This window comes from Pseudomonas fluorescens (genome assembly GCF_902497745.1).
Lineage (GTDB): Bacteria > Pseudomonadota > Gammaproteobacteria > Pseudomonadales > Pseudomonadaceae > Aquipseudomonas > Aquipseudomonas fluorescens_BM.
In genome coordinates this window covers 281,119-338,789 of record NZ_CABVHJ010000001.1, presented here as the reverse complement: position 1 = coordinate 338,789, position 57,671 = coordinate 281,119, and the positions used below count along the sequence as shown (strand labels likewise).

The following is a 57,671-nucleotide window of genomic DNA, read 5'->3' as shown; positions in this document are numbered from 1 at the left end:
CCGATGGCGTTCAAGATTCCCGGTGATCGGGTCAAACCGGTGGGCTTTGCCGAAGAAGAAGCGTTGATCCCGTATCCGCTGAACACCTTCCGCGGCTATCGCTACCTGCAGGAATACTTCGCCTTTCAGGACAAATTCCTGTTCGTCGACGTCAATGGTCTGGACATCATCAACGCGCTGCCGGAAGACACCCTCAAGCAGATGCGCGGGCTGGAGTTGCGCTTCGATATCCGCAAGAGCGGCATCATGCGCATGCGCCCGACCCTGGATAACGTGAAGCTGTTCTGCACGCCGATTGCCAACCTGTTCGCCCACGACGCGCTGCCGATCCGCCTCGACGGCAAGCAGGACGAATACCTGCTGCTGCCGGCGGAATACGATCTGGAAAACTGCGGCGTGTTCTCGGTGGAGACCGTGACCGGCTGGAAGCCCGGCGGCCTCGGTTATCAGGAATACGTGCCGTTCGAATCCTTCGAGCACGACCCGAGTTTCGACGTGCCCAACAGCCGTCCGCATTACAGCATCCGCCAGCGTTCGTCCTTGCTGCACGACGGCCTCGACACTTACCTGAGCTTCGGCATCCGCCACACCGAAGCCCACGAAACCCTGTCGATCGAGCTGATCTGCACCAACCAGAACCTGCCGCGCAAGCTCAAGCTTGGCGACATCTGCATGGCCTGCGAGGAGACGCCGGAGTTCTTGAGTTTCCGCAACATCACCCCGGCCACGTCGAGTTTCGCGCCACCGCTGAACCGTGACTTCCTGTGGAAGCTGATCAGCAACATGTCGCTTAACTATCTGTCGCTGGCCGACGTCAATGCGTTGAAGGTGATTCTCGAAACCTACGACCTGCCGCGCTACTACGACCAGCATGCGGAGAAGGTCAGCAAACGCCTGCTCGGCGGCCTCAAACACATCAAGCATCACCACGTCGACCGCTTGCACCGTGGGTTGCCGGTGCGCGGTTTGCGCACCGAACTGACCATCGACCCGGAAGGGTATATCGGCGAAGGCGACCTGTTCGTTTTCGCTTCGGTTCTTAACGAGTTTTTCGCGCTTTACGCCAGTCTCAATTCATTCCATGAGCTGCGCGTAAAAAGCACACAGGGAGAGGTGTACCAATGGACACCACGTATGGGCCTGCAGCCCCTGCTTTAAGCGGGCTGACCAAGGTAATACGCGAGTACTCGCTGTTTCAGGCCGTGCTGCTGGTGATCGACCGGCTGCGCGAGGCACACCCGCACCTGAGCGAAGACGATCTGTACGACCACGTGGAGTTCCAGGCCAACCCGAGCCTGGGCTTTCCGCGCAGCGACGTCGATCGCGTCGAGTTTTTCGAAGAGCACGGGCAGATGCGCGCGCGCATGCGTTTCAACCTGATCGGCCTGGTCGGTTCCGGTTCGCCGTTGCCGGCGTTCTACGGCGAACAGGCCTTGGGCGACAGCGAGGACGGCAACCCGACGCGCAACTTCCTCGACCTGTTCCACCATCGCCTGCAACGGCTGATGCTGCCGATCTGGCGCAAGTATCGCTACCGCGCGAGCTTTCAGAGCGGTGCGATCGATCCGTTCTCCTCGCAACTGTTCGCCCTGATCGGTCTGGGCGGCGACGAGATTCGCAAGGCCAAGGAACTCAACTGGAAACGCCTGCTGCCGTACCTCGGCTTGCTCAGCTTGCGGGCGCACTCGGCGGCGCTGATCGAAGCCGTGCTGCGTTACTACTTCAAGCACGAAGACCTGGTCATCGAGCAGTGCATCGAGCGCCGCGTGGAAATTCTCGAAGAGCAGCGCAATCGTTTGGGCCGCGCCAACAGCCTGCTCGGCGAAGACCTCGTGCTCGGCGAACACGTGCGCGACCGCAGCGGCAAATTCCGCATTCACATCACCGAACTCGACTGGCAGCGATTCCATGAATTCCTGCCGATCGGTTTCGGTTACCAGCCGCTCTGCGCGCTGGTGCGGTTCACCCTGCGTGACCCGCTCGATTACGACATCCGCCTGGTTCTGCGCCAGGAAGAAATCCGCGAACTGCGCATCGGTGAGCAGAACGCCTGTCGCCTCGGTTGGACCAGTTGGCTGGGCCGCGAAAAAGCGGACGGCGTGGTGACCCTGGGCAGCAAAATTCATTAAGGACGTGAGCCATGATCAACGTAGACCTGCAACAACTCATCCAGGCGCTGGACGCCGAAACCCGTCGTGATCTGGAGCGTTCGGCCGAGCGTTGCGTGGCCCGTGGCGGCAGCAAGATCCTCGTCGAAGATTTGATGCTCGGCCTGCTCGAGCGTCCGAATGGCTTGTTGTCGCGCGCACTGCAGGATGCAGACGTCGACGCCGGTGAACTCAGCGCCGCGCTGCAATCGCGCGTCGAACACAGCGCTTCGCGTAACCCGGTGTTCGCCCCGGAACTGGTGCAGTGGCTGCAAGACGCGCTGCTGGTGGCCAACCTCGAACTGGGCCAGACCCAGGTCGAAGACGCCGCGCTGATTCTTGCGCTGCTGCGCAACCCGATGCGCTACGCCGGCAGCCGTTATCAGCCGCTGCTCGCCAAGTTGAACATCGATCGCCTGAAGGAATTTGCCCTGTCGCAAAAAGAGCAACCGGCCGCTAACGGCAAACCGGCCGCGCAGGGCGAATCGCTGCTGCAGCGCTTCACTCACAACCTGACCCAACAGGCCCGCGACGGCAAACTCGACCCGGTGCTGTGCCGTGATGGCGCGATCCGCCAGATGGTCGACATCCTCGCCCGTCGCCGCAAAAACAACCCGATCGTCGTTGGTGAGGCCGGTGTCGGCAAGACCGCGATCGTCGAAGGCCTGGCTTCGCGCATCGCCGCCGGTGAAGTGCCGCAAGTGCTCAAAGGCGTTGAACTGCTGTCGCTGGACATGGGCCTGCTGCAGGCAGGTGCCAGCGTCAAAGGTGAATTCGAACGTCGTCTCAAAGGCGTGATCGACGAAGTCAAAGCCTCGCCGAAACCGATCATTCTGTTCATCGACGAAGCCCACACCCTGATCGGCGCTGGCGGCAACGCTGGCGGTTCCGACGCGGCCAACCTGCTGAAGCCAGCGCTGGCTCGTGGCGAATTGCGCACCATCGCCGCCACCACTTGGGCCGAGTACAAGAAATACTTCGAGAAAGACCCGGCGCTGGCCCGTCGTTTCCAGCCAGTGCAATTGCACGAACCGACCGTCAGCGAAGCGGTGACCATCCTCCGTGGTCTGGCCCAGGTTTACGAGAAGAGCCACGGCATCTATCTGCGTGATGACGCGGTGGTCTCGGCGGCGGAATTGTCCGCGCGTTATCTGGCCGGTCGGCAACTGCCGGACAAAGCCGTCGACGTTCTCGACACCGCATGCGCCCGCGTACGCATCAGCCTCGCCGCCGCTCCGGAAAGCCTTGAGCGTCTACGTGGCGAACTGGCCGAAGGTGGCCGCCAGCGTCAGGCGCTGCGCCGCGATGCCGAAGCCGGTCTGCTGATCGACCACGAAGCGCTGGAGGCACTGGAAGCACGTCTGGACGAAGCCGAAACTGAAATGGTTGCGCTGGAAACCCTGTGGACTGAACAGAAGCAACTGGCCGAGCGCCTGTTGGAACTGCGTCAGCAACTGGCCAAGGCCCGCGAAGCGGCAGCCGTTGAGCCAGTGGTCACCGTTGAAGAAGACGCCGAAGGCACCGTAATCGAAACCGTTGCCGCCGAAGTCGAAGACGGCCAAAGCGTCGAAGCGCTGGAAGCCCAGCTGAACGAAACCCACAGCGCCCTGACCGCCGCACAGGTCAAGGAGCGTCTGGTCAGCTTCGAAGTGTGCCCGCGTCTAGTCGCCGAAGTGATCAGCGCCTGGACCGGCGTGCCATTGGCGCAACTGGCCCGCGAACACAACGCCAAAGTTGCCAGCTTCGCCACCGACCTGCGCACGCGCATCCGTGGTCAGGAACAAGCTGTGCACGCACTGGACCGCTCGATGCGCGCCACCGCTGCAGGCCTGAACAAGCCTGACGCACCAGTGGGCGTGTTCCTGCTGGTCGGTCCAAGCGGCGTCGGCAAAACCGAAACCGCCCTGGCCCTCGCTGACTTGCTGTACGGCGGTGATCGTTTCATCACGACCATCAACATGTCCGAATTCCAGGAGAAGCACACCGTTTCTCGTCTGATCGGTGCACCACCGGGCTACGTCGGTTACGGCGAGGGCGGCATGCTCACCGAAGCCGTGCGGCAGAAACCGTACTCGGTGGTGTTGCTCGATGAAGTCGAAAAGGCTGACCCGGACGTGCTCAACCTGTTCTACCAAATCTTCGACAAAGGCGTGGCCAACGATGGTGAAGGTCGCGAGATCGACTTCCGCAACACCTTGATCCTGATGACCTCGAACCTCGGCAGCGACAAGATCAGCGACCTCTGCGAGAACGGCGCACGCCCGACCGCTGAAGTTCTCGAAGAAACCATTCGCCCGGTGCTGAGCAAACACTTCAAACCGGCGCTGCTGGCGCGGATGAAAGTGGTGCCTTACTACCCGGTCGGCGGCCCGGTATTGCGCGAGCTGATCGAGATCAAACTCGGTCGTCTCGGCGAGCGCCTCAACCGTCGTCAGCTGGATTTCAGCTGGTGCCAGAACCTCGTCGATCACCTGTCCGAGCGTTGCACGCAAAGCGACAGCGGCGCGCGCCTGATCGACCATCTGCTCGACCAGCACGTTTTGCCGCTGGTTGCGGATCGTCTGCTCGACGCCATGGCCGCCGGTGAAAGCCTCAAGCGCGTGCACGCCACGCTCGACGGCGAAGCCAGCGTGACCTGCGAGTTCGCCTGAGGTGGGTGTGATGTTCACTCAGGTGCCGCAGCCACTGGTCTATGCCGAAGCGTTGCTGGCGCAGTTCGCCAGTCTGTCGCGGGCGGCGGACGGTGCTGCGTTGCTGGGTGACTTCGTGCGTGGGTTGGCCGAGCTGAGCGGCTGCGAATTGACGCAGCTGTATCTGCTCGACGCTACCCACACGTGCTTGGGGATGAACGCCGAATGCCTCGACGGCGCCCTGCAACCGCGTGAAGCGGCGAGCCTGCCGGCGGATTACAACGGTGAACAACTGCTGCAATTCGCCCTGTGCCAGAACCGCGTGGTGTGCCTCGACGACTTGAGCGGCAGCCTGCACGAAACCAGTTTTCTGCCGGCGGCGACCTCGCCGTGGCAGTCGCTGTTGTGCGTGCCACTGGTCAATCAGCACAAAGCTGTCGAAGGTTTGCTGCTGTGCGCCAGCCGTCGTCGTACCCACCTGCAAGGCTTCGCTGATTCCCTCGGCCAGCTCGGCTCGTTCGTGCTTGGCCAATTGCATTTGTTGCAACGCCTGCGTCAGCCGCTGGCGGAATCGACCACGGTGGCGCGCAGCGTGCCGAGCATCAGTGGTTATGGCTTGATCGGCAAAAGCGCGGCGATGCGCCAGACCCATTCGCTGATCAGCAAAGTCCTGCACAGCCCGTACACCGTGTTGTTGCGCGGCGAAACCGGCACCGGCAAGGAAGTCGTGGCGCGGGCGATTCACGATTGCGGCCCACGCCGCTCCCAAGCGTTCATCGTGCAGAACTGCGCGGCGGTTCCGGAAAATCTGCTGGAAAGCGAGCTGTTCGGCTATCGCAAGGGCGCGTTCACCGGCGCCGATCGCGACCGTGCCGGGCTGTTTGATGCGGCCAATGGCGGCACGCTGCTGCTCGACGAGATCGGCGACATGCCGCTGTCGTTGCAAGCGAAGATCTTGCGCGTGTTGCAGGAAGGCGAGATTCGTCCGCTGGGTTCCAACGATACGCACAAGATTGATGTGCGCATCATCGCTGCGACCCACCGCGATCTGTCGACGCTGGTCAGCGAAGGCAAATTCCGCGAGGACTTGTATTACCGCCTCGCGCAATTCCCGATCGAGCTGCCGGCACTGCGTCAGCGTGAAGGCGACATCCTCGAACTGGCCCAGCACTTCGCCGAAAAGACTTGCACGTATTTGCAGCGCGATCCGGTGCGTTGGTCGAGTGCGGCGCTGGAACACCTGTCCGGCTACAACTTCCCCGGCAACGTGCGTGAACTCAAGGCTTTGGTCGAGCGTGCGGTGTTGTTGTGTGAAGGCGGTGAGCTGCTCGCCGAGCATTTTTCCCTGCGCATGGAAGCAATGCCGGAAGACAACAGCCACCTGAATTTGCGCGAGCGTCTTGAGCAGGTCGAACGCACTTTATTGCTTGATTGCCTGCGCAAAAACGACGGCAACCAGACCCTCGCCGCCCGCGAACTGGGCCTGCCACGGCGCACGCTGCTGTACCGCCTCGGCCGTTTGAACATCAATCTGGGAGATTTCGATGGGTAGGCAAAACGTCATCGAAATCCTCGCAAAAACCAATTTCAGCGCCGCCCGCAAGGGTCGGCGCTTTGTGCTTTGTCTACACCTGGAGACCCTCTGATGTCTGTTCGTCACTGGCAAGCTGCCCTGCTGACCCTCGTCGTTCTATGCGGCCTTGGCGGCTGTAGCGGTAATTACAAATTCAACGACAACGACTATCGCCCGTTGGGTGATCCGCAAGCGGTCAATCGCGGCAAGTGACCGCAAGGAGCATCAAACATGGAATTGGTTTTCGAAATGCTGAACACCAAGCAGTTCGTGCCCACCGAGTTGTGCCAGAAGACCTTTAAACAGGCCGGCGGCGTGATCGGGCGAGGCGAGGACTGCGACTGGATCATCCCTGACCGCAAGCGTCACCTGTCCAATCACCACGCGATTGTCAGCTACCGCGAGGGCACGTTCTTCCTCACCGACACCAGCAGTAACGGTGTCCAGGACGGCGAAAGCGGCGCGCGTCTGCACAAAGGCGAACCGGTGCGCATCGAGCACGGCAGCACCTACGTGCTGGGCGACTTCGAAATTCGCGCGCGCTTGGTACGCGACCCGGCGACCTTCGACGGTGAAGTCGGTCGTCCACGCGCTGCCGGCAGCATCATCCCGGATGATGCCTTCCTCGATCTTGATCCGCTCAATGCCCTCGAACAGCAAGAGCGCGTCTACTCGGAAATCGACGAACTGCTGGCGCCGAACACCAAACCTGAAGACTCCCGTCAGCGTGCCGACTACGCACGTATCGACATGGAAAGCCTGATGGTGCCGGAGCTGATTGCCGCGCCTGCCGAACCTGAGCCAGCTCCGGCGCCGAAAGCCGTTGAGCGTCAAAGCGAAGGTTTCTGGGAGCACTTCGGTGCGGCGCTGGGCGTCGACGTCAAAGGCCTCAGCCACGACGAACGCGAAGCCTTGGCACTGAACGCTGCGCGTCTGCTGCGTCAGAGCATCGGCGGTTTGCAGCAGAGCCTGCGCACCCGTTCGGAGCTGAAAAACGAACTGCGTCTGGCCCAGACCACCGTGCAAGGCACCAACAAGAATCCGCTGAAATTCGCCGTCGATCCGAGCGAAGCGCTGCAGATTCTGTTGCAGCCAAGCAAGCCCGGCCATCTGCCGGCCGAGCAAGCCATCTCCCGCGCGTTCCGCGATCTGCAGACGCATCAAGTTGCTCTGCTGACCGCCAGCCGCGCCGCCGTGCGCGGCACCCTGGAGCACTTCTCGCCGGAGCAACTGACCCTGCGTTTCGAGCGCGACAACAAGCCGTTGATCGCCACCTCGGGCGGACGCTGGAGAGCGTTCGGCCGTTATCACCAGGCCCTGCGTCAGGACGATGACTGGAGCGAGCGTCTGCTGGCCCGCGACTTCGCCCAGGCTTACGAAGAACAGATCCGTCTGATCTCCACCCTCCACACCGACCACCAAGGATGATGCGCATGTCTCGCCGCTCGACCGCTTTTTTCAAGACGCTGACTGCGCTCACCGTGCTGGTGCTGCTCGCCGGTTGCTCGTCGCTGTCGCCGTACTCGAAAGTGACCAAGATCAACCTGAAGCTGACCGGCAGCGATCAGCTCAACCCGGACCTCAACGGTCGGCCGTCGCCGATCGTCGTGCGCCTGTTCGAACTCAAGCACCCGGTGACCTTCGAGAACGCTGACTTCTTCAGCCTGTACGAACGCGCCAAGGAATCCCTCAATCCGGATCTGGTGGCCAGCGAAGAACTCGAGCTGCGCCCGGGCGAAACCGTGGAGATGAAGCTCAAGGTGGAAGAGGGCAGCCTTTATGTGGGCGTTCTCGCCGCTTACCGCGACTTGCCGGACACCCAATGGCGCCACACCATTCAGATCACTCCGCTGGAAGTCACCGAAGTCGATCTGACTCTGGACCAGACCGGCATCCGTAACACCAATCAAGTGCTCGCCAAGGCGGATGACTGATCATGAATACCCATAAAGTCATTTGGCAGGAAGGCATGCTGCTGCGTCCGCAGCACTTCCAGCACAACGATCGCTATTACGATCACCAGATGAAAACCCGCACGCAATTGTTGGGTGGTTACACCTGGGGTTTCCTCAATCTGGAGATCGACCTGCAGTTCCTCAACATGGGCAAACTGGTGATCAGTGAAGCCTCGGGGATTCTGCCGGACGGCAGTCTGTTCGAACTCGGTGGCAACACTGAGCCGCTGGCGCTGGACGTGCCGCCGAACACCGGCAACACGCCGATCTATCTGGCGCTGCCGCTGGTCACCGGCAACCACATCGAGTCGCGTCGTCCGGAGCAATCCGACGTGCTCGCGCGTTACACCGCGTACGACGCCGAAGTGGCTGACTCCAACGCCGGCGATGATTCCGCCAGCCAGGTCAGCTGCGGTCGCCCGGACTTCAAACTGTTGCTCGGCGAGCAGCAGAGCGATCAGGCTTACGTGAAGCTGAAAATCTGCGACGTGCTCGACACCACGCCCGACGGCGTGATCAGCCTCGACCCGGATTTCGTGCCGACCTACATTCAGGCCCACGCCTCCAGCTACTTGCTGTCGTGCCTGAAAGAAGTCATCAGCATGCTCAACCACCGTGGCGACACGATTGCCGAGCGGATTCGCTCCAACGGCAAAGTTGGCGGTGCCGAAGTCGGCGACTTCATGATGCTGCAACTGATCAACCGTACCGAATTGCTGCTGCGCCACTACCTCGGCCTGGAGCAAGTGCACCCGGAAGAGTTGTACCGCACGCTGCTGACCATGCTCGGCGATCTGGCGACCTTCTCCGGCGAGAGCAAACGTCCACGTCTGGACAGCCGCTACTCCCACGCTGACCAGGGCGGCAGCTTCCGCAAACTGATGGAAGCGATTCGTCAGGTGCTGTCGATGGTGCTCGAACAGCATGCCATCGAACTGATCCTGCAAGCGCGTCAGTACGGCATCATCGTCTCGCCGTTGCACGACCACAAACTGCTCGGCTCGGCGTCGTTCGTGCTGGCAGCCAGTGCCAACTGCGACTCCGAAGAACTGCGCCACCGCTTGCCGGCGCACCTCAAGGTCGGCCCGGTGGAGCGCATCCGCCAACTGGTCAACCTGCACTTGCCGGGGATCAAGGTCAAACCGTTGCCGGTGGCCCCGCGGCAGATCGCGTTCCATTCGAACAAAACCTATTTCATCCTCGAACTCAGTTCCGAAGACCTGGCACAACTCGAGCGCTCCGGCGGTTTCGCGTTCCATGTGTCCGGCGAATTTGCCGAGCTTGAACTGAAATTCTGGGCCATCAGGAACTGACCGACATGATCAAGGAAACGGATTACAACCAGGACGACAAAACCGTCCTGCTCGATCGTCAGGGCCACGGACCGGCAACGAGTCCGCTGACCGACTTCGCCGCGCCGCCGCGTTTCGAGCAACTGGAAGAACGCATGATCTACGCCGCGCGCCTGCGCCCGGCCGAAGCGTTCAACATCAGCCTCAATTCGCTGGTGGCGGCCTCGTCCGAGCTGCTTTCGGAAGTGGTGCGCCTCAAGCACAGCGAAACCCGCGAAGACTTGTACGCACTCAATGAGCGTCTGACTGCCGGGCTGAAATTGTTTGAAGTACGCGCCCTGCACAACGGCGCCGAAAGCAGCCAGGTGATGGCCGCGCGTTACGTGCTCTGCACCGTGGTCGACGAAGCTGTCGTGACCACGCCGTGGGGCAACGAAAGCGAATGGTCGCAGATGAGCCTGCTGAGCAGCTTCCACAACGAAACCTTCGGTGGCGAGAAGTTCTTCCAGTTGCTCGATCGGCTGTCGAAGAACCCGGTCAAGCACCTGCCGATGCTCGAGCTGATGTACCTGTGCCTGTCCCTCGGTTTCGAGGGCAAGTACCGCGTCCAGGCACGCGGCATGCTCGAGCTTGAAGGCATCCGCGATGCTCTGTATCGGCAGATCCGTCAGTTGCGTGGCGACGTGCCGCGCGAGTTGTCGCCGCACTGGGAAGGCTTGAACGATCAGCGCCGCAACCTGGTGCGCATCGTGCCGGCGTGGATGGTGGTGTTGTTCACTCTCGTCTGCCTGGTGGTGATGTATTCGGGCTTCGCCTGGGTCTTGGGCGAGCAGCGCGACACCGTTCTGCAACCTTATCAGCCGCTTGATCCGGCCGCGGTTCAACCGCAGTCGCAGCCGTAAACAGGGACGTGTGATGAAAAAGTTTTTCAAGAAAGTCGGCGCCTTCCTGCGCCAGACCTGGGTCTGGACCTTGCTGCTGGTGCTGTTCGTGGCGCTGCTGGTGTGGTTCGTCGGCCCGTTGTTGGCGGTTGATGACTACAAGTTCTGGGAGAGCTCGACCTCTCGCTTGCTGACCATCGCTGTGCTGTTCCTGATCTGGGGCCTGACCATGGTCTTCGTCAGCTGGCGCAGCGGTATTCGCAAGAAAGCCGAGGAAGAAAGCGAGGACGGTCAGGATCGTATCCGCCGCGAAGAGCTGATCGACGAAGAACAGAAGGAGTTGAAGGCGCGCTTCAAAGACGCGCTGAAAACCCTGAAGACGTCGAGTCTGTATCGCGGCCGCAGCGAACGCTGGCGCAGTGACTTGCCGTGGTACCTGCTGATCGGTCCGCAGGCCTCGGGCAAAACCAGTCTGCTGGACTTTTCCGGTCTGGAATTCCCGATCAACAAGATCGACCGTAAGCTGACCCGCGACACCCTCGGCACCCGTCATTGCGACTGGTACTTCGCCGATCACGGTGTGCTGATCGACACCGCCGGGCGTTACACCACGCAACCGGATGTGGAAGTCGACGGCGGTGCCTGGACGACGTTGCTGGAGTTGCTGCGCAAGCGCCGTCGCGGCCGTCCGTTGAACGGCGTGCTGGTGACCATTCCGGTGGAAACCCTGCTCGGTGGCAGTGAGCAGGACATCGACACCCTCGCGCGCCAGATTCGCGGTCGTCTGCAGGACGTGCATCAGAAGCTGCACGTCGACGTGCCGGTGTATCTGGTCCTGAGCAAGGCTGACAAGCTGCTCGGCTTCGACGAGTTCTTCGATCAACTGACTCGCGAAGAAAGCGATCAAGTGCTCGGCACCAGTTTCCGCAAGGATCAGGTCGGCACCGACGTCGCTGTGTTGCGCAATGAATTCGAAGAGCTGCTGCGTCGCCTCAACAGCCAAGTGATCATGCGCATGCATTCCGAGCGCGACACTCAGCGCCGTGGCCGTATCCTCGACTTCCCGCATCAACTGGGGCAGATCGGCGAGCGCCTGTGCCTGTTCGTCGACATGGCGTTCACCGGCAACCGTTATCAGCGTGCCACGCAACTGCGTGGTTTCTACCTGACCAGCGCACCGCACCTGACCCAAGAGATGGATGCGACCACCGCCGGCATCGGCGCCAGCCTCGGCATGAGCGCCGGTGTGCTGCCGACCCTGCGCAGCGGCCGTTCGCGGTTTATCAATCACTTGTTCAGCCAGGTGATTTTCCCTGAGTCCGATCTGGCCGGTCTGGACAAGCGCGAACGCAGCCGTATTCATTGGGGCCAACGTGCGTTGTACGTCGGCGCACTGGCAGCGCTGGCACTGTTCGGCATGCTCTGGGCGGGCGGTTTCTCGGCCAACTACGAGCGCCTGGAAAACCTGCGCAATCTGGCGCAGAACTGGACGCAACAGCGCACGGCATTGTCGCCGCGTGATGACGCCATGGGCGTACTGAAAACCCTCGACACTAGCTATGCCGCGACCCAGGTCTTCCCGAAAAAAGGCGACGTGTCGTATCACGAGCGCGGTGGTCTGTATCAGGGTGAAGACGTCAATCCAGTGGTCAAAGAGGCTTACGAGCGTGAGCTTGAAAAGCAACTGCTGCCACGGGTTGCAACCATGCTCGAGGGGCAGATCCGCGCCAACATGAAGGACCGCGACCGCCTGCTCAACAGCCTGCGCGCGTACCTGATGCTGAACATGAAAGACCGTCGCGATGCCGCGTGGCTCAAGGACTGGGTCGCCACTGACTGGTCGACGCGCTACACCGGCAACACCGCGGTGCAGAACGGTCTGAGTGCGCATCTTGAGCGTCTGCTGAAGCAGCCGTTTATCTACCCGTTGAACGACCAATTGGTCACTCAGGCGCGTCAGGTTTTGCGCAGCGAATCGCTGGCCACGGTGGTTTACCGCATGCTCCGCGAGCAGGCGCGCAACCTGCCGGACTATCGTTTCAGCCAACACCTCGGCCCACAAGGCTCGCTGTTTATCGGTACCGAATACGTGATCCCGGGTTTCTACACGCAAACCGGTTATCAGCAGTACTTCTCGGTACAGGGTTCGGCGCTGGTCACCGACATCCTGCGTGATAACTGGGTGCTGGGCGAAGGTGCGGGCATCAGCGACATGGACTTGCGTCGCCTGATGGTCGAGCTGGAGCAGCTGTACTTCCGCGACTACGCCAACTACTGGAGCGAAGCGGTTGGCCAGGTTGCACTGCCGCCAATCAGCGACGCCGGTGAAGGCGCCGAGCAACTGGCGGGCCTGACCTCGGCCAACTCGCCGGTGCTGGCATTGCTCACCGAAGTGCGTGAGAACACCCGCTTCCAGGCGGCAGCAGACCCTGTCGAAGAAGCTGGCGACGCTGCCGATGCACTGGCCGGGCAGAAAGGCAAACTGGGTAAAGTCGGCAAACTGGCGTCTGCCGTGGCGGACAAGGCTTCGGCCCTGAATGTGGCGAAGACCCTGCCGGACACCGCGAAGAAGTCGCTGCAACGCCGCTTCGAACCGCTGCATCGTTTGCTCGATGACAACAACGGCCCGGCTGCGGACCTGACGCCTGCACTGAGCGCGCTCAACGACCTGCAACTGCAACTGGCCGGTCTGGCCCGTTCCAGCACGCCGGAACAAGCCGCGTTCGAAATGGCGAAAACCCGCATGAGCGGCCAGCGTGATGCGCTGACCAACCTGCGCAATGCGTCTGGCCGTCTGCCGCGTCCGCTCAGCGTGTGGTTCAACGTGCTGGCCGAAGACTCTTGGCGTCTGGTGCTTAACGATGCTTACCAATACCTGAACGGTCGTTATCAAAACGAGCTGTACAGCGTGTATGGCAAAACCATCAGCAAGCGTTATCCGTTCAGCGCCAGCAGCACCAGCGACGTAGCGATCAGCGATTTCCGCGAGTTCTTCCGGGCTCAAGGCACTGTCGACCGCTTCTTCGACAGCTACATGCGTCCATTCGTCAGCGGCGATCCGGGCAACTACCGCATGCGCAGCGTCGACGGTCACAGCCTGCCGGTATCGAAGATGTATCTCGACCAGATGGCGGCAGCGCTGACGATTCGTCAGAGCTTCTTCTCGATCAACCCGGCCGAGCCGACCGTGCAGTTCAAACTGGAGCCGTACACCCTCGACCCGGCAGTCAGTCGTTCCGAGTTCAAGTTCGGCGACAAGACCATGGAATACCGCCACGGTCCGATCCTGCCAATGTCGTTCAAATGGCCGACCGATGCTGAAGATGGTCGCACCAGCCTGGTCATGGACAAAATGGCCGGGCGCCCGATCGGCATCGAGAAGAACTCCGGCCCATGGTCGCTGTTCCGTCTGTTCGACCTGATGCAGACCGAGTACCTGAGCGGTCGCGATGTGCTGGTGCTGAAAGCCGACGTAGGTGGCCTGCGCGCCAACTACCTGCTGACCAGCCAGCGCACGCCGAACCCGTTCGACATGGGCGTACTGCGCACCTTCCGTATGCCGGTGCAGCTCTGATGCTGGTGGCCAGTGCCTGGCGCAGCGCGGCGCGTACCGACCCGGGCAAGGTGCGGGCGCGCAACGAAGATGCTTTCCTCGACTCGCCACAGCAGGGGCTGTGGGTGGTCGCGGACGGCATGGGCGGTCATCAGGGTGGCGACATCGCCAGCCAGTTGATCGTCGCCAGCCTGGCTGAACTGCCGCAACACGAGGACTTCGACGAACGCCTCAAAGCCATTCGCCAGTGCCTGCACTGGCTGAACCGGCGTTTGGGGCAGGAGTTGACGGTTACCGCCGGACGCCACGACAGCATCATGGGCAGCACCGTCGTGGCGCTGCTGGTGGAAGGCAATCGCGCGGCCTGCATCTGGGCCGGCGACAGCCGTTGTTACATGTGGCGTGGGCAGCGGCTGTATCAGTTGTCCAAGGACCATTCGTTGCAACAGCAATTGATCGACGAGCAGCAAATGAGCGTCGAACAAGCGGCAGCGCACCCGGCGGCTCAGGCCTTGACCCGAGCCGTCGGCGCCGCCGAAACACTGACCCTGGATGTCCTCGAACTCGAGGTTTATCCGGGCGATGCGTTTTTGCTCTGCAGCGATGGTTTGTATCAGGGCCTGAGCAGCGATGCCCTTGGCAACGCCCTCAGCCTCAGCGCGCCGCACGTGGCGCTGGAACGTTTGTTCGACGGCGCCCTGCGTGGCGCCGCGCGCGACAACCTGACAGCCGTGGTGATCCGCCAATGACTGAAATCGAATCCTCAGTCGATGACTTGCTGATGAGCGAAGAGCAGGCCAACAACCTGACCTACTTCGCCTTCGCCAAGGAAAACAAGGCAGAACCTTTGCTGGCGCCAACCAAGGCCAGCATCGGTGCACTGCCGGACGTACTCGCCGGTCGCTACCACCTCGAGCGCCTGCTCGGGGCCGGTGGCATGGGCGCCGTTTACCGGGCGCGGGATCTGCTGCACGAACAGTTCGGTGATCCCGATCCTTACATTGCGCTGAAAATCCTCAGCGAAGAATTTGCCGAATCGCCGGACGCCAGTGCCTTGCTCTACAGCGAGTTCGCCCTGACCCGACGCCTGCGCCACGACAACGTTGTGCGTGCACACACTTTTGAAGTCGACACCGACTGCCAGCGGGCCTTCATCACCATGGAATACATGCGTGGCCTGACCCTGGACAAATTGCTCTGCGAGCGGCCCCTCGGCCTGCCGTGGCAAGAACTGCGCGACATCGTCCTGCCGCTGCTCGACACGCTGGCCTATGCCCACGGTCGCGGCGTGTTGCACGGTGACATGAAACCGAGCAACGTCATGCTCAGCGAAGACGGCTTGCGCCTCTTCGACTTCGGCCTCGGTCAGGCAGAGGAGGGTGTGATGCCCGGCCTGCCGCATCTGAGCCGCGAACGCTTCAACGCCTGGACCCCGGGCTACGCCGCCCCCGAACTGCTTGAGGGCCAACCGTTGTCGGCCAGCGCGGACGTGTACGGCGTGGCCTGTGTGATCTACGAACTGGCGGGCGGCAAACACCCGTTCCGCCGCTTGCCCTCGACCCAGGCCCGCGACGAGCACCTGGAGCGCGAACTGCAAGCACCGGCGAATTTACCGAAGCACGGCTGGCCAGCGCTGCGAACCGCGCTGAGCTTCAACCCGGCAGAGCGCACCATCACTGCCCAACAATTGCGTGACGCCTTGGGCGCCACTTCGTCCTGGCTGCAACGTCTGCGACTTCGGGCGTAACGGATGACATTCGAACAGGGAGCACTTTATGTTCAACCCAGCTAACGAAACCCACTTCAGCCTCAAGGTCGAAGACTACGTCGGCGACCTGCAAGTGCTGTCGTTCACCGGCACCGAAGGCATCAGCCAGCCGTTTCGTTTCGACTTGGAATTGGTCAGCGAAAACCCGGATCTGGATCTCGAACAGCTCCTGCATAAGCAGGCGTTTCTCGCATTCGATCCACAAGGCTCGGGCATCCACGGCCAGATCTACCGTGTCGCTCAAGGCGATGCCGGCAAGCGCCTGACTCGCTACAAAGTGTCGATGGTGCCGCAACTGCAATACCTGCATCACCGCACCAACCAGCGCATCTACCAGCAGATGTCAGCGCCGAAAATCATCGCGCTGATCCTCGAAGAACACGGCATCAAGGGCAACGCCTACAGCTTCCAGCTCAGCCAACCGTGCCCGGATCGCGACTACTGCGTGCAATACGACGAAACCGACCTGCACTTCGTCCAGCGCCTGTGCGAGGAGGAAGGCATTCACTACCACTTCCAGCACAGCGAAAAGGCCCACCTGCTGGTGTTCGGCGACGACCAGACCGTGTTCCCCGACCTCGGCCAGCCAACCGCGTATGTGCAGGGCAGCGGCATGGTCGCCGAAGAACCGGTGATCAAAGGCTTCAAGCTGCGCCTGGAAACCCGCACAAGCCGCACCACACGCCGCGACTACGACTTCGAAAAGCCGCGCCTGCAAATGGAAGCGGCTTACAAACCCGAAGGCGCTCTCGATAGCAAAGACGCCGAACCGGATCTGGAAGACTACGACTACCCCGGCCGTTTCATCGACCGCGCGCGCGGCAAGTTCCTCAGCCAGCGCGCCCTCGAACGGCACCGCGCCGACTACCGCCAGGCCGAAGGTCGCGGCGACCAGACCAAACTGGTCAGCGGCCACTTCATGGCCATGTCCGACCACCCGCGCAGCGAGTGGAACGACCTGTGGCTGCTCACCGAAATCTTCCACGAAGGCAAACAGCCGCAAGTCCTCGAAGAAGGCGTGACCAGCGACACCACCGACAACAAGGACGACTTCCACCAAGGCTACCGCAACACCTTCCTAGCCACCCCGTGGGACGTGTTCTACCGCCCGGCCCTCGAACACCCGAAACCGCGCGTACTCGGCAGCCAGACCGCCATGGTCACCGGCCCCAAAGGTGAAGAAATCCACTGCGACCAGTACGGCCGCATCAAAGTCCAGTTCCACTGGGACCGCGAAGGCCTCGCCGACGACAAAACCAGCTGCTGGCTGCGCGTCTCCAGTTCCTGGGCCGGCGACCGCTACGGCGCCATCAGCATCCCGCGGATCGGCATGGAAGTCCTCGTCACCTTTCTCGAAGGCGACCCCGACCAGCCCCTCGTCACCGGCTGCCTGTACCACAAGGAAAACCCGGTGCCTTACGCCTTGCCGGCGAACAAGACGCGCAGCGTGTTCAAAACGCTTAGTTCACCGGGGGGAGGTGGCTACAACGAGCTGCGCATCGAAGACAAGAAAGGTGCGGAGCAGATCTACATTCATGCGCAGCGGGATTGGGATGAGAACGTTGAGCATGACCAGAAGATTCGGGTCGGTAATGAACGTCACGACACGGTGGTGAAGAACACTTACACCGAGCTCAAGGCCGAAGAACACCGCACCACGATTTCCGATCGCAAGGTTGAAGCGAAGCTGGATGATCACCTCACGGTTGGGCAGAACCAACACGTCAAACTCGGCACGGCGCAGCTGACCAGTGTGGGGAAAGAGATTCACCTCAAGGCTGGGGACAAGATTGTTATCGAGGCGGGGACGGAGCTGACCATTCTTGGGGGTGGGAGCTTTATCAAGCTGGATGGCGGTGGGGTGACGGTGGTTGGGCCGGTGATCAAGATCAATGCCGGTGGCTCGGCTGGCTCCGGCACAGGGATCGGGATTAAGCCGCCGGTGCTGCCGGGGGCGGCGGATAAGGATAAGGCGGGGAGTTTGATGGATCAGGCGTTGTTGAATGCGCCGCCTGAGAAGGTTAAACCGAAGGCTTTTTTTGTGTTTTCCGAGTGATCGACATGAATCGTGTTTTGAAGAAGAGCAATGGCATCGCGATAGCGGTTTTCACCGCGTCGCTGTTGAGCCTGTTTCATGGCAGCGCTTATGCGGATGAATGTCCGTCCGAGGACTTTTCCCAGTTTCTGCCGGCGTTTTCTGCGAATGTCGAAACTCAACGGCGGTTGACTGCGATGACGGTGAAATCGCTGGTGTTGAAACCCGAAGGAGAGGGGCGGACTCTTGAGCCGCAAACGGCGGAGATCAACAGCTCCACATTGGCGTTTCCGCTGATGGCACCTTTAGCCACAGACAAGACAGACGGGGTTGAAGTCGAAATAATCGACGACAGTCACGTCAACGTTGTGGACAAGCGAGCGGGTAACAGCAACATCAAGATTTTCAATTTTTCTCGTCAGGCATGCTGGGTACTCGAGGGCGTCGAGAACTGGTCGATCAATGATAAAGACCTTGTTGAAGGGTCCACGCCGACCCTGAGTACCGCCGAGAACTTTTGCTATCAGCGTGCGCGAACTTACGGACGCCTTGGTGGCCTGGACAAATACTCCCTGACGGGAGAACTCTTTGAAGCAGCATTGGAAAACTACCTGTGTGCAGCAGCTTCCGGCGATCCACAGGCAAGTCTCAGTGCTGCCAGTCTGAGCCTTTCCGGAATGGCTTCTCAATTGGAAACAGAGAAGGTCGAAGCCCTGTTCAAGGCCGCCGCTACTACTCTGGCAAGCGGAGCTTCTGCATTGTCCACATTCTATTGTTATGGCAATGACACAGACCCCGAGGGTCCTTGTCAGCATCCTGAAGAAGCAGAAAGGGAATTGATTCGCGCCGCATCGATGGGCTCTTCCGATGCTCAAAATAAACTGGGTGATACGTTCGAGACCGGAAGATTGGTAACCAAGGATGCCTCCAGAGCACTGGATTGCTATCGCTTGGCCGCCAGTAAAGGAAATGCCATCGCCCTGAGTAATTTAACCAGATTGAAATCGCAAACCGCTGACGCCACAGAAACCAGCCATTGCTATTGATTTGCAGGATGCAGAAATGACAGAACCATTAGATTTAACGGGTAATTACGAAAACCGTGGCTACGTGTACAAGATGGGTGGCGATGGCATAAAAACAAATGCGGCCGGTAATAAGTTAATCGACTGTTCGCACATGGTTAATTTGTTGCTGACGGGGGCTGGCTACAAAATCCCGTATCAAGATACCCGTGTAATGGTGGATTCCACTTACTACACAACCGTGGTGCCACCCGACGTCAAGAAAGGTGATATCGCTCTTTGGATTAATGAAGATCCGCTGGGTGGTGGGGCCAAGTTATTTCACACCGGTATTGTTGTTGACGTTAATCCCACCGGTACCGCAGGCAAATTCTTCGGCGCCCAGACGAGGAAAGGGCCGTCATTTACTTATTTTGGCACTAAAGATCCGGCCTTCTACTGGCCCATTCCTACAAAGTTTCTCAGGGCTAAAGAAGAGTATAGAACCGGCGCAGCGGAACAACCTGCACCTGCGCCCGCTCCTGCGCCAAAGCCTGCTGGACCGGAGCCTGTTCTAAATTTTCAATTCCCTATAAGGAAGGCTGATGGGAAACAGTTCGACAGTGCCAATGAACTGTATACCGCCATCGAAAATGAGACCTCAGGTCAATACCTATTGGGTAGCTATAACTTTTGGCACGGTGGCATTCATATTAGTAATGCCAGTGCATCCTACTGTGTGAAAGATGAGCCTGTTCGATGCATGGCGGATGGTGTGGTTGTAGCCTATCGCCTCAACGAAGATTATTTGCAGTCGGAGTACGCTGGAGAAAAACCGGCCAAGCTTAAATACTCTAACTCTTTCTGCTTGGTTCGCCATGACTACAAGTCGCCCGCTAACCCGGAAGAAGGCCCGAACAAAGGTAAACAAAACAAGCTGGTATTTTTCAGTCTTTATATGCACTTGATGCCCTATAAAGGCTACTTGCCTACAGAGGAGGAGTTAGGTAAGCCGAAGATAAAGTTCACGGTGGGAGATTTTACTGCCCGCAGTGATTCTGAGGAAGGTCCGGAATGCGTGAAGTATGGGCTGATTTCTGCTGGATCTGTCTTTGAAGTTCTAGAAGAAAAGCTTGCCAGTAACGGTATCACTTACGCACGAGGCAAGTTGTTAAGTGGCAAGGTGCCTAACAGGAAATTAGGGGAAGAATCCTGGTTTGCTTATAAGAAAGACGGTGTGGCAGTCAAGAATAAAAAAGACACCGCGATCTGGAGCGCAATATTACCGCCGGAACGAACCCGGCCAGGCTATTGGAAGGGGCTGGTTAAGGCTCGTGTCAGCGCCCCGAACGGATTGCCATTGTTCGCAGCGCCCAAAGCCGTTGCTAACGGTGAAAGTGCTGGTGAGCCGCTGGGAGAAATGGCCCTTTGTTTGAACAGTGAAATTAAATTCGACGGCACCAAAGTATTTAATCTGAAGGTTGGAAGTTCTCTGGTTCGGATGGCTGAGTGCACCTGCCTGTCTGGCGGTTTGAGAGGCGCAGGAACGGTTCCGTCGACATTCTGGGCGAGCGTCGAAGATATCGGTAACGGTCGGATGGTCACGTGGGCCGAAGTCACACCTGCCGAATTCGATAAGGTAATTGCTTGCGAAGCAGCGATAAAAGCAGGCCATCCAATAGGGTTTTTAGGCTTGCAGGAGAACCTCGGGAAAGTTGAGGGTTCAATCTCTAGCAAATATCACGCTCATATTGAGATATTCACCAGTGATACGGGCCTCGATAAATTCTTGCAGAATGAAGCAGCCCTGAAAATTGGCATGAGTTACCTGAACCTGCCGGCGGGAACGGTACTTGCCAGTAAGACGTCCACGGGACAGCCTGCGACCCTTGAGTCCAAACATATAGTTCCTATGGGATCGGTTTCTGTGTTCAAAGACTCAAAAGGGATTGAGTGGTATGAGCCGACCGTTACAGAGAAAGATAAAAAGCTGACGGGCCTGATCAAAAAGGCAGATGTTACCTTTACGTCGTCAGGTGCTCAGTTGATATCTCAACATGATTGGGCAAAATTGGGATATGCAGTTGTAAAAGAGGGCGATGAGAATTCAGATGGTTTTCTTGATCCGAACTCGATGCCGCCTTTTTTCAAGGAACTCCATGCGAAACTCGACGCTTTGGGTGACAAAGATGGTGAGGTTACTTCTGCGGACTTGAACTCGGCATTGAAAAATGTGGAGTTTCGGGATAAATGGACAAAGTTGATTGCTTACCACCCCACCGAGTGGCAGGCGAAGTCTTCCGAGCCCAAATGGAGTCGTCTTGATCAACTGCTCGCTGAGTCGCCAAAGTTGCTGGAACATGAAAAAGAGCGGATTGATAATCTTGTTTTTTGGGATGAGCTGGCGGGTGCGTTACAGATGCCTCTTCCGAAACAGGTCTATCATTTTCACCCGATTGCGTTCGTCAATAATTTCATGAAGTTTGCCGTGCCTGGAAAAGGTTGGGCGCACAGTGCGTTTGCTAATTTGCTCGCGAGCGTTGAGTCGAATAATGATTACACGGCTTACAACAAGACCAAGGGTGGACTAAAAGCGTTTTATAAAACTGATTTGACTACGTTGACCATCGCTGAACTACAGCAGAAACAGAAGGACCGGGATATTTTTGCGGCGGGTCGCTATCAAATGGTTCCTGATACGATCAATGGTGCTGTGAAAAAGCTCGAACTTGCCTCCACGCTTAAGTTTGACGAAGAGACTCAGGATAAGATTTTTGAGGAATACTTGATAAAAGTTAAGCGCAAGGCATTCATCCAGTATCTGGAAGGCGATGGCGACGTCGAAAAAGCTGCCTATGCCTGGGCCTTGGAATTCGCCTCGGCAGGTGTAAGAAAGGGCAAGACCATTAGCCCGGTGCCGAAGAAAGATGAGCACGGAAACATCGAAATGAAAGACGGCAAACCGGTGATGCTGGCGAGGGTCGCAAGCTTTGAGGGACAGTCGTATTATGCGGGCGACGGTCTCAATACCGCTCACATTTTGCCGGCTGACATGGTTCGTGTTCTCGAGGAGTCAAAAAACAATGGCAAGTAAGTTATCAGCGTCCCGCTTGTTTTGGCTGGGCGCGCTTTTTCTCTTCTCGTGTTTTGCCAAGGCCGATGTGCCTCGGTTCGAAAACTATAAAGTCGACGAGGTTTTTAAGGGTCAACATCACGATGCTGTTGCCAGTGATGAAAATAAAAGCTGGGCTGAGGGGCGTAAAAAAGCCATCAAGCAACCGGTAAATTTTGCAGGCCATTATGTTGTTTACGCAAACGGCTGTGGCGGCGGGTCTATCTGTGGCGAAATTCTTGACGTGAAAACGGGGCAGGTTGTTACGTCCTTTCCTAATGCCTACTACATCATCGGAAATGACGGTACCGCACCCTACGCGGCCGTCTACAAGCCAGACAGCAAATTGCTCGAGATTATGGGTGTAGCGGCCGATCCGGAAGTGGATGTAGAGGGTAACGACCTCGAGGAGGGTAACCGGCAGCGCTTCTACGAGTTCGATGGCAAGAAGCTCACTCTGATCGAACTTGTCGATCAGTAAATTTGGTTTATTCCAAGGGGAAAGGTGACGGATGTGCCTCTGGCTAAGTCCGCACCTCCCCTTTCTCCAGCGTGTTCATTTCCTGCCTTGTCGCCATCAACTATCCCTGATGTTGCAACGACCCGTTTGCACTCCCGGGATTCCGGATGCAGGTGGGAGTAGGGCGGGTAAATGCAGTTCCACCCTCTAGCGGCATCACTAATCGGTCTGACTTGGACGATGCCGGCGTTAGCTGAAACCACCACATTGAGTCCCGTCAAAGGGGTCGACACGGCATTGGTCCCAAATCCGGCACGTTTGAAGAGTTACAGCCGGACTGCGGCGATGGCTTCGTTAACCTGCGCGTCGACAAAAAACGTAAGACGTTGCTCAGCACTTACTGGGGAATGAACGGGCCAGACCAATGCACCACCCGATTCACCAAATGCAAACCTGAATGACTCAAGGATGAACACCGTGAACCGTTTTGTTTTTACCCTGCTAGCCGCGCTGCTGCTGCCAGTTTCAGCAGCCTATGCGCAGGACGACTGCAGCCATGTCACCTCAAGTCTGGAAATGGTGCCCTGCTCGGAGGCGGCGAAGAAGGCTGCCGATACGCAGTTGAATTTCAGCTACAAGCAGCTAATGACGCGACTTGAGTCTGACTATCGAGCAGATCCGGCATTGGGCGCGGAATACGCGGCGAAGGTTAAAGAGTCGCAGCGTGCGTGGTTGAAATTGCGCGATGCCAACTGCCCTTTGGAGGCATTCGAAATCGAGACGGGGATGCCGGCGCATGTGTTCGCGGTTAACTCGTGCATCGCCAGAATGAGTCGTGAGCGCTCGGCGTATCTGGACAAGATCGTCCCTGCTCTTGCATCCGATAAGAGCGCTTCGACGGCTCCCACCAGCGACGCTTGCCCCTCGGAGGAGTTCGCGCCTTTCCTGACTGCGTTTTCCGCCAACAGCGAATCACAGCGCCGTCTCACGGCGATGACGGTCAAGTCGCTGGTGTTGAAACCGGTGGCGGGAAAGGAACGTAGTACCTTTGAGCCTTCGACCTCGGGTGTCAGTGGAACAACGTTCACCTATCCGCTGATGGCCGCCATCACACCCGGCAAGACACCTGGAGTCGAGATCGAGGAGGTCGATGAAAGTCACGTCAACGTGGTGGATAAAAGGGCAGGCAACAGCAATGTGAAAATCTTCAACTTCTCTCGTCAGGCATGTTGGGTGCTTGAGGGGATTGAGGATTGGTCGATCAGTGAGAAGGATCTTGTCGCAACAGAGAACCCAGGAATGAGCCGCGCCGAGAACTTCTGTTATCAACGTGCCGAAGCGTTAGGTGGGCTTGGGTTTCTTGAGCAATACCCGCTGACGGTGAAGTTGATTGAAGCGTCGCTGGAGAATTTTGTCTGTGCTGCAGAGTCGGGTGACGCACAGGCGAGCCTGTCGGCGGCAAGCCTGAGCCTTTCGCAAATGGCGTCTCAGTTGGAAACCCCTAAGGTCGAGGCGCTGTTCAAAGCAGCCTCGAAAATACCGAGTGGCGCGTTGGCCTATGCCACGTTTCTTTGTTCAGGAAACTCCACTGACTATAACGGCCCTTGCCTCCATCCCGAGCAGGCAAAAGAGCAGGTTATTCGTGCTATTTCCATGGGCTCGGCTGATGCGATGAATTATCTGGCCTCGACCTTTGAAGGTGGCGAGTTTGGAACGAAGGATATGTCGCGGGCGTTAGCCTGTTATCAGATGGCGGCTGACAAAGGTAATCAGTTGGGCATCTTCAACGTGGGGCGATTGGGATCGCAGGGCGCTGAACCTATCAAGGCCAGTCACTGCATCTGAAATGCCGGGTCATGTCTGATGCGTTTTCGCAGTCGTTGAGTCTGAATACGTCCGGTAAAACGTTTAGTTTTTGAGCGTCTGACGACTGCGATTTTCCTTTAAACTCCCCACCCCCAAGGAATGCGCTCAGGACACGGAATGCCAGCCCCCTCGACCTCGCTTCGCCCCGCGTTAGTGCTCTGGCTATACGCAGCCGCAATCGTGCACATTCTCGCCGGCCTCACCCTGACCTGGGCCGGCCATTCCGGATTACTCGACGGCTACCTGCACAATCTCGAACTCGCATTCTGGGGCGCTGATGCGGTACCTGCGGCCGGCCACGAACAACAAGTCTGGTGGCTCGCGCTGTTCGGCGCGACGTTGCAAAGTTATTCGTTGTACATGCTCGCGCTGGTGCACATCGGCAATCGGTTGAAAGCCCCGGCAGTGTGGGGCTGGTTGAGCGCCGGCATCCTGTTATGGGCGCCGCAGGACATGTGGCTCTCGGCGCAACAACAGGTCTGGTCGCACCTGTGGCTCGACGGTTTTGCGTTGCTGGTGTTGTTGCCTCCGTTGTTCTGGCTGTATCGGCATGACCGCCGAAAGTCTCCTGCAGTAAAGACTCCGAGCCAATCCAACCCGTTTGCCGGCGGCGCTTTCAAACACGTGCTGATAACCGGCGGCACCGGGTTTATCGGCGAAGCCTTGGTCAATCGATTACTCGACGCGGGCCATTCGGTCAGCGTACTGACGCGCGCTCCGTTGAGCGCGGCCAATCTATTCAACGGCCGCGTCCGCTGTGTGCATTCGCTCAGCGAACTCAGTCATGACGAAGCCTTCGACGTAGTGATCAATTTCGCCGGCGCCCCTGTCGCCGGCCCACGCTGGACTCCCAAACGTCAGGCGCAATTGCTCGCCAGCCGAGTCGGCACCACCGAAGCGCTGATGACCTGGCTGAAGAACACCAAGCACAAACCCGCGCTATGGATTCAAGCCTCGGCCATCGGTTTCTACGGCGTGCGCGATGCCAGCGAAAGTCTCGACGAACACGCCAGCAAGGGCGACGGTTTCATGGCTGAACTCTGTGCGCGTTGGGAAGCTGCCGCGCAACCGGCCACTGAGTTTGGCGTGCGTCAGGTGGTGCTGCGTCTTGGCGTGGTCTTTGGCTTGGGCGGTGCGTTGACGCCGTTGCTGCTGCCATTCCGCTTGGGTTTCGGCGGGCGCATGGGCGACGGTCGGCAGATCATGAGCTGGGTGCATCGCGACGATGTGCTTCAGGTGATCGCGCGGGCTTTCAACGACGAAAATCTGCGTGGCACCTACAACATGGTCGCGCCCGAGACGGTCAGTCAGGCCGCGTTCGCCGAGCAGGCCGGCAAGGTCCTCAAGCGCCCGGTGTGGTTGCACATTCCCGCCGCGCCAGTGCGTGCAATGGCGGGGGAGATGGCGCAGCTGTTTTTCGATGGTCAGCGCGTGGTGCCGCAGCGTTTGACCGAGGCCGGCTACACATTCCGCTATCCAACCCTCGACGCCGCTCTGCGCGATCTGACCTGAGGCTCGTCCATGAGCAAGCCGTTGATGTACCTGCTGGCCGGCAACGGCAGCGCCGCCGATTGGTGGGATGACGCGCTGCCGCACTTCCAGCGCTACGACGTGGTGCCGCTGGAGTTGCCGGGCTTCGGCGCGAATCCGCAGCCGCCTTGCGAGGATCTGGCGGACTACGCGCAGACCTTGCTGGCGATGACGCAGCAGGGCAGCGCGATCATGGCGGTCGGGGTCAATGCGTTGCTGGTGCTGCACGCGTTGCAGCGTCGGCCCGGGCACTTTTTCCGCAGCGTTTTGTTGGCGCCGGTCGGTGCATTTTTGTGGCAGCGTCGCTTGCCGGCACTGATGTCGCCGCTGCCGATCCGCAAGACCATCCACTGGCTGCTGTCGAACAAGCCCACGCTGTTCGCCCGCAAGTTCTCCAACCAGACCTGGACGCCTGCGCAGTACCAGCGCATGGGCGCCGGCTATGCGCGCTGCCGTGCGTTTGTGCCGCACTGGGATCTGATTCGCGCCGACACTGCGCTGCCGCTGCTGGAGTGGATCACCGATCCGGTCGAGCTGGTCTGGGGCGATCAGGACGCGGTGCTCGGCATCGAGCAAGCGGCGGCGTGGTCGGCGATTCTTGCGCGCGCTGATCTGACCATCAGCCTCAAATCTGGTTGGGGTCATTACCCGTGGATCGACTCGCCCGCGCAGTTCGCGCAGTGGCTGGAGTCGGGCGAGCGCGGGTTTGTCGCGCACACCAAGGGTGGGCGTTTGCGCCTGGCTGAACTGGCCCGGCAAGCGGTACCGGCAGCGCTGACCCTCAACGATTGCACCGATCCGCGTCTGCCGGCATTTCTCGTCGCCCAACCTGATGTGACCTGGGCGGTGCGCTCCTCCAGTTACGGTGAAGATCAGGCCGACTCGGCGAATGCCGGTTTGAGCACCACCTATCTGCGCGAGCCGTCCGCCAATGTGCCGAAACGCATTGCCGAACTGACGGCCGAAGGTGTCGAGGAAGTGGTGGTGCAACGCTTCATCACCCCGGTAGTGTCCGGGATCGCTTTTGTGCGCCATCTCTCGGTAGAACTGGAATGGGTGGAAGGCCATCTCGAATCGCTGGCCGACGGTCACGTCAGCCCCTCGCGGGCAACGCTTTCGCGGCTCGGCGATGCCTGGCGCAGCGGCGCGTTCACGCCGTCCCACGGTTTGACCGAAGACCTGCTCTGGCGCTTTTTGCAAGACGTACTGCGCGTGTTCCACTATGTGGCCGGCGATGTCGAATGGGCCTGGGATGGTGCGCAATTGTGGTTGCTGCAATACCGGCCGATCAGCGATTACGGCTGGCGCAGACACCTGACCGCCGCGAACATCGCCGAGATCCTGCCGCCGCAACCGAGCGTGCTGGTGGAATACGCCCAGCGCCGAGCAGCCGCGAGTATTCCGGCGATCATGGCGCGTTGGGATGCGCGGGTGTTGCAGGACAACGAGCCTTTCACCGCGGTGTTCGGCGGCGCGTCCTATATCAACAATGATCTGTTTCTTGCAAGGCTGGCCGACTGGGGCATCAGCGCCGATAACTACGCGGGTGAAGTTGGCGGCGCGACGCCACATCTGCCGTGGCAACCGCTGAAGATGCTGCGTTCGTTGCCGCTGTTTTTGCGTATGCAACGCAAGGCTCGCGGCCATTTGCTGAATCTTGAAAACGGCTTGCAGCGCTTCGATCGGGAACTGGCCGAACTCGTCGCCCAAGCTGCCGATGGCCAACAACTAGCGGACTGGTTCACCCGGTTTTACGTGTTCGTGGTGCAAGGCAATCTGTGCATCGCCACAGCGCTGGCGAGCAGCGGCGGTGATTGGCTGGGCCGCCCGCCAACCGCTTACGACAACCTTGAAAACAGTCCTCACCGCTTGCCTTGGGAAACCGATCCGGCCACCCCTCGACCCGCGTCGAGTGAGCTGCCATTACAACCATTCCCGCAATGGCCAGGTCTGATCCGCCTCGCCCATTCGAGCGGCCTGCCGGGCCTGCGTGGTTACTACCTGCAAGTGCGCGAGTGGTATCGCGACAACCTGATGCGCATCTTCTTCCGTCTGCACCACGCCATGCCACTGGCGGACCGCGAGCATTGGTTCGCGCCGCATCCCGACGTACGCACCCGCGACGGCAGCTTCTGGCAGGACGGTCGCGAAGGTGCGGAGCTGGCCACCGGGTTCATGATTTATCCGGGGCAGGTGCAAGGCATCCTCGGCGCCGACATCTTGCTCGAAGACACCCTCGATCCGGGGCGGCACGCGCATTACCAAACGGCGCGGGCGGTGATTGCGCGGATGGGTGGGCGGCTGTCGCATGGCTCGACGTTGTTGCGGGAGCTGCGCAAGCCGTCGGCAGTGATACCGCAGGTGGATCCGGCGTGGGTGGGGTGTGAGGTGGTGTATCGGGATGGGGATTTGGAATTGATCAATTCGAAGGATGCGAAGTGAAACTACGATACCTCCGCGAATTGATCTTTGGTCTGGTCGCGTTTTTACAGGTGGGTTATGTGACTGGCGCAGGTCCTGTATTGGTCGGTAACGAGCCCGGCCAGTCGCCGGTTGCGCAAGGCCCGACCGAGACAATTGTAGACATGGGTTCGTGTCGGTTCTCCATGCCGCTGCTGCAGAACCAATGGCTGAAGTTCGACGATTTCTATTCGGTATTTATCGCAGCCAAACAACTGCCCAAACCGTCAAGCGCCCCCAGCTTGTGGCAAGCGCAGACGTCGAGTGGTGCCGACTGGCACTTCGAGAAACACGGTGACCTCAGCCAGCCGTGGTTTGGTTTGATGTGTGAAAACTCGGAGTACTTTTCGCTTCTCACCGACTGGAAACCCCCGGTAGACGATGCGTTTGCGGTGCAAGTCCTGCGTGACGACAACGACCGCAGGTGTCCGGCGACTCGTACCGATCAGGGCTGGGTGCCAAACTCTCTGGCGGGTCGTGCGAACACCTACACCTTCGAACAATGGGGTGGGGAGAACTCTTCGGGTTTCATCTTCGGTTTCCACGACAAGTCACGACGGCACATTACCCGCATCGCTTTTTGCCTGCTGAGGGGCAAAGACGTGCTGATCGGCTCGGCGGAATCGGGTTCATCCACCCCATTGGCGATCAGCAACGAAGGGTTCGAGCAAATCAGGAAAGCGGTGCGCGGCATTGCCTTCGAATGAACACACCCACAATGACTTGCGTCGATGGAGTTACAGCGTGAAAGGAATTTCAGTTCTTCTCGGCAGCTTGATATTGGCTGCCGCATCCATGGCATTCGCTGCCGATCCAGCCTTCAAGGATTACATCGTCACGCCAGTTTTCACCGGCCCCAACCATAAGCTGGTGCCGCAAGAGAACAGCAGCCCAATGATGGAACAGGCACGGGTGCAAGCCCTGAAAGGCAAGGTCAACTTCGCCGGCCATTACATCCTGCACAGGCTAGGCTGTGGCGGCAGCGCCATTTGCGGCGAGGTGCTGGACGCCCAGACCGGTGAAGTGGTTGGCGGTCTGCCCAATGCTTACGACGGCAGCACGTTCGGTATGGTTTACCAGCCCGACAGCCGCTTGATCATCGTCTCCGGCATCACGCTCGACGGCGAAGAAGATGCGCAGGGGAATGCGTTGGAAAGTGGTAACCGGGATCGTTACTACGAGTTTGTGAGCAACGAATTCCGGCTGCTGAGCATGACCGACGTGGAATCGTCGCCGATGGATGAGGAGTGAGTGGATGAACCGGTTTTTCATTCGGCCTGTGCTGATTGCGCTTTCGCTTTTACCTCATTCACTGCCCGCGATTGCCAGCGAAGGGAGTTGCTACGGCTACCTTACTGAGCTTGTCAGGAGCAGCGATTTTCCGTTTCGTTATGTCGGCAAGGACAAGGTCAATTTGCTGATCGACGAGGACGACGGTGAAGTAGTGCGCGCTCAGCTGTTTTTCGACACCGACGGCACCGGAACAATCGGCTGGATCAAATACACCCCGGCTACTCACGAATTGCTCAATACCTCGGCCGAGCTGGATGACCCGGTGGCATTGTCATTCGATGCCAAGTTTGCGGACGGCTATGCGAAGTGCTTGGCGGAACAACAGGCCGGCTAACGGCGAAAAGGATTTCTCAATGAATCAGCTTTTGTTCGCCGGGAGCCTGGCATGGTTGTTCTCTTCCCCAGCCTTCGCCGCGCCGACGGATGCTTACACCCAACGCGATGTCATGCAGTGCGGCGGTGTTGAAGTGGTGTTGGTGTCGTCCTGCCGATCGGTGACGGTGGATGGTGCGCAAACCCACGTCATCCCGGTCTGCTCCGACCAGACCATCAATATCGGTAGCAAGGTGCTTCGACGCAATATCAGCAAAGTTTCGCAGCTCACTTCCGACGGTGCGAAGACGAAGATGTTGAGCAATGTTGTTGTGGCGATGGATTGCGTGGAAGGCACCAAGGGCAGTCTTGTTTCGATAGGCGGATATGGTGGTTGCGGTGCCTGCGGGGAGTGGCACGGCTATTACTCGACAACAGGGCGATTGGAGCAATACAGCTTCGATAATAACCAGCGCTCGTTTGGCTCGAAGGGATCTCGGGACGAGCTGATCAAGGCCTATGGCGTTACGAAGAGACAGTTAATGTCAGAAAGCCCGGCGGTGAAGAGGATCGTCTATGGCCAGCCTTAAGTGGGTGTTGATGATCAGCAGTTTGTTCAGCGCTACCAATTTCTCGGCAAGAAGAAGCGCAGCGTTATTACCGCGAGTACCGCGACGCGATGAGTGCCGCCGGTAAAGCGCAGAAGATTCCGCAACGCGTCGTTGAGCGATCTGAAATTCAGGGACTGAAACAGTGAATATGTTCTTCCGCTTTATCGTGTTGAGCCTTGGGCTGCTAACCACTTCATACGCACTCGCTGCCCCCCAAGTCCTGAAGGAAATTCCGGCTAGCTTGCTGGGTGATGCATCACGGCAAAAGGTATTTGTGCTGGCGGGCGATGCGGACGAAGTTTCTAACCGATTGTTGATTGCGCCGGAACAAGCGCGTGATGAGGACATATTGCTCGATACGTCGAAGGCGCTGCCTCTGATCAAGAGTCAGTACTCGTCTGCGCTTCAGGGTGTATTCAGCGTCCATGTACTCAAAGGTCGCCCTGGCGTCATGACCGTCATTGATCCACAGGCTGAGGAAGCTGTGGTCAAGCAGCCGTTCGTTGAGGCTGGGGATTACATCGCGCTGGTAACCAGCGAGGAAGATAACGCGGTTTACAACTTCAACCTGTTGTTCGCCTTCAATAGAGGCTCAAAGCAGTTTGAGCTGAAAGCTCTGCTGGAAGTGACGAACAACGACTCCTGTGATCGGTCGCTTGTCAGCGTAGTGGAGTTGCCGGTGCAGACATTGGGCCCGATCACTCTCGCCTCTTTCGATGGGCGTGGGGCGCTGCAGAAGCTGCAGGTTGCTCGTACTGGCAGTATTGAGGGCGTTAGAAAGAAATTGATGACCGTCGATTCGGCTGATTTGCTGAATATGGCGCTGGCAGCCTACCGAAAGGGTGATGACTCTTCCTTCAAGGATACGATGAGCTACGCGTTGATGGGCGGTGGCTCGCATGACACTTGTCCCCCGGGATAGCTATATCGTCGCAAAGTACTACTACCCGCAGCGTCCCGGCTGGTCCAACGACCTCGGTTTTCTGCTCGGCGAGGCGGGTTACTACGCTGAGTCGATTGAGTTGCTCAACGCAGTGATTGCTAACCACCCAAACAGGACGGTTGCTTACCTGAATCTCGCTGACAGTTATTGGGCCGTGAACGATAAAGAGCGGGCGGTGGCGGCGTACAAGCAATACGCATCGCGAATGTCTGAAGCGGGAAAAGCTTCGAAAATCCCGGCGAGGGTGGGTGAGCGCAGCGCTGTGGCGCCCGAGGCGTGACAAGAGCTCGTTGAGTTGCCGTAACTGTGTGTTCTGTACCGATGAACCGCTAAAGGAATGTTCGGTTTGAAATTTTCGTCTGCATTGTTTTCCGCGTTGCTCGTTTTCGTTCCTCTGGCGGCTCATAGCGAGGTCACGACCGAGGTTTTTTGCTTCCGCTCCCACGAAGGCAAGCCCATAAATTTTGAGTTCAGAACCTATTACGATTCTGTCGCCAAGTGGAGCGGTGCTGGCGTCAAGTACAGCAAGTCGAAGAAGGCCATCACTCTGGTTCATCGCAATACTGAACAAGAGGAACTGGTCTATGGCCGGCCCTACCAGTACACGACAACTTGGGTTGAAGTAGTTGATGGCGCACTGACAGGTGAGTATCAGATGGTCACTCAGGGTGGCCGGGTTGATGCGATGTCGTATACGAATTACAAATCCGCAAAGAAGTATTCGTTTGAAAACGATTACAACGTGGATTCGAAACCTGAAACAGGTTGCCAGTGGTGAAGCAGGGAATATTCAGAAAGGGGACTTAACGTCCCCTTTTTTCATCCACAAACTTCGCTACTGCTTGGCCGCCACGTTTCGCACTTCAATCTGGTCGAGTGTTCCTTCCACCATCAATCTCACGCCGTCTGCCATCCTGCTTAGGGCTAGTGCCACCGAGCGGCGGGAGCCGTGGAGGTCGTCGGCGAGGTCGCAGGCGATGACGCTGATGGACAGGAGATCTTCGGAGGCGTTGGCCATGAGGGCTTCGGCGTCGGTGCCGGGGGAGAGTTTGAAGAGGCCGTTCTCACGTTTGGGATGCGGTTCGACGGCTGGTTTGAAATGGTGGTCGAGGGCGCGCTCGGCGGCTTCGTGGAATTTCTTTGATTCCAGGGTTTCGTAGGGCGAAACGTCTGGGTTTTCGGGGGGATTGGGTGTTGGTTTGATCATGGTGCAGCTTCCTGAAGTTATGAGGCCGACACCAATTCGCTTTGCACTTCGAATAGGTGGCAGCTGTGCGTTGGTGTGCAAGACCGGTTCAGGAACCCGGCAGACCCGAAGGTCTCCGACGCACAGCCGCCATAACGATCGGGAGCATAGGAAAACGCTCGGCGAAACGCCACTAACGATTGTGCACCTGAACCGGACTTGCACGTCCGGGCCACCGATTTTGCGGCGACCCACAGAGCCTATCCCCACCGCACCAACTCGCCTAGTTCATGGACAGCACCGCACTTTGCAGGAAATTTCCCATAGATTCGCGGGCCGGAAGATCAAAAGATCGCAGGCTTCGCCGGCTCCTACAGGGATGTGTTTCAACAGGTGTAGGAAAGGTGAGTGGTGAGACGCGGAGCGTCTCGGGATGCATTCCCACGCGGAGCGGGGGAACGATCAGTGGGCGAGCGCTGAATCGTGACTTGGCAGTCATCGTGCGCGAAATGGTCTGCATCCTCTTCCAACCGCGCCAGATACTGGCGTTATCGTCCGAATCCCTTACACTGCCCCGGCCGTTCATTTTCCTTTTGAGGCTGTGCGCATGAAATTTCGTTTTCTTCTGTGGATGATGGGTTTGTTGATGGGTAAGGCCAGCCGGACAAATCCTGCGTTCCAGCAGCAGTTGGGTGACAAGGATCTGGTGTTTCAGTTGCAGACGCTGGATGGGAAAGTGGCGCGGCATTTCGTGGTCAAGGATCAGCGTATCACCAGCAAGTCTGGTGTAGTGGCAGAGCCGGCGTTTGCGATTGCGTTTAAAGATGCCGGTTATGGCTTTGCGACGATGCAGGCGAAGAACAAGCAGTTGGCGTTTATGCAGGGGATTCAGGACAAGTCGATCCAGCTCAAGGGCAATCCGGCGCTGGTGATGTGGTTTCAAGGGTTGATGAAGTATTTGAAACCAAGAAAGGCGAAGGCTAAAGCTTAAGAAGTCGCTGGCTTGAACAAACCCATGCGCGCGCACTGAATAACGGTGCGCTTGTCTTGTAAGGCCATCATTGCGGCTCGCAAAGACAATCGGACTGTCATTTCTATCAGGTGTTTTGTGCATCGTCGCGATGCTCTACTCAAGTTCCAGTTCCGGCCTTAAGGGACTTCACCGACTTGATGGAGCAAGCTCATGACGCAGACACACAGTATTTCGACCCCCAAGTCTCTCGATCCGACATTTGCTCAGGATGGCGTGCTGACCTTACCGATACCCGGCATCGCGGGCGACGAAGCGGCGGCGGTCCTGGCGCTGCCCGATTCTAAATTACTCGTTGCGATACCTTTAACGGGAGCGAATGCCCCGGTTGCCATTGCGAGGCTGAATGACGACGGTTCGCTGGACGAGACCTTCGGTCCGGCGCGCAGAGGTTTCGTTGAAATAGCGCTGGAAGGGGCTCGGATCAGCTATGTCTCCGGTCTCGATGCGCTCGAGGATGATGGTTGGCTGATACGCCTTCAGTATTTCTCGACTACCTCCGATGACGTTGGCCTCGTACTGGTCCGCCTGAAAAAGACCGGTGAACTGAACGAAACGTTCGGCACCAACGGCGTGCGGTTCATCTCCCATTATGGCAACCCCGACCCCGCTAGCGCGCCGCGCAAGACCAGTCATCCGAGCAGCAGGTTCTCTCAGACTGCGCACGCTTCATTACGGTCAACGGCCCTGAAGGTGGGCGGCAAAATCGTCCTGCTTCATCTCGTGTTTTTTGCTGATGCGCCATTGCCAGTGGGCGTTGTGATACGTCTGCAAGCGGATGGCTCCCTCGATCGATCATTCAACGGTTCGGGCTATGTGGTTGTGAATGTCGCCACATCGAATAACGTCTCCGGTATCGCCGTTCAAGCCGATGGCAAGGTGCTGGTCTGCGGTGCATACCAGGACGGATCGGGAGGCCGTGGAGTTTTTCTGGCGCGTCTGGACACAAATGGCGCGCTGGACAGTCGATTCAACAACGGCCTGGCCTTGTTGATTCCCGACGATGAAGGCGAGAATTTTCTGCAATCGATTTCGGTACGTGAAGGCGATGGCAGGATTATCGTCGCGGGCCAAGCCCTGCGTAATGGTCTCGACGGTGGGTTGATCGCTGCATTCACGACCAGCGGCGCGGCAAACCTTGTGTTCAATAATGGCAAGCCGCTGTTTTCGCCGTTACTAAAAGGGTTGGCGTGGACGCATACCTCGCAGGTGGGTGGTTCGATCGTTGTTGTCGGGCAGGGTGAGTCAGCCGTGGTGACGGCGCGTTTTCTTGCTGATGGAAAACCGGATACGGCTTTCAACGGTACGGGGCATGCGTTGTTTGAAGACAGCGCAGGGGAAGCCTTCGCGCGAGGTTTGGCCGTCATGGGGGACAGCCGGATCGTGGTGTGCATTGAACTCTCCGTCCATTCTGATCTTCCCAAAGTCCCTGGGCGTTTCGTGCGCTATCTGGCGGGTACGCCGTCTTTGAATAACGATCCGACCTTTGGCGATGGTGGCATCCTCAGATTTCCTTTCCCCGGGTTCACGGGATATGACGTCAGGGCACTGCTGGCGCTGCCGCAAAACAAATTGCTGGTTGCCGTTCGCCTTTCAACACCCGGTGCGCCTACACGGATCGTTCGCCTGCTTGAAGACGGTGCTCTCGACTCACCTTTCGGTGGAGAAGACTCCGGCTACGTCGAGATCAGGCTGAAAGAAAGTTTTTACATGAGTCGGATCCTCGGGTTTACACCGCTAAGCGATGGCGGTTGGCTGGTTGGTGCTCAGTACACGGAAGAGGGCGCGAATAACTCGACGGGCCTGGTGCTGGTCAGACAGCGAGAGGACGGGCAACTGCAGACGTCTTTCGGGGAACAAGGTGTGCTCTATCTTCCCTACGCGAAGATGGGCGGCGGCGGATATACCGGGGTGGCGCAAGCGTCTGCCAGCGGTGCCGCAGTGGCTGGCGCAGCAGGGCTGGTCGCGCAACAACTGGACGAAAAAATCGTCGTGGTCAGTACCGTTGAGGATGCTGCCGGACGGACAAAAGGTATCGCTCTGAGGTTCGATCCGAACGGTTCTCCCGATACGACCTTCAACGGCACTGGCTTTGCGTTCATAGAGCTTGCAGAGATTTCGCCTTCTGACATCGTTGCGCAAGCGATCGCGACCCAGGCGGATGGCGCCGTGGTGATCTGCGGCCATTACTTCGCGAAGAGTGCGCATGGCGCCTTTGTTACCCGTCTCAACGCCACGGGCAAGGTTGACGCAGACTTTGGAAACAACGGCGCGGTGGACGTGCCCCACGATGAATGGGTCAGCCTGGACGTTGCGGCAATAGTCGACGACAAAATCGTTGTGGCCGGCGGTGCGGCGGTGGACAACGTCTCTCATGGTTTGATTGCAGTGCTCAATTTCAGCGGCTCCTACAATCGGGTGTTCAATGGTGGTCAACCACTGATTTCGTCACCTGTCTCCCAAGGTGTCAGATGGTTGCATTGCGTGCCGCGTACGGACGGTTCAGTCATCGTTTGCGGTAGCAGTGGCACTGGGGTGCTTGATGAGAATCTCAGCGCGGTCACCGCACGCTTTCTGGCGGATGGTTCTCCCGACGCCTCTTTCTTTGGTTCGGGATTTACCGTTTTCAATGAAAGCGCGGGTTTCGAATACCCCCACGGCATGGCGGTAATGGACGATGGGCGTATCGTGGTGGGCGGAGTGTATTTCACCGACTCTGGGTACGATAAAGGCTGGGTGATCCGTTACCTGGACAAGTCGGCTTAAGCCGGAGGTTGAATACATCGCGGGCAGCGTCGCTCCAACTGGAGCTCGCTTGCCCGCTTTGCATTCAGGCCTGGCTGAACTGCGAAGCCAGTTCGCGCAATAACACCTCGGCCTCAAGCACTTTGCTGACGACGTCGTTGGCTTTGTCGCGAGTCAGGCCCACACGTTCAAGCAGCGCATCCGGAATATCTTCATCCGGCCCAGAGCCAATCCCGCGGCTGCGCAGCAGACGCACGGCCAGGCAGACGAGGTTCGGGTATTCGGCGTAGGCGCCGTCGTAGCTTGGGTCGTGCTGGAAGCGCAGGGCGGTGGCCAGCTCATCGGGCATGTCCCAGTAGCGCATCAGCCACGAGCCGATCTGTTCGCGGCTGATACCGAGCAGGTGTTGCTCGATGTAGCTGTGGCACAGGTGCGGGTTGACCTCCAGGTGGCGGCAGATCAGTGAGAAGTGCGGCGGGAACACGTGGGCCAGCAGCAGGTAACCGAAGTTGTGCAGCAGGCCGGCCAGATACGTCAGACCGGCTTCCGGGCGCTGGGCGCGTGGCATGGCGCGGGTCAGGCCTTCGATGACGGCGGCGGTGTAGATCGACTGCTGCCAGTACGGCGTGGTGTGCTGCGGGTGGTCCTTCGGCAGGCTCAGGGTTTTGCCGAGGGCCAGGCCCAGTGCGAGGTTGATCACCAGATCGAAGCCGAGTACGCGGACGATCGCGTCTTCCACCGAACGAATCTTGCCCGGCGAAGCGTAGTACGGCGACGCCGCCCAGCTCACCACTTGCGCGGCCAGCGCCGGGTCCGTTTCAACGACGCCGGTGATGTCGTCAATGGTGGCGTTGGGGTCGACGCGCAGTTTGATGATTTTTTGCGCGGTTTCGGCCAGCGGCGGAATCTCGATGGTCGCTTCCAGACGTTGCTGAATGCGCCGCGCGGTGAACGCTTGCACGGCCTGGGTGATTTCCTCGCGGTCATCGTCCGGGCGGTCGAGGTTCGGGCGGATGCTGCTCAGGGCTTCGCCGAAGTTGGCGGCGCTGGCCTTGGTCAGCATGGTCTTGAAGTCTTCGCTGGCGATTTCCAGCAGCAGGCCCGGCTCGCCGGAGTTGATCAGCAACTTCGGTTCGCGCAGCAGGCTTTCTTCGTAGAGGCACGGCGAACTGGTCAGCGCTGGCAGGCCCGGCAGCAGGCTGAGACTGTGTTTGCCGAGCATTTTCTCCAGACGCTCGGTGGATACGGCGGTGAGGCGCCGGCCAGTCAGTTCGGCGAGGCGATTGAGATCCAGCAATTGGCTCTGCGGAAACAGCACCATCAGCGCGCCGACGGCGTCGTCCAGCAACACGGCTTGTACCTTGCGCGAAGCATTGAGGCCGTGGTGGTCGAGCACTTCTTCGTAGGCTATGCCCAGCTTGCCTAGCAGCAGCCGAATGACAGACGGCGCGTGCGGGGATTCGGGGGCGAGAGAGGCTTCGGTCATGATCTGTATCCGTTTTTGAAACAATGGCAGGAGTATAACCAGCTTGGTCGGAACGATCTGTCAGAAACTGCGACGGTGCTCACACTTGGCCGTATTGCTGCCCGTGACGCAGCCAGCGATCGAGTAATGGGCTGACGTGGGTTGGCCAGCGTTCCAGCAAGGCTTGCGCGGCGTCGCGCACGGCGGGTAACAAGTCGGCGTCGCGCATCAGGTCGGCGACTTTGAATTGCAGCAGACCGGTCTGGCGGGTGCCGAGCATTTCCCCGGGGCCGCGCAGTTCGAGGTCTTTTTCGGCGATGACGAAGCCGTCGTTGGTCTCGCGCATGATGCCGAGGCGCTGGCGACCGATCTGCGACAGCGGTGGATGGTAGAGCAGCACGCAATGGCTGGCGGCGCTGCCCCGGCCGACACGGCCGCGCAATTGGTGCAGTTGCGCGAGACCGAGGCGCTCGGGGTTTTCGATGATCATCAGGCTGGCATTGGGCACGTCGACGCCGACTTCGATCACCGTGGTGGCGACCAGCAGTTGCAGGTTGCCGGCCTTGAATTCGGCCATGACGGCAGCCTTCTCGACGGGTTTCATGCGCCCGTGGATCAGTCCGACTTTCAGTTCGCCGAGGGCGAGGGTGAGGTCTTCAAACGTGGTTTCGGCGGCCTGACAGGTCAGCTCTTCCGACTCTTCGATCAGCGTGCAGACCCAATAGGCTTGACGGCCCTCGGCGCAGGCGCTGCGCACGCGTTCGATGACTTCGACGCGGCGCGTATCGGTGACCAGCACGGTGTTGACCGGGGTTCGACCGGGCGGCAGTTCGTCGAGGATCGAAGTGTCGAGGTCGGCGTAGGCGCTCATCGCAAGGGTGCGCGGAATCGGTGTGGCGGTCATGATCAGTTGATGCGGACACATGCGCCCACCGACACCTTTCTGCCGCAGCGCCAGACGCTGTTGCACGCCGAAGCGGTGCTGTTCGTCGATGATTACCAGCGCGAGGTTCTTGAACTGCACTTCGTCTTGAAACAGCGCGTGAGTGCCGACCACCATCGGTGCGCCGCTGGCGATCTGTTCCAGCGCGGCGACGCGGTTCTTGCCTTTGAGCTTGCCGGCCAGCCAGGCGACTTCAATGCCGAGCGGCTCGAGCCAGCGCTTGAAGGTGATGAAGTGTTGTTCGGCGAGAATCTCGGTTGGCGCCATCAGCGCGACCTGATAACCGGCCTCCAGCGCTTGCAACGCGGCGAGGGCCGCGACCACGGTTTTGCCCGCGCCCACGTCGCCTTGAATCAGGCGCAGCATCGGTTCGTGCTGACTGAGGTCGTAGGCGATTTCATTGCCGACGCGCTGTTGTGCACCGGTCGGATTGAAGCCGAGGTTGGCCAGGTATTTCGGTGGCAGCTTGGTCGCTTTCGGCATTGCCGGGGCGCGCAGCGAACGCATGCTTTCGCGCAGACGCTGTTGCGACAGTTGATGGGTCAGCAGTTCTTCGAAAGCGAGGCGATGCTGGGCCCAATGATGACCGAGGGCGAGTTCATCGACGTCTGCATCGGCGGGCGGGTTGTGCAGGTAGCGAATCGCATCGGCCAGCGGCGCCAGTTGATAGTCGCGCGCCAGCTCGGTCGGCAGCCAGTCGGGCAGGGTGTCTGGCTTGAGCATCGTCAGCGTCTGCAGACACAGCTGGCGCAGACGCGCCTGGGTCAGGCCTTCGGTGAGCGGATAGACCGGGGTCAGGGTTTCATCGACTGGCGGCGGTTCGTCACCGGTAATGGCGCGGTATTCCGGGTGGTAGATTTCCAGTCCTGACGCGCCGGGCCGGGCTTCGCCGTAACAGCGAACCCGCGTGCCGCGTTTGAGGCCTTCTTTCTGCGCGTTGCTGAAATGGTAGAAGCGCAGACTGAGACCGCCGGTGCCATCCTGCAAGCGCACGACGAGGCTGCGCCGGCGGCCCATGACCACGTCGGCGCCGCTGACGGTGCCTTCGACCACGGCGTCCTGTCCCGGTCGCAGCGCACCGATCGGCACCACGCGGGTGCGATCCTGATAGCGCAGCGGCAGGTGGAACAGCACGTCCTGCAGATTCTCCAGGCCGACCTTGGCCAATTTCTCGGCCATGGCTTCGCCGACACCCTTGAGTGCCGTCACCGACACTTGCGACAGCTCCGTCATGACGCTCGCTTAACCGGCCGTAACCGGTGCCGCTGGCTTGGCCACCGAACACAGGCGTATGGAGTCGGCGAGGATCTCGATGGCTTTCGGCCGCGGGAAACTCGCGCGCCAGGCGATGGCCACGGTGCGGAACGGCACCGGCGGCGACAGTGGGCGCACTTCGATCACGCCGGGGGCGTAGTGATGGCTGTCGACCGCCGACAACGGCAGGATCGAGATGCCCAGACCGGACGCGACCATGTGGCGGATGGTTTCCAGCGAGCTGGATTCGACCGTGGTGTGCTTGGCGCCGTCGTTGCCCTTGGTCAGGGTCGGGCAGGCTTCCAGCACTTGATCGCGGAAGCAGTGGCCTTCACCGAGCAGCAGCAGGCTCTTGTCGTTGAGCAGACCGGCGTCGATGGTTTCTTTCTGTGTCCACGGGTGCTGGGCCGGCATGAGCACGTAGAACGGCTCGTCGTACAGCGGCAGGGTCAGCACGTCGGCTTCGTTGAACGGCAGGGCAATGATGATCGCGTCGAGCTCGCCGTTGCGCAGTTTGTCGCGCAGCACGTGGGTGAAGTTTTCTTCGATGTACAACGGCATCTGCGGGGCGACCCTGTGCAGTTGCGGAATCAGGTGCGGGAACAGGTACGGGCCGACGGTGTAGATCGCGCCGACTTTCAATGGGGCGGTCAGCTGGTTCTTGCCGGCCTGGGCCAGTTCGCGAATGCCTTGGGCTTGCTCGAGGACTTTCTGCGCCTGGGCGACGATGCCTTCGCCGACCGGGGTCAGGCGCACGGCACTTTTGCTGCGCTCGAAAATCAGCACACCGAGTTCGTCTTCAAGTTTTTTCACGCCCACCGACAGGGTCGGCTGGCTGACGTGGCAACGTTCGGCGGCGTGGCCGAAATGCTGCTCTTGGGCGAGGGTAACGATGTAGCGTAATTCTGTGAGGGTCATAGCAAGCGTCCATGAAGATGCGGGCCAAGCATACCGGCTGCAATCGATAGACGCACGTTATCAGACTGAGGGAGGCATGCGACACCGGGCAATGTCGGTTTGCCGCGGGCAGATACGCAAAAGGCACCTTTCGGTGCCTTTATTTCGATCTGACGTTCAACACATAACCACTGTGGGAGCGAGCCTGCTCGCGAAAGCGGTGGGTCAGACAAACATGTACTGACTGACACGACCTCTTCGCGAGCAGGCTCGCTCCCACAGGGTATTGCGGTGTTGCTTAGCGGCGGCGTTCGAGGGAGTAAACAAACGGCGCAACAATTTCGATCGAGCCGTTGTTGAGCATGTCGGCCGGCGGCTTGGGCAGCGGTTGCGCGCGGCGGATCATTTCCAGGGTGGCCCGGTCCAGATCGGCGTTGCCGGAACGGCCCACCAGTTCGAACGACAACACATTACCTTCGGCATCGACCACAAAACGCAGACGGTTCAAGCCTTCCTTGCCCCGTGCCTGAGCACTGGCCGGGTACTTTTTGTACTTGGCCAAATGCGCGAGCAGGGTGCCTTGCCAGCTGGCCTTGGCCGCCATCTGAGCAGGCGACGGACCCGGTGCAGGCTGGGTGGATTTCTCCGTCGGTGCCTGAGTCGGTTGCGTATCAGCCGGTTTCTCCTCGGAAGGTTTTTCCTTCGGTGGATCGGGCAGCTTCTTCTCGATCGGCTTCGGCGGTTTCGGCTTTGGCTTCGGCTTGGGTTTCTGCACCGCGATTTCAGCTTTCGGTGCTTCGGCCAGCTTCGGAATCGGCAACTCTTCAACCGGAGCCGGTGGCTGCGGCGGTGTGACGACTTTCGGCGGAGCAGGCGGTGGCGGGGCCGGAACCGGGGCCAGTTCGACCATCATTGCCTGCGGCGGCAATTCGATGGGCGGGCGGGCGGTCCAGTTCAGCGCCAACGCGATGGCCAGCGCATGCACGCCCAGCACCACGGCCAGGCTACCGCTGTAACGCCTCAGCTTATGGCGCGTCGTGATCATTTCTTGGCTGCCGTCTCAAGTCCGACCAGACCAACCTTCAGGTAACCGGCGGAGCGCAGCTTGTCCATCACGCTCATGAGGTCGCCGTAATCCACGCCTTTGTCGGCCTGGAAGAAGATGGTGGTGTCTTTCTTGCCCTGGGTCTTGGCGTCGAGCACGGCGCCAAGGGTTTCGGCTTTCACTTCATCGTCGCCGATGTACAGGCGCTGGTCAGCCTTGACGCTGAGGAACACCGGTTTCTCTGGCCGCGGTGCCGGTTTGGCGGTCGAGGCAGGCAGGTCGACTTTGATGTCCACGGTGGCCAATGGCGCGGCCACCATGAAGATGATCAACAGCACCAGCATCACGTCGATGAACGGCGTGACGTTGATTTCGTGGTTCTCGGCCAGATCGTCGTCTGCGCCTTCTTTCAAATGCAGGCCCATGGCCGATTACCCCACTTTGACCATGTGCGGCTGCGAGCTGCGCTCAGGCTGGTGGTCGAGGTCGCGGCTGACCAGCAGCAGCACTTCTGCCGATGCATCGGAAACCTGCGCCTTGTAACCGGCGATGGAGCGGGCGAACACGTTGTAGATCACCACGGCTGGAATCGCCGCAACCAGACCCAGTGCGGTGGCCAGCAGCGCTTCAGCGATACCCGGTGCTACAACGGCGAGGTTGGTGGTCTGGGTTTTGGCGATGCCGATGAAGGAGTTCATGATGCCCCACACGGTACCGAACAGGCCGACAAACGGCGCGGTGGAACCGATAGTGGCGAGGACGCCGGTGCCGCTGCTCATGTTACGACCGCAGGCTGCTACGAGGCGCTCGAGACGGAAGCTGACGCGTTCCTTGATGCCTTCTTTCTCGCGGCTGTTGACCGACAGGCGCATCTCTTCGAGGGCGTCGTGCACCAGCAGGTTGGCGAGGGTGCCTTCTTTGCCGGCGGTTGCGCTGGCTTCTTTCAGGGTGGTGGCTTTCTTCAGGGCGGCGATTTCGCCACGCAGACGACGCTTGGCGCCCATCAGCTCGAAGCCTTTGGCGATCCAGATGGTCCAGGTGATGATGGAAGCGATGGCCAGACCGATCATCACGATTTTCACGATGATGTCGGCGTTCTGGTACATGCCCCACGGCGACAGGTCGTGGGCCATGCCCAGGCTGTTGTCGGCTTCAAGAACTTCAGGGACGTCGGCAGCGTCAACCGCTTGCACCGGATCGGTAGCGGCCGGGGCAGCCGGAGCGGCCGCTGGTGCGCTTTGCTCGGTGGCGGCTGGCGTTGCAGGTGCCTGGGCGTCGGCGAAAGCGGCAGTCGGCGCCAGCATCATGCTGAGCAGCAGAGCCGCCAGCGCGCTCCAGGCGCGAGGTCGATTGGTTGGCGAAGCGGGGATTTGATTACGTGTCATGCTGGCCGGACCTGAGATAGAAAAACGGTGATGCTCTACCAGGCCTCGTGAGGCCGAGAACAAAAGTGGCGTGCATTATTGCAAGTAATTCTTGTTAACAAAAGTAATAGAGTATCTTTTTTTCTAGCATTGCTAGCCGTTCGTCCTGTGCCAACGCTAGTCTGTGCCTTTGCGATAGGAGTTTTTTGATGTCCGCGCCTTCTGTTTTGATCGCCGGTTGTGGTGATGTCGGCAGTCGTCTGGCCAAGCAATTGCTGGCGGCTGGCTGGGAAGTTCACGGCCTGCGCCGTGACGTTTCGAAGCTGCCTGACGGTGTGATCGGCGTTGCCGGTGACCTGTTCAATGAAGACTGCCCGGCGACCTGGCCGGTGGGTGCCGTGGACTATCTGGTGTATTGCGCCGCTGCGACCGATCACGATGAGGCCGGTTATCGCGCGGCTTATGTGCAGGGTTTGCAGAACGTGCTGAGCTGGCTGGAGGATTACGGTCAGGTGCCTGAGCGGCTGATCTTCGTCTCCAGCAGCAGTGTTTATGGACAGCAGGAGGGTGAGTGGGTCGATGAGAACTCAGAGACCATCGCTGCCGGTTATTCAGGACGATTGATGCTTGAGGCTGAGCAGGTCGCGCTTAAAAGTGGCATTCCAGCGAGCATTCTGCGTTTGACCGGAATCTACGGCCCGGGCCGCGAATGGCTGCTGACTCAAGTGCGTCGCGGTTATCGCGTGGCGGTCGAACCTCCGTTATACGGCAACCGGATTCATGCTGACGACGCGGCAGGATTGCTGGCGTTCCTTTTGGAGAAGGCTCGGCAAGGCGTGAAGCTGGAGGATTTCTACATCGGCGTCGACGACGCGCCGGCACCGTTGGCCGAAGTAGTGGGCTGGTTGCGCGAGTATCTGGGCGTTACCGAATGGTCGGAAGACGCGAGCGTGCGCCGAACCGGTAGCAAGCGCTGCAGCAATGGCCGGGCGAAAGCGTTGGGCTGGACGCCAACGTACCCAAGCTACCGTGAGGGCTACGCCGCGATCCTCGACGGTAAATGCTGACTTTCTAACCACGCAAAACAACTGTGGGAGCGAGCCTGCTCGCGAAAGCGGTGTATCAGGCAACATTGCTTTGACTGACACACTGCTTTCGCGAGCAGGCTCGCTCCCACATTTGATCTTCAGCGGTTTCAGAGACGGGTTACTGCTTCTCCAGCAACCACTTGCGCTCGCCCGGCGTGTACTGCGGCATTTCATCTGCCAGTGCCGTGTTCACAGCCTGGAAAATCTCCAGTTCCTTGCCCTTGCGCGCAAAGATGTAGGCATTGCCTTGGCCGTTGAGCTGCAACCACATGTTGTCGTTGGTGCTGCTCATCGACGCGCAATCACCTGCCAGGCACAAGGCATAACGGTCGGCCCCCGGCAAACCGGAAACCTGGCCATCAGCCTGGAACTGCACGGTGCCGCCTTCGCCCTGACCACTGGCGATTGTCCAACTGCCGCCCATGTAGGCGGAATACAGTGCACGCTCGAAACTGGCACCGATCGGCGCGCCTTCCGGCACCGGAATCTGTGCGCGGTCGAACACCTGCTCGGGTTCGTTCTCGCTGGCGGCTTGCTGCAGTTGCCCGCCATCGCGTTTCAGCTCGCTGGCGGAACTGCCATAGAAGTCGACTTTCCAGGCACCGGATTTTTCATCCAGCAGCCGTCCTTCGACGTTCTCAAAACCGTTGGTGTAGCGGGCCTGACTGGCCTTGGTGTTGACGTCCCACTCAAGGTTCGGGCCGTAAGCCTGAAGCGCTTCGCGCAGGGGGCCGCCCTTGGCTGCGGCATCGATCGCCACCTGGTTGATCCAGGTGCCGCTGATGTCACGGTCTGCAGGGTTGCTGGCGCAGCCGCCGAGGAAAATGGCGAGCAGCGGGAGAGCTAGCGCTTTGCGCATGGTGGAATCCTTTCAAAACCTTTTGTTGCAGCAGTCAGCGCGGCGTTTGAAGGCCGCGCCGTGCGCATCACTCGATGACCAGAATGGCATCCATTTCAACCTGCGAACCCTTTGGCAGGGCAGCCACGCCGATGGCGGCGCGGGCCGGGTATGGCTGGTCGAAGTACTTGCCCATGATCTCGTTGACCTTGGCGAAGTGGCTCAGGTCGGTGAGGAAGATGTTCAGTTTGACGATGTCCTTGAACGAACCGCCAGCGGCTTCAGCCACGGCTTTGAGGTTCTCGAACACCTGGACGGTCTGGGCTTCGAAGCCTTCAACCAGTTCCATGGTTTTTGGGTCCAGAGGGATCTGACCCGACATGTAAACAGTGTTGCCTGCCTTGATCGCCTGGGAGTAAGTACCGATGGCGGCCGGGGCCTTGTCGCTGGTGATAACAGTCTTGGTCATGTATGACTCCTTGTAATGGTTGAGTTATGCACGCATGCGGGTGATGCGGATCACCCCGGTCAAAGCGCGCAGCTTCTTGATCACGCGGGCCAGGTGCACACGGTCGTGGACGCTGACCACCAACTGGACCACGCTGATGCGACCATCGCGTTCGTCCATGCTGATTTTCTCGATATTGCCGTCGGCGGCGTTGACGCTGCTGGCCAGCAGGGCGATCAGGCCGCGCTGGTGTTCCAGTTCGACGCGCAGTTCGACGTTGAATTCGCCGGTGACATCCTTGGCCCACGAGAGCTGGATGCATTTTTCCGGGTTGTGCCGTATTTCGCTGATGTTGCGGCAGTTGTCCAGGTGCACGACCATGCCTTTGCCCGCCGACAGGTGCCCGACGATCGGGTCGCCCGGGATCGGCGTGCAGCACTTGGCGTAGCTGAGTACCAGACCTTCGGTACCGCGAATCGCCAGCGGACCTTCAGGGCTTGGCAATTGTTCGCCTTCGCCAAGCAGGCGGCGGGCGACTACGTAGGCCATGCGATTACCCAGGCCAATGTCTTCGAGCAAGTCTTCGATCAGTTCGAGGCGGTACTCGGTGAGCATTGCTTTGACGCGTTCAGCCGGGATCTTCTCCAGCGAACTATCGAAACCGTTGAGGACTTTGTTCAGCAGGCGTTCGCCGAGGCTGATGGACTCGGAGCGACGCTGCAGTTTCAACGCATGGCGGATATGCGTGCGCGCCTTGCCGGTGACCACAAAGTTGAGCCATGCCGGATTCGGCCGAGCGCCGGGTGCGCTGACGATCTCGACCGTGGAGCCGCTTTGCAGCGGTTCGGACAGCGGTGCAAGACGGCGGTTGATCCGGCAGGCAATGCAGCTGTTGCCGACGTCGGTGTGCACCGCGTAGGCAAAATCCACCGCCGTGGAGCCTTTCGGCAGCTCCATGATCCGGCCTTTCGGGGTGAAGACGTAGACCTCGTCCGGGAACAGGTCGATCTTCACGCTTTCGATGAATTCCAGCGAGTTGCCGGCACGTTGCTGCATTTCCAGCACGCCTTTGACCCACTGACGGGCGCGGGCGTGAGTGCCTTTCGGCTGCTCGTCACCGCTGGATTTGTACAGCCAATGGGCGGCGATGCCGTTGTTGGCCATCTCTTCCATTTCGCGGGTACGGATCTGGATCTCGATCGGTACGCCGTGCATGCCGAACAGCGTGGTGTGCAGCGACTGATAGCCGTTGGCCTTGGGAATCGCGATGTAATCCTTGAAGCGCCCCGGCAGCGGTTTGTACAAATTATGCACAGCGCCTAGCACGCGGTAGCAGGTATCGACCTTGTCGACGATTATCCGGAACGCATAGACGTCCATGATCTCGTTGAAGGCCCGACGCTTGCCGCGCATTTTCTTGTAGATGCCGTAGAGGTGTTTCTGACGACCGCTGACTTCGCCCTGGATGCCGTCGATCGCGAGGCAATGACCGAGGGATTCTTCGATCTTGTTGACGATTTCCTTGCGGTTGCCCCGAGCGCGCTTGACCGCCTGGTAGATCCGCGCGGAGCGCATCGGGTGCATGGCCTTGAAGCCGAGGTCTTCGAATTCGATACGGATCGCATGCATGCCCAGCCGGTTGGCGATGGGCGCGTAAATTTCGAGGGTTTCCTTGGCGATGCGCCGGCGCTTTTCGCCGGACAGCACTTCCAGCGTGCGCATGTTGTGCAGGCGGTCAGCGAGTTTGACCAGGATCACGCGAATGTCGCGCGCCATGGCCATGGCCATTTTCTGGAAGTTTTCGGCTTGGGCTTCGGCCTTGGTCTCGAAATTCATCTGGGTCAGTTTGCTGACCCCGTCGACCAGTTCGGCCACGGTTTCACCGAACTGCGCTTGCAGCGCTTCCTTGGCGATACCGGTGTCTTCGATCACGTCATGCAGCATCGCAGCCATCAGGCTCTGATGGTCCATGTGCATGTCGGCAAGAATATTGGCCACGGCAAGAGGATGCGTGACATACGCCTCGCCACTGCGACGGCGTTGACCGTCATGGGCTTGTTCGGCATAGAAATACGCTCGGCGGACCAGGTTGACCTGGTCGTTGCCGAGGTAGGTCGATAAGCGATCGGCGAGGGCGTCTATGCTCGGCATGATGATTCCTGCCGTAAGCTGTGATCCCGCGCCGTGCTACGTCGACCAGGCATAGGCTTAGACGGCCTCGTTGGACTCGTCCTCGAACGCAGCGAAGACCGGGTCTTCATGGACAATTTCCTGCTCGGCGATGAACTGGTAGCTCATCAGGCCTTCAGCGATTTCACGCAGGGCGACAACAGTCGGCTTGTCGTTTTCCCACTGGACCAGTGGCTCTTTGCCGCCGGTGGCCAGTTGACGGGCACGCTTGGTAGAGAGCATGACCAGCTCAAAGCGGTTTTCCACGTGTTCTAGGCAGTCTTCAACGGTTACGCGGGCCATGGTATTCCTCGGAGCGAATGCAATATGCGCGCTGCCCGGTTGGGCGAGCGGACTAAACAGTTTAAAAAATCACCAGCGATTAGGGAAGCGCTGATTTTTTGACCAAGCCCTTCAACGCGCTGCAAGCACCAATGTAAAGCGCTTGCAGCTGTTTTGGGAAGTGCTGTTTTAACCCAGCAACTCAGCCAGCAATTTGCCGAAACGTACCTGCTGGCGTTTCTGTTGGAGTTGATTGGCGCGGAAAATCGCCTTCAGATCGTCCAGTGCGTGTGCAAAATCGTCGTTGATGATCAGGTAGTCGTACTCGACATAGTGACTCATCTCGCTGACCGCTTCGCGCATCCGCCCGTCAATGATCTCGTCGCTGTCCTGGCCGCGGTTGGTCAGGCGCTGGTGCAGGGCCTGAAGCGACGGCGGCAGGATGAAGATCGAGCGTGCTTGTGGCATCAGCTTGCGCACTTGCTCGGCGCCTTGCCAGTCGATTTCCAGAATCAGGTCGTGACCTTCGTCCAGCGTTTGCTGGAGGCGGCTTTGCGAGGTGCCGTAGAAGTTGCCGAAGACTTCGGCGCGTTCGAGGAAGTCGCCGTGCTCGCCCATTTTCACGAACTCTTCGCGTGTCACGAAGTGATAGTTCACGCCGTCCACTTCGCCCGGGCGCATGGCGCGGGTGGTGTGGGAAACCGAAACGCGAATTTCCGGTATGGCGTCGGTCAAGGCCTTGACCAGGCTGCTCTTGCCCGCGCCCGATGGTGCGGAAATGATGTACAGGGTGCCGGTGTTGTGGGTCATGTCGGGGTTGCCTTACTCAATATTCTGCACTTGTTCGCGCATCTGCTCGATCAACACTTTGAGGTTGACGGCGGCCTGGGTGCTGCGCGGATCGAAGGCCTTGGAGCCCAGTGTGTTGGCTTCGCGGTTGAGTTCCTGCATCAGGAAGTCGAGACGGCGTCCGGCCGCACCGCCGGACTTGAGCACCCGGCGCACTTCGATGATGTGGGTGCTCAGGCGATCCAGTTCTTCGGCCACGTCGCTCTTTTGCGCGAGCATGACCATTTCCTGTTCGAGGCGCTGAGGATCAAGCTCCGCCTTCATATCGGTGAAGCGATCGAGGACCTTCTGGCGCTGAGTGGCGAGCATTTGTGGCACCAGTTCACGCAGGGTCACGACGTCTTCTTCGATAGAGGTCAGGCGCTCGTTGATCAAGCGTGCCAGCTCCGCGCCTTCGCGCTCGCGGCCGGCCTTCAACTCTTTCAAGCCTTGATTGAACAGGGCGAGTGCGTCGGCATTCAGTGCCTGCGGGTCGCTCGCATCGCCGACCAGTACACCGGGCCAGGCCAGCACCTCAAGCGGATTCAGTGCGGCAGGATTCTTGATCAGGCCGGCAACGGTCTCGGCCGCAGCGACCAACTGCGCGGCGCGCTCGCGATCGACTTGCAGCGGTTTGCCGGTGCTTTCTTCGGTGAAACGCAGGGTGCATTCCAGTTTGCCTCGCGACAGACCTTGACGCAGCGCTTCACGCACCGCGCCTTCGAGGTCGCGAAACGACTCCGGCAAACGCAGGTGCGGTTCAAGGTAGCGGCTGTTGACCGAGCGCAGCTCCCAGCTCAGGGTGCCCTGGGCCCCGGCTTTCTCGACGCGGGCGAAGGCGGTCATGCTGTGCACCATGGCGGTGACCTCGCAATGCAGATCGGCACCGCAGGGATTTTCCGCAGGCTCGATATCAATGAATTTAAGCCGACTGGCAGCAAAGGCGCAGGATTGTAGCGCAGTGCGGCGAATGCGCCCAAACACACGGTGTGACAAAGGGCTGCAGCCCGTCGGTAATGGGTGTTCCAAGGGCTTCAGTCGTCGACCCGATTTTTTAGCGAGTGCCCAGGGGCGGTGCAGCGCTCTATAATGCTCGGCAGTTTTCCGTCCTCAGTACAGGTATCTCCTATGAAACGTCCAAGTGGTCGCGCTGCCGATCAGCTCCGCTCGATCCGCATTACCCGCAACTACACCAAGCACGCCGAAGGTTCGGTGCTGGTCGAATTCGGTGATACCAAAGTCATCTGCACCGTCAGCGTCGAAAACGGCGTGCCGCGCTTCCTCAAGGGCCAGGGCCAGGGTTGGCTGACCGCCGAGTACGGCATGCTGCCGCGCGCCACTGGCGAGCGTAACCAGCGGGAAGCGAGCCGTGGCAAACAGGGCGGCCGCACCCTTGAAATCCAGCGTCTGATCGGCCGTTCCCTGCGCGCCGCGCTGGACATGTCCAAACTGGGCGACGTGACCCTGTATGTTGACTGCGACGTGATCCAGGCCGACGGTGGTACTCGTACGGCTTCGATCACCGGCGCCATGGTTGCCTTGGTTGATGCGCTGAAAGTGATCAAGAAGCGTGGCGGCCTGAAGGGCGGTGATCCGCTCAAGCAAATGATCGGTGCCGTATCGGTCGGCATGTATCAAGGCGAGGCTGTGCTGGATCTGGACTATCTTGAAGATTCCGCTGCCGAGACTGACCTCAACGTAGTGATGACCAGCACCGGTGGTTTCATCGAAGTACAGGGCACCGCTGAAGGCGCGCCGTTCCAGCCGGAAGACTTGAACGCCATGCTGGAGCTGGCCAAGCAGGGCATGAACGAAATCTTCGAACTGCAAAAGGCTGCACTGGCCGACTGAGCAGGTGCATAACCGCAAGGAGGACACGATGAGTGACGAGCAAGAGTTGCTGCCCAAACCGAGCCAGGAGGTTCGCCAATGGGCAATGTTTTGTCACTTGTCCGCCTTGCTGGGGATCTGGATTCCGTTCGGCAATCTGATCGGACCGTTGATCCTCTGGCAGATGAAGCGCGAGACAGATCCGTTCATCGATGCGCAGGGCAAGGAGGCGTTGAATTTTCAGATCACCGTCGCCATCGCCTCGTTGATCTGCTTCCTGCTGATGGTGTTGATCATCGGGTTCTTTCTGCTGGGAATACTGGCGATCGGCGCACTGGTTTTGACAATCATTGCGGGGGTGAAGGCTAATGAAGGCTTCCCGTACCGATATCCGTTTACCTGGCGGTTGATCAAATAAAAAGCTCGCCAAGTTAAAAAATGCCCTGACATGTCAGGGCATTTTTAATTGCGCAACTAAGTAATCTCTTCGGTATGTAGGAATAATCTTGTTGCGATGAGTGGCAAGTAACATTTTATATCAGTGGCGTGATTACACTTTTGGTCACAACTGTAGTGCCCTGGTTCTGGTTCATATCCTTGGAATCACAGATGGCGATTGTTAAAGTTGCCGGGCTAATATTTCTTGTGAAATATTAAGATATATTCAAGCCATCGAAGGCTCTTGAATTCCACAGTAATCAGTGTTGAGACAATCAGCCGGTTCATGAGGCGGGTGCAGGTAAAAAGCGCGTCTCTGAATATATAGCCAAGAATAATCCCAATGATTCAGCTCGATTTTTACGGAACACTTGTGGCCGCTTCCTTAGTGCTTCTATTAGGGCGCGGGCTCGTAACGCGTGTTGGTTTCATGCGAAGTTACAATATCCCTGAGCCTGTCGCAGGTGGCTTGGTAGTTGCCTTGGTTTTATTGCTGCTGCGAACGTTCGATATTGAAATTCGTTTCGATACTTCTCTGCAGACACCTTTGATGCTGGCCTTTTTTGCCACCATTGGTCTGAGCGCAGACTTTGCCAGCTTGAAGAAAGGTGGCCGGATAGTGGGGATATTTCTCCTGGCGGTCACGGGGCTATTGGTGGTGCAGAATGCGATGGGGATCGGGCTGGCAAAAATGCTTGGGCTCGATCCATTGATGGGGCTGCTGACCGGGTCGATCACTCTGGCGGGCGGTCACGGCACCGGTGCTGCGTGGGGCACCGTATTCAGTGAGAAGTATGGTCTGGCCTCTGCGTCCGAACTGGCGATGGCCTCTGCGACGTTTGGTCTGGTACTGGGTGGTCTGATCGGCGGACCGGTCGCGCGTTTGCTCATCAAGCGAGTGAAGGTGCCCAGCGGCCAGCAACTGGATGCGCCACGATTGCCAAAAGGTTTTGAGCAGCCGAACAAGGAGCGCTCGATCACGCCATTTTCGTTCGTCGAAACTCTGGCGCTGATTGCAGTCAGCCTGCTGGCGGGCAATCTGTTGAATGGCCTGCTGCAAGGGACTGCATTCGAGTTGCCGACGTTCGTGTGTGTCCTGTTTGTAGGCGTGGTGCTGCGCAACGGTCTTTCCGCGTTGGGCTTGTATCAGGTGTTTGAGCGTGAAGTCTCGGTGCTGGGCAATGTCAGCCTTTCGCTGTTTCTGGCGATCGCCCTGATGTCGCTCAAGTTGTGGGATCTGGCCGCACTGGCGTTACCGATCTTCATCATTCTGGCGGTGCAGGCACTGGTCATGGCGCTGTTCGCGATTTTCGTAACGTTCCGGGTGATGGGCCGCAACTACGATGCCGCCGTGCTGGCTGCGGGGCATTGCGGTTTTGGTCTGGGTGCCACGCCGACTGCCATTGCCAACATGCAGGCCGTGACGCAGCGCTACGGCCCCTCGCAGATCGCATTTCTGGTGGTACCGATGGTCGGAGCGTTCTTCATCGACATTATCAATGTCGTCGTGATCAAGCTGTACTTGATGTTGCCGTTCTTCGCCGCCGTCTGAGTTCGATTCCGCCTCGAGCGCAGGCACAAAAAATGCCCGTATCTTGCGATACGGGCATTTTTTAATTTCGAAAAGACGCTTAGATGGTCAGCGTCCAGTCGTAGTCGACAATCAGCGGCGCATGTTGCGAGAACCTTGGCTGACGTGGCAGACGTGCGCTGCGCACGAAGCGCCGCAGGCCCGGGGTCAGGATCTGGTAATCGAAACGCCAGCCCAGATTGAGCATCTCGGCCTGTTCGTTATCCGGCCACCAGCTGTACTGGTCGCCTTCACGGCTGACTTCGCGCAGGGCATCGACATAGCCCATGTTGCCGACAATCTCGTCCATCCAGGCGCGTTCTGGCGCCAGGAAGCCCGGGGATTGCTGGCTGTCGCGCCAGTTCTTGATGTCGAGCTTCTGCTGCGCCACGTACAGCGAGCCACAATAAATGTACTCGCGACGTTTACGCCGCTGTTTGTCCAGGTACTTGCCGAAGTCGTCCATGAGCTTGAACTTCTGGTTCAAGTCCTCATCGCCGTTCATCCCCGAAGGAAGCAGCAAGGTGGCAATACTGACTTTGTCGAAATCTGCTTGCAGGTAGCGCCCGTAGCGGTCGGCCGTCTCGAAACCGAGACCGCTGATGACAGCCTTCGGTTGCAACCGCGAGTACAAAGCCACGCCGCCTTGGGCAGGGACTTCAGCATCGCAGGCATAAAGGAAGTAGCCATCCAGTTGGAAGGCTGGGTCATCCAGTTCAAAGGCGGAGGCACGGGTGTCCTGCAGGCAGATGACGTCGGCATTCTGTGCTTGCAGCCAACTGAGCAAACCACGCTCGACTGCAGCCTGAATACCATTGACGTTCACACTGATGATCCGCATAAATGGCCCCAAAAATCGCGTGCGTGTATGATACACGGCGTCAAGCTAATTAGCTAAATCCGTGGTATTTGGGGTTTTTTTCATGCAAGCGTATCAGCGCGATTTCATTCGTTTTGCCATCGATCGCGGCGTTTTGCGCTTCGGTGAGTTCACCCTGAAGTCCGGGCGCACCAGTCCTTACTTCTTCAACGCCGGCCTGTTCAACTCGGGTTCGGCCCTGGCGCAGCTGGGGCGTTTCTACGCGGCAGCCATCGCTGAAAGCGGTATTCCCTTCGACGTTCTGTTTGGCCCGGCCTACAAAGGCATCCCGCTGGCGGCAACCACTGCCGTCGCGCTGGCCGAGCATCACGACCGTGACCTGCCATGGTGCTTCAACCGCAAGGAAGCCAAGGCCCACGGTGAAGGCGGCAGCCTCGTTGGTGCCCCGCTGACCGGCGAAGTACTGATCATCGACGACGTGATCACTGCTGGCACCGCAATCCGTGAAGTGATGCAGATCATTGCTTCGCAGGATGGCGCCAAGGCTGCCGGCGTGCTGATCGCGCTGAACCGTCAGGAGCGTGGCAACGGTGAGTTGTCGGCGATCCAGGAAGTCGAGCGTGACTTCGGTATCCCGGTGATCAGCATCGTTTCGCTGAATCAGGTGCTGGAATTCCTTGCCGATGATCCGCAGCTCAAGCAACACCTGCCAGCCGTGGAAGCCTATCGCGCGCAGTTCGGCGTTTAACCGCAGAGCACTGTGGGAGCGAGCCTGCTCGCGAAGAGGCCTTCACATTCAACATTGATGTGATGCAGAGACCGCTTTCGCGAGCAGGCTCGCTCCCGCAGGGAATGCGGTGCAAAAAAAGACCCCGCTCAGCCAGGCTGAGCGGGGTCTTTATGTTTGCGCTAAAGCTTAAGGACGCTTGCGATTGCTGATCAGCGTGCCCACACCGGTGTCGGTGAAGATTTCCAGCAGGATCGCGTTTGGCACGCGACCGTCGATGATCAGCGAGCTGCCCACGCCGCCCTGAACTGCTTCCAGCGCGCAACGGATTTTCGGCAGCATGCCGCCGTAGATCGTGCCGTCGGCGATCAGGTCGTCGACTTGCTGGGTGCTCAGGCCGGTCAACACAGTGCCCGACTTGTCCATCAGGCCGGCGATGTTGGTCAGCAGCATCAGCTTCTCGGCTTTCAGCGCCTCGGCGACTTTACCGGCGACCAGATCGGCGTTGATGTTGTAGGACTCGCCGTTCTCACCGACGCCGATCGGCGCAATCACCGGGATGAAATTGCCTTTGACCAGCAGATTAAGCAGCTCGGTGTTGATCCCGACCACTTCGCCGACGTGACCGATGTCGATGATCTCTGGCTGGGTCATCTCCGGCGTCTGGCGGGTGACGGTGAGCTTCTTCGCACGAATCAGCCCGGCGTCTTTACCGGTCAGGCCGATGGCGCTGCCGCCGTGGCGGTTGATCAGGTTGACGATGCTTTTGTTGACCTGACCGCCGAGGACCATTTCCACCACGTCCATGGTCGCCGCGTCAGTGACGCGCATGCCATCGACGAAGTGGCTTTCGATCGACAGGCGCTTGAGCAGATCACCGATCTGCGGGCCGCCGCCGTGCACGACCACCGGGTTGATGCCCACAGCTTTCATCAGCACGATGTCGCGGGCGAAGCCGGTTTTCAGCTCCTCGCTTTCCATCGCGTTGCCGCCGTATTTGATCACCAGGGTCTTGCCGACATAGCGTCGGATGTAAGGCAGCGCTTCGGACAGGACCTTGGCAGTGTTGGCGGCGGCATCGCGTTCGAGGGTCATTCAGGGCTCCGGGTGGATCAGAACGGTAGTTGGAGATCAGGTGCAACACGTTTCAATTGTGCGTGGAACACGTCTTTGATGCGCTGTAGTTCAGCCTCGTCATCGGCCTCGAAGCGCAGCACCAGCACCGGTGTGGTGTTGGATGCGCGCACCAGGCCCCAGCCTTTGGCGTAGTCGACTCGCACGCCGTCGATGGTGGTCAGGTCAGCGCCTGCGCCCCACTGTGCGTCGTGCAATGCATCAATGATGCTGAATTTGCTCTCTTCGGTCACATGGATATTGATTTCCGGCGTAGAAATATCATTCGGGAAGGTCGCAAACAGTTCTTCCGCAGTGGATTTTTCCTTGCTGAGGATCTCCAGCAGCCGTGCGGCGCTGTAGATACCGTCGTCGAAACCGAACCAGCGCTCCTTGAAGAAGATGTGCCCGCTCATTTCACCGGCCAACAGCGCGCCGGATTGTTTCATTTTCTTTTTGATCAACGAATGACCAGTCTTCCACATTAGCGGCCGACCACCGTATTCCTTGATCAGCGGCACCAGGCGACGGGTGCATTTGACGTCGAAGATGATTTCCGCGTCCGGGTTGCGCGCCACGACGTCGCGAGCGAACAGCATCAGCAGGCGATCCGGGTAGACGATGCTGCCGGTGTTGGTCACCACGCCGACACGGTCACCGTCGCCGTCGAAGGCCAGGCCGATGTCGGCGTTGGTTTCCTTGACCTTGGCGATCAGGTCGACGAGGTTCTCAGGCTTGCCCGGATCCGGGTGGTGGTTCGGGAAGTTGCCGTCGACTTCGCAGAACAGCGGGATGACTTCGCAGTTCAGCGCTTCGATCAGCTGCGGGGCGATCACGCCGGCCGCGCCGTTGCCGCAGTCGACCACAACCTTCATGCGGCGTGCCAGTTTGATGTCCTGGACGATTTCGGTGTTGTAGCGGTCGAGGATCTCGACCTGGGTGACGCTGCCGGTGCCGCTGCTCAAGTTGTTGCTCTTGAGGCGCTCGTGCAGGGCCTGGATCTGTTCGTTGGCGAGGGTGTCGCCGGCAATGACGATCTTGAAACCGTTGTAGTTAGACGGGTTGTGGCTGCCGGTGAGCATCACCCCGGACTTGCCGGCCAAAACGTTGGCGGCGTAATACAGCGCCGGCGTCGGCACCAGACCGACATCGCTGACGTGGCAGCCGCTTTCGGCGATACCGCGAATCAGCTCGGCAACCAGTTCCGGGCCGGACAAGCGACCGTCGCGGCCGACGGATACGTTCGGTTCGCCTTGGGCCAGGCTCTGGGAGCCGATGGCGCGGCCGATCCAGTAAGCGGTTTCGGCATTGAGGAATTCCGGCACGGTGCCGCGAATGTCATAGGCGCGGAAAATGCTGTCGGGCAGCTTCGGGGCGATCTTGGCTGGGGTGCTCATCTACGGAAATGCTCCATCTCGAAAGTGGCGGGACAGACCGACGAATCGTTCGACGGCAGGCTCAAACTGAAGGGTATGACGGCGTTTTCCACAGAGAGTTCGTGGTATGAAAGGGCCATGACGCCTCGGCTGGCGTGGCTTTCGGCCGCCAAAACCTTGATTTACGGTGTTAAAACCTGCCGCTGAAACTGCACAAATTTCCCCTGTAGGAGTTGCCGAAGGCTGCGATCTTTTGATCTTGATCTTAAAAGTCAAAAGATCGCAGCCTTCGGCAGCTCCTACAGGAGATGACTCCGGTTATTTGGTGCCGGTATGGCCAAACCCGCCGGTGCCGCGCTCGGTTTCGACGAACTCTTCCACCATTTCGAAGTGCGCCTGCACCACTGGCACCAGCACCAGTTGCGCCAGACGTTCACCGACGGTCATGGTGAAGTCGGTCTGGCCGCGGTTCCAGCAGGACACCATCAGTGGGCCCTGGTAATCCGAGTCGATCAGGCCGACTAGGTTGCCCAGCACGATGCCGTGCTTATGGCCCATGCCCGAGCGCGGCAGGATCAGCGCGGCGAGGTTCGGATCGCCGATGTAAACCGACAGACCGGTGGGGATCAGCACGGTTTCACCCGGTTTGATCACGATGTTCTGATCCAGCATGGCGCGCAGGTCGAGGCCGGCGGAGCCTGGGGTGGCGTATTGCGGCAGCGGGAAATCAGTGCCGATGCGTGGGTCGAGGATCTTGGCTTGCAAAGCGTGCATGTAAATTAAACCTGGT

The 57,671-nt window shown here is 59.2% G+C and carries 50 protein-coding genes and 1 pseudogene (2 of these 51 only partly in view); 33 read left to right on the top strand and 18 right to left on the bottom strand.

The window, feature by feature from the left end; translation table 11 throughout:
* From tssF to F8N44_RS01495, 26 genes are all read left to right on the top strand, one after another.
* Positions 1–1,158, top strand: partial view of a type VI secretion system baseplate subunit TssF gene (gene tssF, locus F8N44_RS01625; RefSeq protein WP_122596749.1) — the 3' portion only. Its footprint begins 630 nt before the window's first position; the window shows 1,158 of its 1,788 coding nt (coding positions 631–1,788); its start codon lies off the left edge, out of view; it ends in the stop codon at positions 1,156–1,158.
* Entirely contained in the window at positions 1,122–2,129 is a 1,008-nt protein-coding gene (tssG, locus tag F8N44_RS01620) for a type VI secretion system baseplate subunit TssG (RefSeq protein WP_007920288.1), read from the top strand. Before tssF ends, tssG begins: the two co-directional genes overlap by 37 nt.
* An 11-nt stretch (positions 2,130–2,140) precedes the next feature.
* Positions 2,141–4,798, top strand: coding sequence for a type VI secretion system ATPase TssH (gene tssH, locus F8N44_RS01615; protein ID WP_150649052.1), 2,658 nt, complete (start codon positions 2,141–2,143; stop codon positions 4,796–4,798).
* 10 nt (positions 4,799–4,808) lie between these two features.
* A complete protein-coding gene (locus F8N44_RS01610) occupies positions 4,809–6,329 on the top strand; it encodes a sigma-54 interaction domain-containing protein (RefSeq protein ID WP_108224961.1) in 1,521 nt (506 codons plus the stop codon).
* A 93-nt stretch (positions 6,330–6,422) separates the two neighbouring features.
* The gene (locus F8N44_RS01605) at positions 6,423–6,563 is read left to right on the top strand and encodes a hypothetical protein (protein WP_034152084.1); all 141 of its coding nucleotides are present in this window, start codon (positions 6,423–6,425) and stop codon (positions 6,561–6,563) included.
* 18 nt (positions 6,564–6,581) lie between these two features.
* Complete coding sequence (tagH, locus tag F8N44_RS01600) at positions 6,582–7,778, top strand: type VI secretion system-associated FHA domain protein TagH (RefSeq protein ID WP_150649051.1); 1,197 nt, start codon at positions 6,582–6,584, stop codon at positions 7,776–7,778.
* Positions 7,779–7,783: 5 nt separating this feature from the next.
* On the top strand, positions 7,784–8,284 hold the full coding sequence (tssJ, locus tag F8N44_RS01595) for a type VI secretion system lipoprotein TssJ (RefSeq protein ID WP_095119786.1): 501 nt from the start codon (positions 7,784–7,786) through the stop codon (positions 8,282–8,284).
* A 2-nt stretch (positions 8,285–8,286) separates the two neighbouring features.
* On the top strand, positions 8,287–9,618 hold the full coding sequence (gene tssK, locus F8N44_RS01590; protein ID WP_007920300.1) for a type VI secretion system baseplate subunit TssK: 1,332 nt from the start codon (positions 8,287–8,289) through the stop codon (positions 9,616–9,618).
* A 5-nt stretch (positions 9,619–9,623) separates the two neighbouring features.
* On the top strand, positions 9,624–10,499 hold the full coding sequence (gene icmH / locus F8N44_RS01585; RefSeq protein WP_150649050.1) for a type IVB secretion system protein IcmH/DotU: 876 nt from the start codon (positions 9,624–9,626) through the stop codon (positions 10,497–10,499).
* 13 nt (positions 10,500–10,512) lie between these two features.
* Positions 10,513–14,052 (top strand): type VI secretion system membrane subunit TssM, encoded by a 3,540-nt coding sequence (gene tssM, locus F8N44_RS01580; RefSeq protein ID WP_150649049.1) that lies wholly within the window; start codon positions 10,513–10,515, stop codon positions 14,050–14,052.
* Positions 14,052–14,780, top strand: coding sequence for a PP2C family protein-serine/threonine phosphatase (locus tag F8N44_RS01575; RefSeq protein ID WP_007920303.1), 729 nt, complete (start codon positions 14,052–14,054; stop codon positions 14,778–14,780). Before tssM ends, F8N44_RS01575 begins: the two co-directional genes overlap by 1 nt.
* The gene (locus F8N44_RS01570; protein ID WP_095049661.1) at positions 14,777–15,778 is read left to right on the top strand and encodes a serine/threonine-protein kinase; all 1,002 of its coding nucleotides are present in this window, start codon (positions 14,777–14,779) and stop codon (positions 15,776–15,778) included. Before F8N44_RS01575 ends, F8N44_RS01570 begins: the two co-directional genes overlap by 4 nt.
* 28 nt (positions 15,779–15,806) lie before the next feature.
* Positions 15,807–17,855, top strand: coding sequence for a type VI secretion system tip protein VgrG (locus F8N44_RS01565; protein WP_150649048.1), 2,049 nt, complete (start codon positions 15,807–15,809; stop codon positions 17,853–17,855).
* 5 nt (positions 17,856–17,860) lie between these two features.
* Positions 17,861–18,880, top strand: coding sequence for a tetratricopeptide repeat protein (locus F8N44_RS01560; protein ID WP_150649047.1), 1,020 nt, complete (start codon positions 17,861–17,863; stop codon positions 18,878–18,880).
* Positions 18,881–18,896: 16 nt separating this feature from the next.
* Complete coding sequence (locus tag F8N44_RS01555) at positions 18,897–21,932, top strand: hypothetical protein (protein WP_150649046.1); 3,036 nt, start codon at positions 18,897–18,899, stop codon at positions 21,930–21,932.
* A complete protein-coding gene (locus F8N44_RS01550; protein WP_150649045.1) occupies positions 21,922–22,431 on the top strand; it encodes a hypothetical protein in 510 nt (169 codons plus the stop codon). Before F8N44_RS01555 ends, F8N44_RS01550 begins: the two co-directional genes overlap by 11 nt.
* Positions 22,432–22,887: 456 nt before the next feature.
* A complete protein-coding gene (locus F8N44_RS01540; protein WP_150649044.1) occupies positions 22,888–24,255 on the top strand; it encodes a lysozyme inhibitor LprI family protein in 1,368 nt (455 codons plus the stop codon).
* Positions 24,256–24,393: 138 nt separating this feature from the next.
* A complete protein-coding gene (locus tag F8N44_RS01535; protein ID WP_150649043.1) occupies positions 24,394–25,788 on the top strand; it encodes a TIGR01777 family oxidoreductase in 1,395 nt (464 codons plus the stop codon).
* A 9-nt stretch (positions 25,789–25,797) separates the two neighbouring features.
* Positions 25,798–28,248 carry an alpha/beta hydrolase gene (locus tag F8N44_RS01530; protein WP_150649042.1) on the top strand — a complete coding sequence of 817 codons (2,451 nt, stop codon included), beginning with the start codon at positions 25,798–25,800 and terminating at the stop codon, positions 28,246–28,248.
* Complete coding sequence (locus tag F8N44_RS01525; protein ID WP_150649041.1) at positions 28,245–28,973, top strand: hypothetical protein; 729 nt, start codon at positions 28,245–28,247, stop codon at positions 28,971–28,973. Before F8N44_RS01530 ends, F8N44_RS01525 begins: the two co-directional genes overlap by 4 nt.
* An 88-nt stretch (positions 28,974–29,061) precedes the next feature.
* A complete protein-coding gene (locus F8N44_RS01520; protein ID WP_150649219.1) occupies positions 29,062–29,517 on the top strand; it encodes a hypothetical protein in 456 nt (151 codons plus the stop codon).
* Between the two features lie 4 nt (positions 29,518–29,521).
* A complete protein-coding gene (locus tag F8N44_RS01515; RefSeq protein ID WP_150649040.1) occupies positions 29,522–29,893 on the top strand; it encodes a hypothetical protein in 372 nt (123 codons plus the stop codon).
* A gap of 19 nt (positions 29,894–29,912) precedes the next feature.
* The gene (locus tag F8N44_RS01510; protein WP_150649039.1) at positions 29,913–30,461 is read left to right on the top strand and encodes a hypothetical protein; all 549 of its coding nucleotides are present in this window, start codon (positions 29,913–29,915) and stop codon (positions 30,459–30,461) included.
* A 163-nt stretch (positions 30,462–30,624) separates the two neighbouring features.
* Positions 30,625–31,404 (top strand): hypothetical protein, encoded by a 780-nt coding sequence (locus F8N44_RS01500; protein WP_224794714.1) that lies wholly within the window; start codon positions 30,625–30,627, stop codon positions 31,402–31,404.
* Positions 31,382–31,705, top strand: coding sequence for a tetratricopeptide repeat protein (locus F8N44_RS31545; protein WP_224794713.1), 324 nt, complete (start codon positions 31,382–31,384; stop codon positions 31,703–31,705). The genes F8N44_RS01500 and F8N44_RS31545 overlap by 23 nt, the downstream gene beginning before the upstream one ends.
* Before the next feature lie 66 nt (positions 31,706–31,771).
* Entirely contained in the window at positions 31,772–32,203 is a 432-nt protein-coding gene (locus F8N44_RS01495; RefSeq protein ID WP_150649038.1) for a hypothetical protein, read from the top strand.
* A gap of 57 nt (positions 32,204–32,260) precedes the next feature.
* Here F8N44_RS01495 and F8N44_RS01490 read toward each other — a convergent pair whose 3' ends face one another.
* On the bottom strand, positions 32,261–32,632 hold the full coding sequence (locus tag F8N44_RS01490) for a DUF6124 family protein (protein WP_150649037.1): 372 nt from the start codon (positions 32,630–32,632) through the stop codon (positions 32,261–32,263).
* Positions 32,633–33,218: 586 nt separating this feature from the next.
* On the opposite strand from F8N44_RS01490, the gene F8N44_RS01485 reads away from it, so the two are divergent.
* Both F8N44_RS01485 and F8N44_RS01480 read left to right on the top strand, forming a co-directional pair.
* On the top strand, positions 33,219–33,602 hold the full coding sequence (locus F8N44_RS01485) for a hypothetical protein (protein ID WP_007920327.1): 384 nt from the start codon (positions 33,219–33,221) through the stop codon (positions 33,600–33,602).
* A 192-nt stretch (positions 33,603–33,794) separates the two neighbouring features.
* Positions 33,795–36,407: a hypothetical protein gene (locus tag F8N44_RS01480; protein ID WP_150649036.1), complete on the top strand. Its 2,613-nt coding sequence runs from the start codon at positions 33,795–33,797 to the stop codon at positions 36,405–36,407.
* 64 nt (positions 36,408–36,471) lie between these two features.
* Here F8N44_RS01480 and F8N44_RS01475 read toward each other — a convergent pair whose 3' ends face one another.
* From F8N44_RS01475 to exbB, 6 genes are all read right to left on the bottom strand, one after another.
* Complete coding sequence (locus F8N44_RS01475) at positions 36,472–37,872, bottom strand: aminoacyl-tRNA deacylase and HDOD domain-containing protein (protein WP_150649035.1); 1,401 nt, start codon at positions 37,870–37,872, stop codon at positions 36,472–36,474.
* Positions 37,873–37,951: 79 nt separating this feature from the next.
* Complete coding sequence (recG, locus tag F8N44_RS01470) at positions 37,952–40,027, bottom strand: ATP-dependent DNA helicase RecG (protein WP_150649034.1); 2,076 nt, start codon at positions 40,025–40,027, stop codon at positions 37,952–37,954.
* 9 nt (positions 40,028–40,036) lie between these two features.
* The gene (locus F8N44_RS01465; protein WP_007920331.1) at positions 40,037–40,966 is read right to left on the bottom strand and encodes a hydrogen peroxide-inducible genes activator; all 930 of its coding nucleotides are present in this window, start codon (positions 40,964–40,966) and stop codon (positions 40,037–40,039) included.
* 277 nt (positions 40,967–41,243) lie between these two features.
* On the bottom strand, positions 41,244–41,990 hold the full coding sequence (locus F8N44_RS01460; RefSeq protein WP_150649033.1) for a TonB family protein: 747 nt from the start codon (positions 41,988–41,990) through the stop codon (positions 41,244–41,246).
* Complete coding sequence (gene exbD / locus F8N44_RS01455; RefSeq protein WP_007920333.1) at positions 41,987–42,415, bottom strand: TonB system transport protein ExbD; 429 nt, start codon at positions 42,413–42,415, stop codon at positions 41,987–41,989. Before exbD ends, F8N44_RS01460 begins: the two co-directional genes overlap by 4 nt.
* A gap of 6 nt (positions 42,416–42,421) precedes the next feature.
* The gene (gene exbB / locus F8N44_RS01450) at positions 42,422–43,375 is read right to left on the bottom strand and encodes a tonB-system energizer ExbB (RefSeq protein ID WP_150649032.1); all 954 of its coding nucleotides are present in this window, start codon (positions 43,373–43,375) and stop codon (positions 42,422–42,424) included.
* 188 nt (positions 43,376–43,563) lie between these two features.
* Here exbB and F8N44_RS01445 point away from each other — a divergent pair, with 188 nt between their 5' ends.
* Positions 43,564–44,421, top strand: a complete 858-nt coding sequence (locus F8N44_RS01445) for an SDR family oxidoreductase (RefSeq protein ID WP_150649031.1) — start codon at positions 43,564–43,566, stop codon at positions 44,419–44,421.
* A gap of 139 nt (positions 44,422–44,560) precedes the next feature.
* Here F8N44_RS01445 and F8N44_RS01440 read toward each other — a convergent pair whose 3' ends face one another.
* The 6 genes from F8N44_RS01440 to F8N44_RS01415 form a co-directional block, all read right to left on the bottom strand.
* On the bottom strand, positions 44,561–45,301 hold the full coding sequence (locus F8N44_RS01440) for a hypothetical protein (protein WP_150649030.1): 741 nt from the start codon (positions 45,299–45,301) through the stop codon (positions 44,561–44,563).
* Positions 45,302–45,368: 67 nt separating this feature from the next.
* Complete coding sequence (locus F8N44_RS01435) at positions 45,369–45,749, bottom strand: RidA family protein (protein WP_003229509.1); 381 nt, start codon at positions 45,747–45,749, stop codon at positions 45,369–45,371.
* Positions 45,750–45,773: 24 nt separating this feature from the next.
* A complete protein-coding gene (gene spoT, locus F8N44_RS01430) occupies positions 45,774–47,879 on the bottom strand; it encodes a bifunctional GTP diphosphokinase/guanosine-3',5'-bis pyrophosphate 3'-pyrophosphohydrolase (protein WP_007920338.1) in 2,106 nt (701 codons plus the stop codon).
* Positions 47,880–47,936: 57 nt separating this feature from the next.
* Positions 47,937–48,200, bottom strand: coding sequence for a DNA-directed RNA polymerase subunit omega (rpoZ, locus tag F8N44_RS01425; protein ID WP_150649029.1), 264 nt, complete (start codon positions 48,198–48,200; stop codon positions 47,937–47,939).
* A 168-nt stretch (positions 48,201–48,368) separates the two neighbouring features.
* The gene (gene gmk / locus F8N44_RS01420) at positions 48,369–48,989 is read right to left on the bottom strand and encodes a guanylate kinase (RefSeq protein WP_150649028.1); all 621 of its coding nucleotides are present in this window, start codon (positions 48,987–48,989) and stop codon (positions 48,369–48,371) included.
* A 12-nt stretch (positions 48,990–49,001) separates the two neighbouring features.
* Positions 49,002–49,865, bottom strand: a complete 864-nt coding sequence (locus F8N44_RS01415; protein ID WP_150649027.1) for a YicC/YloC family endoribonuclease — start codon at positions 49,863–49,865, stop codon at positions 49,002–49,004.
* A gap of 270 nt (positions 49,866–50,135) precedes the next feature.
* On the opposite strand from F8N44_RS01415, the gene rph reads away from it, so the two are divergent.
* The 3 genes from rph to gltS all read left to right on the top strand — a co-directional run bounded on the left by rph (position 50,136) and on the right by gltS (position 52,827).
* Positions 50,136–50,858, top strand: coding sequence for a ribonuclease PH (gene rph, locus F8N44_RS01410; protein WP_016985814.1), 723 nt, complete (start codon positions 50,136–50,138; stop codon positions 50,856–50,858).
* 28 nt (positions 50,859–50,886) lie between these two features.
* The gene (locus tag F8N44_RS01405; RefSeq protein WP_007920344.1) at positions 50,887–51,255 is read left to right on the top strand and encodes a DUF4870 domain-containing protein; all 369 of its coding nucleotides are present in this window, start codon (positions 50,887–50,889) and stop codon (positions 51,253–51,255) included.
* A 363-nt stretch (positions 51,256–51,618) separates the two neighbouring features.
* Positions 51,619–52,827, top strand: a complete 1,209-nt coding sequence (gene gltS, locus F8N44_RS01400) for a sodium/glutamate symporter (protein ID WP_150649026.1) — start codon at positions 51,619–51,621, stop codon at positions 52,825–52,827.
* A gap of 79 nt (positions 52,828–52,906) precedes the next feature.
* On the opposite strand, the gene F8N44_RS01395 is transcribed toward gltS, so the two are convergent.
* Positions 52,907–53,686 carry an exodeoxyribonuclease III gene (locus F8N44_RS01395; protein ID WP_007920349.1) on the bottom strand — a complete coding sequence of 260 codons (780 nt, stop codon included), beginning with the start codon at positions 53,684–53,686 and terminating at the stop codon, positions 52,907–52,909.
* Between the two features lie 82 nt (positions 53,687–53,768).
* Here F8N44_RS01395 and pyrE point away from each other — a divergent pair, with 82 nt between their 5' ends.
* Complete coding sequence (gene pyrE, locus F8N44_RS01390; RefSeq protein ID WP_042608114.1) at positions 53,769–54,413, top strand: orotate phosphoribosyltransferase; 645 nt, start codon at positions 53,769–53,771, stop codon at positions 54,411–54,413.
* A 168-nt stretch (positions 54,414–54,581) separates the two neighbouring features.
* Here pyrE and argB read toward each other — a convergent pair whose 3' ends face one another.
* The 4 genes and pseudogenes from argB to coaBC all read right to left on the bottom strand — a co-directional run.
* Complete coding sequence (gene argB / locus F8N44_RS01385; protein ID WP_007954443.1) at positions 54,582–55,487, bottom strand: acetylglutamate kinase; 906 nt, start codon at positions 55,485–55,487, stop codon at positions 54,582–54,584.
* A gap of 17 nt (positions 55,488–55,504) precedes the next feature.
* Positions 55,505–56,881, bottom strand: a pseudogene (locus tag F8N44_RS01380) (phosphomannomutase/phosphoglucomutase); the annotation flags it as partial.
* A gap of 318 nt (positions 56,882–57,199) precedes the next feature.
* Positions 57,200–57,655 carry a dUTP diphosphatase gene (dut, locus tag F8N44_RS01375; protein WP_150649025.1) on the bottom strand — a complete coding sequence of 152 codons (456 nt, stop codon included), beginning with the start codon at positions 57,653–57,655 and terminating at the stop codon, positions 57,200–57,202.
* Between the two features lie 5 nt (positions 57,656–57,660).
* Positions 57,661–57,671, bottom strand: the 3' end of a protein-coding gene (gene coaBC / locus F8N44_RS01370) for a bifunctional phosphopantothenoylcysteine decarboxylase/phosphopantothenate--cysteine ligase CoaBC (RefSeq protein WP_095119812.1). It continues 1,198 nt past the right edge of the window; only the last 11 of its 1,209 coding nucleotides appear in the window; its start codon lies beyond the right edge, outside the window — the gene reads right to left on this strand; its stop codon occupies positions 57,661–57,663.

Excerpts from the sequence above, each read along its gene's own strand:
- tssG (WP_007920288.1), top strand. The coding sequence starts at position 1,122 with ATGGACACCACGTATGGGCCTGCAGCCCCTGCTTTAAGCGGGCTGACC.
- tssH (WP_150649052.1), top strand. The coding sequence starts at position 2,141 with ATGATCAACGTAGACCTGCAACAACTCATCCAGGCGCTGGACGCCGAA.
- F8N44_RS01610 (WP_108224961.1), top strand. The coding sequence starts at position 4,809 with ATGTTCACTCAGGTGCCGCAGCCACTGGTCTATGCCGAAGCGTTGCTG.
- F8N44_RS01605 (WP_034152084.1), top strand. The coding sequence starts at position 6,423 with ATGTCTGTTCGTCACTGGCAAGCTGCCCTGCTGACCCTCGTCGTTCTA.
- tagH (WP_150649051.1), top strand. The coding sequence starts at position 6,582 with ATGGAATTGGTTTTCGAAATGCTGAACACCAAGCAGTTCGTGCCCACC.
- tssJ (WP_095119786.1), top strand. The coding sequence starts at position 7,784 with ATGTCTCGCCGCTCGACCGCTTTTTTCAAGACGCTGACTGCGCTCACC.
- tssK (WP_007920300.1), top strand. The coding sequence starts at position 8,287 with ATGAATACCCATAAAGTCATTTGGCAGGAAGGCATGCTGCTGCGTCCG.
- icmH (WP_150649050.1), top strand. The coding sequence starts at position 9,624 with ATGATCAAGGAAACGGATTACAACCAGGACGACAAAACCGTCCTGCTC.
- tssM (WP_150649049.1), top strand. The coding sequence starts at position 10,513 with ATGAAAAAGTTTTTCAAGAAAGTCGGCGCCTTCCTGCGCCAGACCTGG.
- F8N44_RS01575 (WP_007920303.1), top strand. The coding sequence starts at position 14,052 with ATGCTGGTGGCCAGTGCCTGGCGCAGCGCGGCGCGTACCGACCCGGGC.
- F8N44_RS01570 (WP_095049661.1), top strand. The coding sequence starts at position 14,777 with ATGACTGAAATCGAATCCTCAGTCGATGACTTGCTGATGAGCGAAGAG.
- F8N44_RS01565 (WP_150649048.1), top strand. The coding sequence starts at position 15,807 with ATGTTCAACCCAGCTAACGAAACCCACTTCAGCCTCAAGGTCGAAGAC.
- F8N44_RS01560 (WP_150649047.1), top strand. The coding sequence starts at position 17,861 with ATGAATCGTGTTTTGAAGAAGAGCAATGGCATCGCGATAGCGGTTTTC.
- F8N44_RS01555 (WP_150649046.1), top strand. The coding sequence starts at position 18,897 with ATGACAGAACCATTAGATTTAACGGGTAATTACGAAAACCGTGGCTAC.
- F8N44_RS01550 (WP_150649045.1), top strand. The coding sequence starts at position 21,922 with ATGGCAAGTAAGTTATCAGCGTCCCGCTTGTTTTGGCTGGGCGCGCTT.
- F8N44_RS01535 (WP_150649043.1), top strand. The coding sequence starts at position 24,394 with ATGCCAGCCCCCTCGACCTCGCTTCGCCCCGCGTTAGTGCTCTGGCTA.
- F8N44_RS01530 (WP_150649042.1), top strand. The coding sequence starts at position 25,798 with ATGAGCAAGCCGTTGATGTACCTGCTGGCCGGCAACGGCAGCGCCGCC.
- F8N44_RS01520 (WP_150649219.1), top strand. The coding sequence starts at position 29,062 with ATGGCATTCGCTGCCGATCCAGCCTTCAAGGATTACATCGTCACGCCA.
- F8N44_RS01515 (WP_150649040.1), top strand. The coding sequence starts at position 29,522 with ATGAACCGGTTTTTCATTCGGCCTGTGCTGATTGCGCTTTCGCTTTTA.
- F8N44_RS01510 (WP_150649039.1), top strand. The coding sequence starts at position 29,913 with ATGAATCAGCTTTTGTTCGCCGGGAGCCTGGCATGGTTGTTCTCTTCC.
- F8N44_RS31545 (WP_224794713.1), top strand. The coding sequence starts at position 31,382 with ATGACACTTGTCCCCCGGGATAGCTATATCGTCGCAAAGTACTACTAC.
- F8N44_RS01490 (WP_150649037.1), bottom strand. The coding sequence starts at position 32,632 with ATGATCAAACCAACACCCAATCCCCCCGAAAACCCAGACGTTTCGCCC.
- F8N44_RS01485 (WP_007920327.1), top strand. The coding sequence starts at position 33,219 with ATGAAATTTCGTTTTCTTCTGTGGATGATGGGTTTGTTGATGGGTAAG.
- F8N44_RS01480 (WP_150649036.1), top strand. The coding sequence starts at position 33,795 with ATGACGCAGACACACAGTATTTCGACCCCCAAGTCTCTCGATCCGACA.
- F8N44_RS01475 (WP_150649035.1), bottom strand. The coding sequence starts at position 37,872 with ATGACCGAAGCCTCTCTCGCCCCCGAATCCCCGCACGCGCCGTCTGTC.
- recG (WP_150649034.1), bottom strand. The coding sequence starts at position 40,027 with ATGACGGAGCTGTCGCAAGTGTCGGTGACGGCACTCAAGGGTGTCGGC.
- F8N44_RS01465 (WP_007920331.1), bottom strand. The coding sequence starts at position 40,966 with ATGACCCTCACAGAATTACGCTACATCGTTACCCTCGCCCAAGAGCAG.
- F8N44_RS01460 (WP_150649033.1), bottom strand. The coding sequence starts at position 41,990 with ATGATCACGACGCGCCATAAGCTGAGGCGTTACAGCGGTAGCCTGGCC.
- exbD (WP_007920333.1), bottom strand. The coding sequence starts at position 42,415 with ATGGGCCTGCATTTGAAAGAAGGCGCAGACGACGATCTGGCCGAGAAC.
- exbB (WP_150649032.1), bottom strand. The coding sequence starts at position 43,375 with ATGACACGTAATCAAATCCCCGCTTCGCCAACCAATCGACCTCGCGCC.
- F8N44_RS01445 (WP_150649031.1), top strand. The coding sequence starts at position 43,564 with ATGTCCGCGCCTTCTGTTTTGATCGCCGGTTGTGGTGATGTCGGCAGT.
- F8N44_RS01440 (WP_150649030.1), bottom strand. The coding sequence starts at position 45,301 with ATGCGCAAAGCGCTAGCTCTCCCGCTGCTCGCCATTTTCCTCGGCGGC.
- F8N44_RS01435 (WP_003229509.1), bottom strand. The coding sequence starts at position 45,749 with ATGACCAAGACTGTTATCACCAGCGACAAGGCCCCGGCCGCCATCGGT.
- spoT (WP_007920338.1), bottom strand. The coding sequence starts at position 47,879 with ATGCCGAGCATAGACGCCCTCGCCGATCGCTTATCGACCTACCTCGGC.
- rpoZ (WP_150649029.1), bottom strand. The coding sequence starts at position 48,200 with ATGGCCCGCGTAACCGTTGAAGACTGCCTAGAACACGTGGAAAACCGC.
- gmk (WP_150649028.1), bottom strand. The coding sequence starts at position 48,989 with ATGACCCACAACACCGGCACCCTGTACATCATTTCCGCACCATCGGGC.
- F8N44_RS01415 (WP_150649027.1), bottom strand. The coding sequence starts at position 49,865 with ATGGTGCACAGCATGACCGCCTTCGCCCGCGTCGAGAAAGCCGGGGCC.
- rph (WP_016985814.1), top strand. The coding sequence starts at position 50,136 with ATGAAACGTCCAAGTGGTCGCGCTGCCGATCAGCTCCGCTCGATCCGC.
- F8N44_RS01405 (WP_007920344.1), top strand. The coding sequence starts at position 50,887 with ATGAGTGACGAGCAAGAGTTGCTGCCCAAACCGAGCCAGGAGGTTCGC.
- gltS (WP_150649026.1), top strand. The coding sequence starts at position 51,619 with ATGATTCAGCTCGATTTTTACGGAACACTTGTGGCCGCTTCCTTAGTG.
- F8N44_RS01395 (WP_007920349.1), bottom strand. The coding sequence starts at position 53,686 with ATGCGGATCATCAGTGTGAACGTCAATGGTATTCAGGCTGCAGTCGAG.
- pyrE (WP_042608114.1), top strand. The coding sequence starts at position 53,769 with ATGCAAGCGTATCAGCGCGATTTCATTCGTTTTGCCATCGATCGCGGC.
- argB (WP_007954443.1), bottom strand. The coding sequence starts at position 55,487 with ATGACCCTCGAACGCGATGCCGCCGCCAACACTGCCAAGGTCCTGTCC.
- dut (WP_150649025.1), bottom strand. The coding sequence starts at position 57,655 with ATGCACGCTTTGCAAGCCAAGATCCTCGACCCACGCATCGGCACTGAT.